At 36.3% G+C, this 47,036-nt stretch carries 36 protein-coding genes (1 of these 36 cut by a window edge); 24 read left to right on the top strand and 12 right to left on the bottom strand.

The window, feature by feature from the left end:
* Window positions 1–906 carry the 5' portion of a DNA polymerase III subunit gamma/tau gene (gene dnaX, locus ACZ9HT_RS14260; protein ID WP_476041165.1) on the bottom strand. The gene continues 180 nt to the left of window position 1, outside the view, so 906 of the gene's 1,086 nt are visible here — the first part of the coding sequence; its start codon is at window positions 904–906; its stop codon lies beyond the left edge, outside the window.
* A 193-nt stretch (window positions 907–1,099) separates the two neighbouring features.
* Here dnaX and ACZ9HT_RS14265 point away from each other — a divergent pair, with 193 nt between their 5' ends.
* Window positions 1,100–1,909 (top strand): M48 family metallopeptidase, encoded by an 810-nt coding sequence (locus ACZ9HT_RS14265; protein ID WP_476041166.1) that lies wholly within the window; start codon window positions 1,100–1,102, stop codon window positions 1,907–1,909.
* Window positions 1,910–1,990: 81 nt separating this feature from the next.
* On the opposite strand, the gene cphA is transcribed toward ACZ9HT_RS14265, so the two are convergent.
* Window positions 1,991–4,621 (bottom strand): cyanophycin synthetase, encoded by a 2,631-nt coding sequence (gene cphA / locus ACZ9HT_RS14270; RefSeq protein WP_476041167.1) that lies wholly within the window; start codon window positions 4,619–4,621, stop codon window positions 1,991–1,993.
* Between the two features lie 196 nt (window positions 4,622–4,817).
* Here cphA and ACZ9HT_RS14275 point away from each other — a divergent pair, with 196 nt between their 5' ends.
* The 3 genes from ACZ9HT_RS14275 (at window position 4,818) to ACZ9HT_RS14285 (ending at window position 6,960) form a co-directional block, all read left to right on the top strand.
* Window positions 4,818–5,705, top strand: coding sequence for a cyanophycinase (locus tag ACZ9HT_RS14275; protein ID WP_476041168.1), 888 nt, complete (start codon window positions 4,818–4,820; stop codon window positions 5,703–5,705).
* A gap of 100 nt (window positions 5,706–5,805) precedes the next feature.
* Window positions 5,806–6,648, top strand: a complete 843-nt coding sequence (locus ACZ9HT_RS14280) for an isoaspartyl peptidase/L-asparaginase (RefSeq protein ID WP_476041169.1) — start codon at window positions 5,806–5,808, stop codon at window positions 6,646–6,648.
* Window positions 6,649–6,777: 129 nt separating this feature from the next.
* Window positions 6,778–6,960, top strand: coding sequence for a hypothetical protein (locus ACZ9HT_RS14285; RefSeq protein ID WP_476041170.1), 183 nt, complete (start codon window positions 6,778–6,780; stop codon window positions 6,958–6,960).
* Window positions 6,961–6,999: 39 nt separating this feature from the next.
* Here the strand turns inward: ACZ9HT_RS14285 and ACZ9HT_RS14290 are convergent, their stop codons facing one another.
* Complete coding sequence (locus ACZ9HT_RS14290) at window positions 7,000–8,022, bottom strand: 3-oxoacyl-ACP synthase III family protein (protein WP_476041171.1); 1,023 nt, start codon at window positions 8,020–8,022, stop codon at window positions 7,000–7,002.
* Window positions 8,023–8,114: 92 nt separating this feature from the next.
* Here ACZ9HT_RS14290 and ACZ9HT_RS14295 point away from each other — a divergent pair, with 92 nt between their 5' ends.
* Complete coding sequence (locus ACZ9HT_RS14295; protein ID WP_476041172.1) at window positions 8,115–9,017, top strand: magnesium transporter CorA family protein; 903 nt, start codon at window positions 8,115–8,117, stop codon at window positions 9,015–9,017.
* Between the two features lie 388 nt (window positions 9,018–9,405).
* Here the strand turns inward: ACZ9HT_RS14295 and ACZ9HT_RS14300 are convergent, their stop codons facing one another.
* The 4 genes from ACZ9HT_RS14300 to ACZ9HT_RS14315 form a co-directional block, all read right to left on the bottom strand.
* Window positions 9,406–10,986, bottom strand: a complete 1,581-nt coding sequence (locus tag ACZ9HT_RS14300; RefSeq protein WP_476041173.1) for a DHA2 family efflux MFS transporter permease subunit — start codon at window positions 10,984–10,986, stop codon at window positions 9,406–9,408.
* A gap of 91 nt (window positions 10,987–11,077) precedes the next feature.
* Window positions 11,078–12,193, bottom strand: coding sequence for an HlyD family secretion protein (locus ACZ9HT_RS14305; RefSeq protein WP_476041174.1), 1,116 nt, complete (start codon window positions 12,191–12,193; stop codon window positions 11,078–11,080).
* An 89-nt stretch (window positions 12,194–12,282) separates the two neighbouring features.
* Window positions 12,283–13,599: a TolC family protein gene (locus ACZ9HT_RS14310; protein ID WP_476041175.1), complete on the bottom strand. Its 1,317-nt coding sequence runs from the start codon at window positions 13,597–13,599 to the stop codon at window positions 12,283–12,285.
* On the bottom strand, window positions 13,583–14,200 hold the full coding sequence (locus ACZ9HT_RS14315) for a TetR/AcrR family transcriptional regulator (protein ID WP_476041176.1): 618 nt from the start codon (window positions 14,198–14,200) through the stop codon (window positions 13,583–13,585). The genes ACZ9HT_RS14310 and ACZ9HT_RS14315 overlap by 17 nt, the downstream gene beginning before the upstream one ends.
* A 168-nt stretch (window positions 14,201–14,368) precedes the next feature.
* On the opposite strand from ACZ9HT_RS14315, the gene ACZ9HT_RS14320 reads away from it, so the two are divergent.
* On the top strand, window positions 14,369–14,698 hold the full coding sequence (locus ACZ9HT_RS14320) for an ArsR/SmtB family transcription factor (RefSeq protein ID WP_476041177.1): 330 nt from the start codon (window positions 14,369–14,371) through the stop codon (window positions 14,696–14,698).
* Between the two features lie 26 nt (window positions 14,699–14,724).
* Window positions 14,725–15,564, top strand: coding sequence for an arsenite methyltransferase (locus tag ACZ9HT_RS14325; protein WP_476041178.1), 840 nt, complete (start codon window positions 14,725–14,727; stop codon window positions 15,562–15,564).
* A 153-nt stretch (window positions 15,565–15,717) separates the two neighbouring features.
* On the opposite strand, the gene ACZ9HT_RS14330 is transcribed toward ACZ9HT_RS14325, so the two are convergent.
* From ACZ9HT_RS14330 to ACZ9HT_RS14340, 3 genes are all read right to left on the bottom strand, one after another.
* Entirely contained in the window at window positions 15,718–16,371 is a 654-nt protein-coding gene (locus ACZ9HT_RS14330) for a response regulator transcription factor (protein ID WP_476041179.1), read from the bottom strand.
* Between the two features lie 150 nt (window positions 16,372–16,521).
* The gene (gene dnaE, locus ACZ9HT_RS14335) at window positions 16,522–21,174 is read right to left on the bottom strand and encodes a DNA polymerase III subunit alpha (protein ID WP_476041180.1); all 4,653 of its coding nucleotides are present in this window, start codon (window positions 21,172–21,174) and stop codon (window positions 16,522–16,524) included.
* Between the two features lie 237 nt (window positions 21,175–21,411).
* On the bottom strand, window positions 21,412–23,058 hold the full coding sequence (locus tag ACZ9HT_RS14340; protein ID WP_476041181.1) for a peptide-N-glycosidase F-related protein: 1,647 nt from the start codon (window positions 23,056–23,058) through the stop codon (window positions 21,412–21,414).
* Between the two features lie 219 nt (window positions 23,059–23,277).
* On the opposite strand from ACZ9HT_RS14340, the gene ACZ9HT_RS14345 reads away from it, so the two are divergent.
* The gene (locus ACZ9HT_RS14345; protein WP_476041182.1) at window positions 23,278–25,350 is read left to right on the top strand and encodes an alpha-ketoacid dehydrogenase subunit alpha/beta; all 2,073 of its coding nucleotides are present in this window, start codon (window positions 23,278–23,280) and stop codon (window positions 25,348–25,350) included.
* A gap of 16 nt (window positions 25,351–25,366) precedes the next feature.
* Window positions 25,367–26,026, top strand: a complete 660-nt coding sequence (locus ACZ9HT_RS14350; protein ID WP_476041183.1) for an SDR family NAD(P)-dependent oxidoreductase — start codon at window positions 25,367–25,369, stop codon at window positions 26,024–26,026.
* A gap of 110 nt (window positions 26,027–26,136) precedes the next feature.
* On the opposite strand, the gene cax is transcribed toward ACZ9HT_RS14350, so the two are convergent.
* Complete coding sequence (gene cax, locus ACZ9HT_RS14355) at window positions 26,137–27,195, bottom strand: calcium/proton exchanger (protein WP_476041184.1); 1,059 nt, start codon at window positions 27,193–27,195, stop codon at window positions 26,137–26,139.
* A gap of 294 nt (window positions 27,196–27,489) precedes the next feature.
* Between cax and ligA the strand changes: the two genes are divergently transcribed.
* The 9 genes from ligA to ACZ9HT_RS14400 all read left to right on the top strand — a co-directional run bounded on the left by ligA (window position 27,490) and on the right by ACZ9HT_RS14400 (window position 41,162).
* A complete protein-coding gene (ligA, locus tag ACZ9HT_RS14360) occupies window positions 27,490–29,496 on the top strand; it encodes an NAD-dependent DNA ligase LigA (protein ID WP_476041185.1) in 2,007 nt (668 codons plus the stop codon).
* A 264-nt stretch (window positions 29,497–29,760) separates the two neighbouring features.
* Complete coding sequence (locus tag ACZ9HT_RS14365) at window positions 29,761–32,496, top strand: M4 family metallopeptidase (protein WP_476041186.1); 2,736 nt, start codon at window positions 29,761–29,763, stop codon at window positions 32,494–32,496.
* Window positions 32,497–32,714: 218 nt separating this feature from the next.
* Window positions 32,715–34,130: a leucyl aminopeptidase family protein gene (locus ACZ9HT_RS14370; RefSeq protein WP_476041187.1), complete on the top strand. Its 1,416-nt coding sequence runs from the start codon at window positions 32,715–32,717 to the stop codon at window positions 34,128–34,130.
* Window positions 34,131–34,274: 144 nt separating this feature from the next.
* Window positions 34,275–35,486, top strand: coding sequence for an ATP-grasp domain-containing protein (locus tag ACZ9HT_RS14375; protein ID WP_476041188.1), 1,212 nt, complete (start codon window positions 34,275–34,277; stop codon window positions 35,484–35,486).
* An 89-nt stretch (window positions 35,487–35,575) separates the two neighbouring features.
* Window positions 35,576–36,289: an alpha/beta hydrolase-fold protein gene (locus ACZ9HT_RS14380; RefSeq protein ID WP_476041189.1), complete on the top strand. Its 714-nt coding sequence runs from the start codon at window positions 35,576–35,578 to the stop codon at window positions 36,287–36,289.
* 363 nt (window positions 36,290–36,652) lie between these two features.
* A complete protein-coding gene (locus ACZ9HT_RS14385) occupies window positions 36,653–37,606 on the top strand; it encodes an ATP-grasp domain-containing protein (RefSeq protein ID WP_476041190.1) in 954 nt (317 codons plus the stop codon).
* A 162-nt stretch (window positions 37,607–37,768) separates the two neighbouring features.
* Window positions 37,769–38,875 carry a carboxylate-amine ligase gene (locus ACZ9HT_RS14390; protein WP_476041191.1) on the top strand — a complete coding sequence of 369 codons (1,107 nt, stop codon included), beginning with the start codon at window positions 37,769–37,771 and terminating at the stop codon, window positions 38,873–38,875.
* Window positions 38,876–38,914: 39 nt separating this feature from the next.
* Window positions 38,915–39,742, top strand: coding sequence for a type 1 glutamine amidotransferase (locus ACZ9HT_RS14395; protein WP_476041192.1), 828 nt, complete (start codon window positions 38,915–38,917; stop codon window positions 39,740–39,742).
* 238 nt (window positions 39,743–39,980) lie between these two features.
* Entirely contained in the window at window positions 39,981–41,162 is a 1,182-nt protein-coding gene (locus ACZ9HT_RS14400) for a hypothetical protein (RefSeq protein WP_476041193.1), read from the top strand.
* A gap of 195 nt (window positions 41,163–41,357) precedes the next feature.
* Here the strand turns inward: ACZ9HT_RS14400 and ACZ9HT_RS14405 are convergent, their stop codons facing one another.
* The gene (locus ACZ9HT_RS14405) at window positions 41,358–42,452 is read right to left on the bottom strand and encodes a tyrosine-type recombinase/integrase (protein ID WP_476041194.1); all 1,095 of its coding nucleotides are present in this window, start codon (window positions 42,450–42,452) and stop codon (window positions 41,358–41,360) included.
* A 230-nt stretch (window positions 42,453–42,682) separates the two neighbouring features.
* Here ACZ9HT_RS14405 and ACZ9HT_RS14410 point away from each other — a divergent pair, with 230 nt between their 5' ends.
* The 6 genes from ACZ9HT_RS14410 (at window position 42,683) to ACZ9HT_RS14435 (ending at window position 46,929) form a co-directional block, all read left to right on the top strand.
* Window positions 42,683–43,171, top strand: coding sequence for a hypothetical protein (locus tag ACZ9HT_RS14410; RefSeq protein ID WP_476041195.1), 489 nt, complete (start codon window positions 42,683–42,685; stop codon window positions 43,169–43,171).
* A gap of 238 nt (window positions 43,172–43,409) precedes the next feature.
* Entirely contained in the window at window positions 43,410–43,832 is a 423-nt protein-coding gene (locus ACZ9HT_RS14415; RefSeq protein WP_476041196.1) for a hypothetical protein, read from the top strand.
* Window positions 43,833–44,003: 171 nt separating this feature from the next.
* Complete coding sequence (locus tag ACZ9HT_RS14420; protein ID WP_196080145.1) at window positions 44,004–44,423, top strand: hypothetical protein; 420 nt, start codon at window positions 44,004–44,006, stop codon at window positions 44,421–44,423.
* 180 nt (window positions 44,424–44,603) lie between these two features.
* Window positions 44,604–45,071 carry a hypothetical protein gene (locus ACZ9HT_RS14425; protein ID WP_476041197.1) on the top strand — a complete coding sequence of 156 codons (468 nt, stop codon included), beginning with the start codon at window positions 44,604–44,606 and terminating at the stop codon, window positions 45,069–45,071.
* A 323-nt stretch (window positions 45,072–45,394) separates the two neighbouring features.
* Complete coding sequence (locus ACZ9HT_RS14430; RefSeq protein ID WP_476041198.1) at window positions 45,395–46,219, top strand: hypothetical protein; 825 nt, start codon at window positions 45,395–45,397, stop codon at window positions 46,217–46,219.
* 170 nt (window positions 46,220–46,389) lie between these two features.
* Entirely contained in the window at window positions 46,390–46,929 is a 540-nt protein-coding gene (locus tag ACZ9HT_RS14435; RefSeq protein WP_476041199.1) for a hypothetical protein, read from the top strand.
* The last annotated feature ends 107 nt before the right edge of the window (window positions 46,930–47,036 follow it).

Raw genomic sequence — 47,036 nt, forward strand, 5'->3', positions numbered from 1 at the left:
TTTAACCTTTGTTTTATCGCCAACTTCGATCAGGCTTAACGTTTGTTGATTTTGCGCCATCATCAAGTCTCGAAAATGATTTCCTAAACCTGCGATAAAAAGATGCGAATCGAAACCTTTTTTCACGATTTCATTAAAGGCAAATAAAGTTTCTGGAATTTTATTTTGATGAGCCAGGTCTACGATATTAAGATATTGGTCGTAATCTAAAATATTCAGGACTTCGGCCGATTTCGCCAGAGTAATGTTTTTCTGGGTAAAAGTAGAAAGGCGGTCGAAAATTGAAAGTGCATCACGGAGCGCACCATCGGCTTTCTGCGCAATTAAATATAAAGCATCATCTTCATATTTGATGGCTTCCTTTTCTGCGATACCTTTCAAATGAATCTGAATATCCTCAATCGTAATTCTTTTGAAATCATAGATCTGACAACGCGACAGGATTGTCGGAATAATTTTATGTTTCTCCGTTGTTGCTAAAATAAAAATAGCGTGAGCTGGAGGTTCTTCTAAAGTTTTTAAGAAAGCATTAAACGCAGCAGAAGATAACATGTGAACCTCATCAATAATATAGATCTTATACTTTCCGACTTGTGGCGCAAACCGAACCTGATCGGTCAGTTCCCGAATATCTTCAACGGAATTATTGGAGGCAGCATCGAGTTCAAAAATATTGTAAGCAAATCCATCTTCAGAAGTCGAGCCATCTCTTTCATTAATTTTACGGGCAAGAATTCTGGCGCAGGTTGTTTTTCCCACTCCTCTGGGACCACAAAATAAAAGCGCCTGTGCTAATTGATTTTCTTCAATAGCGTGCTCCAAAGTATCTGTAATGTGAGATTGCCCAACAACAGTATCAAACTCTTGCGGACGGTACTTTCTTGCAGAAACCACGAAATTTTCCATTGGTCAAAAATAGGGAAATTAATCAGAAAATAAAATAATTGTACCAAATTTAAATATTCATTTTAATTAAATTTCTGCAAGAATTTCAGTTTCAAATACTCCAAACCTTATCATTAATTCTGAAAATTGAGAGCGAAAAAAAATAAAGTGAATGAATCAAATTTTTGTGTATTTTTAACCAAATAAATAAAATATGAAACAAATTTTTACAACAGTGCTTGTTATTGCTGCAACAGTAAGCTTTAATGCGCAAATTAATTTAGGAAAGATGACGAAAGCTGCTTCAAGCGGAATTTCGGCACTTTCATTCTCTAATTCCGATGCACAAAAACTTGCAAAAGAAGGTGTGGACTGGATGGATAAAAACAATAAGGTGGCTGGATCAAAAGATCCTCATACTATCCGTTTAAAGAAATTGTTCGCAAAACATCAAAAAGAAGATGGTTTACCTTTGAACTACAAAGTTTATTTGGTGCAGGACATTAATGCATTTGCCTGTGCTGATGGTAGCGTTCGCGTATTTTCTTCATTAATGGACATTATGAATGATGATGAATTGTTAGCGATCATCGGACATGAAATTGGACATGTGAAAAATGAAGATTCTAAAGATGCGGTGAAAAGTGCTTATTTGCGTGCCGCTGCTATGGAAGCTGCGTCTGCATCATCGGGAACTGTTCAAAAACTTAATGAAAGTCAATTAGGTGCTTTTGCAAACAGTGTTTTAGATGCAAAACACAGCAAAAAGCAGGAAAGTCAAGCCGATGATTATTCTTACGATTTCATGAAAAAGCATGGCTATAATGTTGTTGGTGCTTATACAGCATTCAAAAAACTAGCTCTATTGGGAGGAAGTTCGAAAGCAAGTTCTTTCCAAAAGATGATGAGTTCACATCCTGATAGCGAGAAAAGAGCACAAGCCATTAAGAAAAAAGCAGAGAAAGATGGTGTTTGGAAAGATCCGGGCGAAGTTAAATTGCCAACTGAGAAATTGAAAAAATAGGTCGTTAACAGAATTTTTCGTTTCAAACAAAAAAACTCCCAAAGTAAATCTACTTTGGGAGTTTTTAATATCGATAAAATGTTACATTATTTTACCTTCTTCTAAGATCTCCTTATTCTGATATTCCTGTACCAGATCGATCGCGTTGGAAACTACATCACTTAATGCCGTAATAAAAGTTCCTTCTTCTGCCATACTCATGGCGTGCTTTAAGGCTTCAATTTCTTTCGGTATGATTTCATAGCTTACGTTCGTTCCTGCATCCTGCATTCCCGAAATAATGAGGCCGTTAATTTCTTCTTCGGCTCTACCACGCAGATGTTTTTCGTTTCTAATGATGATATAATCGAACATACGACCTGCGATTTTACCGCATTCTCTAATGTCTTCGTCTCTTCGATCACCAACGCCGGAAATTATTCCGATTTTCTTGGTCGCGTCAACGTTCTTTAAATAATCTTCGATGGCTTCGTAACCCGCAGGATTATGAGCAAAATCAATTAAAACATTGAACTTTTTGAATTTAAAAATATTTAGCCTTCCTGGCGTTAAAGCCGCGCTTGGAATGAAAGTTCTAAGGGAATTCGCAATATCTTCGATCTCGAAACCGTAAAGATAAGTTGCTAAACTCGCGGCCAAAACGTTAGAGATCATAAATCTTGCTTTGGCCTCCATTGTAATTGGAATATTAATGGCTTTAGCAATTCTGATTTTCCAGTCGCCTTTTTTAATGGTGACAAATCCTTCTTCGTAAACACAGGTAATTTTTCCTTCTTTAGCAAATTTCTTAATGTGTGGGTTATTTTCATCTAAACTGAAAATAGCAATTTTAGAATCGATATCCGGCATTAATCTCATCGAATAAGCATCGTCGGCATTCAAAATACTCCAGCCATCTTTCTTCACAGAGTCCAGCACTACCCTTTTAACTTTTGTCAAATCTTTTAAATTATGAATATCATTCATTCCTAAATGATCCTCTTTAATATTCGTGAGTACGCCAATATCGCAATAGTTGAATCCTAATCCTGAACGAAGAATTCCACCTCGTGCAGTTTCTAACACAGCAAATTCTACGGTTGGATCTTTCAAAACAAATTCTGCAGAGATCGGACCTGTTGTGTCCCCTTTTGTCAGCATCGTATTCTGAATGTAAATCCCGTCAGAGGTAGTGAATCCTACTCTATAGCCATTATTTTTAACAATATGAGCGATCAATCTGGTCGTTGTTGTTTTACCGTTGGTTCCTGTGACTGCAATAATCGGGATCCTGAACGCTTTCCCTTGTGGATAAAGCATGTCAACAACCGGAGCTGCCACATTTCTTGGTAAACCTTCACTTGGTGCAAGATGCATTCTGAATCCGGGTGCAGCATTAACTTCTAAAATAGCACCGCCACTTTCTTTCAAGGGCTGCGTTAAATTTTCTGCCATAATATCTACGCCGCAAACATCAAGTCCAATAATTTTCGAGATCCGCTCGCACATGGTAATGTTTTCGGGATGGATCAAGTCGGTAACATCAATTGATGTTCCACCTGTTGAAAGATTTGCTGTTGATTTTAAATAAACAATTTCCCCTTTTTTCGGAATGCTTCCCAGCGTGTAATTCAATTTTTCTAAAAGCTCGTTGGTATCTTTATCTACTGAGATCTCTGTTAAAACATTTTCATGTCCGTAACCTCTTCTTGGATCTAGATTTTCTTTATCGATCAACTGCTGAATATTCATTTCGCCATCGCCCACGATATGAGCAGGAACCCGTCTTGCAGCTGCTATCATTTTATGATTGATGACTAGAACCCTAAAATCATAACCTGTGATGTATCTTTCAACAATAACTTTAGGACCAAAGTTCTGCGCGTGTTGCAAACCAATTTTGGCGGTTTCCCAATCATTTACGTTAATCGATGAACCTTTGCCGTGATTACCGTCCAGCGGTTTTAGAACTAATGGATAACCAATTTTGTTGATTACGCTTTGTAAACTCTCTTCATCAAAGCATATATCACCAGTCGGAACCGGAATTGCAGCTTCGTCGAGCATTTTTTTGGTGAGTTCTTTATTGCAGGCAATATCTACCGCGATCGATCCTGTTTTTCCGGTAATCGTTGCTTGAAATCGCTGTTGATTAATACCGTAACCTAACTGTACGAGGGAATTTCTGCCTAAACGGATCCAGGGAATATTTCTGGCGACCGCTTCCTGCACGATACTTCCCGTAGAAGGACCAAGTCTTTCGCGTTCTCTGGTTTCTCTTAAAGTTTGAATGCATTGATCGATGTCGTAATCTTTGCCATCTATTAAAGCCTGACACATTTCTACAGCTTGCTGTGCCGCATAAACGCCGGAATTTTCTTCGAAATAATTAAAGACCACATTATAAACACCAGGAGTTTTCGTTTCGCGGGTTCTACCAAAACCGGCATCCATTCCGGCCAAAGTCTGTATTTCTAAGGCAACGTGCTCAACAACATGTCCCATCCAGGTTCCCATTTCTACTCTCTGAAAAAATCCACCTTCTACCCCTTCCGAGCAACGGTGTGTAATTAAGGACGGAATTAAACGTTCCAGATTTTCCCGAAAACCTTCAATTTTATTCGTCGGTAAATGTTCCACCTCTTCTAAATCCAAACGCATCTGAATTAATTTTTTTCTGCGAATGCTCCAGATATTTGGACCTTTTAAAACCTGTATTTTCTCAATTTTCATAGTATCGTTCTATAATTTGGGTGGTAATTTTTTTTAATTCAAATTCAAAGATAAAAGAAATGCTTAATAATTAATAATATTTTTTCAAAATGACAACTAAAACAATGAAAATTAAGCAGATCAATATCAATAAATGGATTGGATTTTCGATAAAGTATAATACTAGAAATTAATATTTTTTCTAAATTTGCAGGCAATGAGACCAAAAGGAAAATTAATGATTATTGGTGGTGCCGTGAACAAAGGAAGCTTCGCAGAAACCGAGTACGACCACAATGTAGAGAAAAATCTCAATTTTTTTGAACGGGGAATTTTACGTAAAATCATCGACGAGTCTCGCTTGCAAGAAGATTCGGTCATCGAGATTATTACGACCGCCTCGCAGATCCCTCAAATTGTAGGTCCGGAATATAAAAAAGCTTTTGAATTTTTGGGATCTAAATTTGTGAATATTTTAGATATTCAAAATCGGGAACAGGCAAACAGCGATGCTATTGTTGCCCGAGCGAACGCTGCAGATGTGGTTTTATTTACAGGCGGCGACCAGCTTCGGTTGACTTCAATTTTGGGCGGAACAAGATTTCATGATGCTATTCTATTGAAATATCAGGAACAGAATTTTATTTATGCCGGAACTTCTGCGGGAGCTGCTGCAGCTTCTGAAAATATGATCTACCAGGGTTCCAGTCATGAAGCTTTATTAAAAGGTGAGATTAAAACTACACAAGGTTTAGGTTTTATTGAGAACGTAATTGTAGATACCCACTTTGTACAGCGCGGAAGAATCGGAAGACTTTTTCAGGCAGTAGTAAATAACCCAAGAACTTTAGGAATTGGTCTAGGCGAAGATACCGGACTTTATATTGATGGCGATATGATGACGGCGATCGGTTCCGGACTCGTTATTTTGGTCGATGGCAGATTTATAAAAGATACGAACCTGACCAATATCGAACTTGGACAACCGATTTCTATTGATAATCTTATCGTACATGTTCTCTCCCAAAATGATTTTTTCGATTTGAAAACGAAAGATCTTACCATTGTAAATTCTCAGTACAATCCAATTCCACAAGATATTTAAACTCAATTCTAAAGAAGTCGAAGATCGATACAGCTATTTTCAGCTTTTAAAAATTCTTTCGATTTTGTCTTAGAAACAATCATCAAAAAAAAGTAAATTAATGAAAGTTATTATACACGGGGGATTTTTCTCCGAAAGCGATCAAAGCCAAGAAGTGAAAACGGCCAAGCAAAATTCCTTGAAAGAAATCGCCGGGAAAGCTTTTGAATTTTTGAAAACGCATTCTGCGGAAGAAACAGTGGTTTACACAATTTCAATGTTAGAAGATGATTCGCTCTATAATGCCGGAAAAGGTTCCCAAATTCAAAGCGACGGTAAAATCCGAATGAGTGCCTCCTTAATGAACGGCAGCACACAGAAATTTTCGGGCGTTATTAATATTGAAAATGTAAAAAATCCAATCCAGGTCGCTCAGATCCTAATGAAAGAGGACGATCGTGTTCTTGGTGGAATCGGAGCGAAAAAATATGCATCAGAAAATGGTTTCAACGATTTCTCTACAGAAATTCCGCAACGCCGAACAGAATATGAAGCCAAATTAAAAAATGGCGGCAAAGGAACCGTTGGCTGTGTTGCCTTAGATTCTGAGGGGAAATTAGCTGCAGGAACTTCAACCGGTGGAAAAGGCTTCGAGATTGTTGGTCGAATTTCAGATTCAGCAACCGTAGCTGGGAACTTTGCCAATCAATTTTGCGCCGTTAGTTGTACCGGAGTTGGCGAAGATATTGTGAGCAACGCGACCGCAACTAAAATTGTAATTCGGGTTACGGACGGAATGTTGATCGAAGAAGCTTTCGAAAAAACTTTTAAAGAACTGAAAGAAATAGATGGGTTTGCCGGCGCGATCGCAATTGATAAAGAAGGAAATATCTACCATCAGGATTCTTATCCAACCATGGTTTTTGCAAGTTTTGATGGAAGTGCATTCGAAATTTTCAATTAAGAATATTTTATTTCCTTATCTTTTCATCTTTAAATAAAAGGATTTTGGAAAAAGGATTTAAGATTCGTCCAGTATTTAAATTCAAATAATCAATCTTTCCAACAATATAACATTCAAAAAAAATATACCATGAAAAAATTATTAGTCTTTGCAATTCTGGGAACTTTATGTTTTGCCAGTTGTGCACAAAAAGAGGAAAAACGTGAAGATTTTAAAGAAAATCACAGCGTTGAAGAAAAACGAAATGCAGGCGTTGATTCTGCTGCTTTTCAGGACGAAGGGCAAAAAGCCGATTCAATCTCGGTAAAATAAAGATCAAAAAAAATGCGTCAACCGACGCATTTTTTGTTTTTAGTATTCAAATAAAATTGAACCCCAGGTAAAACCACTTCCGAAGGCTGAAAGAAGAACCAAATCTCCCCGTTTAATTTTTCCTTCTTCAATCGCTTCACTTAAAGCAAGCGGAATAGACGCTGCTGTAGTATTTCCGTATTTCTGAATATTGTTAAATACCTTTTCGTCTGGTAAATTGAATTTTTTCTGTACAAACTGTGCAATTCTCAAATTCGCCTGATGAGGAATAAACATGTCTAAATCTTCTACCGTTTTTCCGGCAGATTTCAAAGCTTCTTCCATTGTTTCGGGAAATCTTGTCACCGCATGTTTAAAAACGAAATTACCGTTCATAACCGGATAAACTTCGGCGTTAGTTACATTTTCCGGTTCCAAACGCATTCTGTCGCTCCAACCATATTTTGAACCCGGAAATTTTGTACATAGTTCGTCGGCATATTTCCCTTCAGAATGCATGTTGAAAGCTAAAATATCTCCGGCGTTTTCATCTTCAGAAGCCGAAAGAATAACCGCTCCTGCTCCATCGCCAAAAATTACAGAAACGCCTCGACCTTCATCAGAAAAATCCAGACCGAAAGAATGAATTTCTGCCCCAACGACCAAAATATTTTTATACTGTCCGGCCTTAATAAAAGCATTGGCAACACTCATCGCATAAACAAAACCGGAACATTGGTTTCTCACATCTAATGCACCAATGGTGTCACAACCCAACTTTTCCTGCAGCAAAACGCCACAACCCGGAAAATAGTAATCCGGCGAAAGCGTCGCAAAAACAATAAAGTCGATATCTTTTGCTGTTAAACCAGCCATTTCTAAGGCTTTTTCAGAAGCTTTAAACCCAAGATAAGAGGTAGTTTCTTCTGCATCATTTCTATTTTTTCGGTGATGACGTTCTTTTATTCCGGTTCTTTCCGTAATCCACTCATCGTTCGTAGTCATGAGTTTCGACAAATCATCATTTGTTACTACATTTTCTGGAACATAATGACCAATGCCTTTAATTATACTTTTTATCATGAAGTTTTATTTTATATACACAAAGATAAATTATATTTGAAACATAATAAAAAAGTTTAAATTTAACTTGAAATTATGATTAAATTTGTGAAATGCCAATAGAAATAATTTACCGGAACGAGCATTGTGAGTGGATTGATGTAGAAGCTCCGACGGAAGACGATCTGAATTTTTTACATGAAAGATATGAGATCAATATGCTTCTGCTGGAGGATACGATTGATCCCAACCACCTTCCTAAATTTGAAAAGGATCATTTGGTGAAATTCTTTCTGATGCGCGAAAACACTGAGCTGGAGCGTGCAAATCTAAATACGATAAGCGATATTTCGACAAAGCTGGGCGTTTTTCTGCTGCAGAATATCATTATCACGGTTCACCGCATGAAAAACAGAAGTGTCTACGAATTTAAAAAAGAAATTCTGTTGCCCGAAAATGCTGAATTAACACCGGAATCCATCGCTTTGGAACTGGCTTTGAAGGTGATGAAATCTTTCGATGATGAGTCCCAAAGTCTAATGGAAACGATGGATAATATTGAAACTGAGATTTTTTTAAAAAACACAAACAGCTCCAATCAGATCCGCAGATTGTACCAACTCAAAAGGAAATCAGGTCTCAACGCGAGAATCCTTAATATCTCCTCCGACTGGATCGACAAGTTTAAAATTTTAAAACTGGATGACACTGAGATCACCGATTTAAAGGATAAACACAAAGATGTTATTACCGATTTTGAACATCTGAATGCGCAGGTAACCAATCTTATTTCGATGTTTTTGGCGATGAGTGATCAAAAGGCGAATCAGGTAATGAAAGTTTTGGCGATCTATTCTATGTATTTTTTTCCAATTACTTTTATTGCAGGGATCTACGGGATGAATTTCGATAATATGCCGGAACTTCATCAACCATTGGGATACTTTTTCACATTGGGTTTGATGGGATTTATAGCACTTTTAACCTTTTTGTTTGTGCGAAAGAAACGGTGGTAATTTTTCAGAAAAATATGCTTTAAGAAAAATTAAAATTAGATTTGAAATAACTTCAATTAATAAAGTAATCTGGCAGAGAAAAGTCATTTATTGTACTTTATACGGATTAACAAATAGCTTCTCAATGTTTAATTCTACTTTATATAGTTCCACCCGAAGCCACTTTGATCGTAATCTATTTTCGAAATAAGTTAAATTTATGACAGTCCATTTATTGTAGTGTACTTAAATGATATTCAGAATGCGCTACATTCATGACGATTAGTAAGGTTGGTGGAAAATGAATAATTCAAAAAAACGCGCAATTAAAAAGCCGCAGAAATAATCTGCGGCTTTTCATAAACATTTAAAATATTGAGTACTAATCTCAGTAATTTTTAAAAAATAATTAGTGCATTGAGTCGCTAACATCGATCGGTTCCCTACCCTTTCTCTCCTTCACGAATAATACAAACGGAATACAAACTAAAAATAGAATTCCGAGATAAAGAAAGACATCCATATAAGAAAGCACGGAAGCCTGTTTCAAAACACTTAAATCCAAAACCTTATAGGCTGCTTCTAAGGCCGAATCGGGGGAAAATCCTTTTGTTATAAAGCTTGCTTTTAAACCTGCAACTCTTTGCTGTACATCGAAGCTGTTCACATCTAAATACTGGGAAAGATTGGCTCTGTGAATCGAAGTTTGGTTCGCGATAAAAGTAGTGATTGCTGCGATTCCAAACGAGCCACCCAGCTGTCGCATCATTCCGGTAAAGGCCGCGCCCTGACCAATTTCCTGACCTTTTAATGTACTTAAGGCTAAAGAAGTAATCGGAATAAATAATAAGCCCAGACCCATTCCACGTACAATCAACATCCAGAAGAAATCATCTTTCCCCGTACTTGGAGTCAAAATATTATACCCCCAGAAACTGTAAACAAAGAAAATTAGTAGTCCCAGAGAAACCAGAATTTGCTGCTTGACACCGCGGGTTAATAATCGTCCGATAATTGGCATCATGACTGCCGTTGTTAACGCTGCCGGAATCATTAAAGCTCCTGATTGCAAGGCTGTCCAACCTAAAATACTTTGGGTATATAATGGAACAATAAACGTTGATCCATAAAGACCGAAACCTAAGATGAAAGACATTGCGGTACCAATTCGCAGATTTCCATTTTTTAGAACGCGTAATTCCACAATTGGATATTTGTAGGTGAGTTCGCGCCAGAGAAATAGAATAAAGCCAATTACTGCAGACGCCGTTAGAAAGACGATAACTCCACTATCAAACCAATCTTCTTCGTGTCCTCGTTCCAAAATATATTGTAAGGAACCAACTGTAATGGCAAGTAAAAGAATACCATACCAATCGACATCTCTGGCCTTTCTTTTCTCCGCAAATTTCGGACTCCGAACAAATTGTAAAGTCATGACCGTAGCTGCGATCCCTAGTGGAATATTAATGTAAAAAATATAGGGCCAGCTATAATTGTCAACAATATATCCTCCAAGCGGTGGTCCTAAAGTGGGTCCAATAATTACCCCCAAACCATAAATTGCCTGTGCCATACTCCGTTTTTCTATGGGATAAGATTCAGTGATAATTGTTTGAGAAGTTACTAGAAGTGCTCCACCACCAATTCCCTGCATCATTCGGAAAAAAACAAGTTCCCAAATATTGGTTGCATTTCCGCAGAGAAAAGAGAAAATCGTAAATATAATAATAGAGGCCGCGAAATAATTTCGACGTCCAAACTGAGCAGAAAGCCAGCTCGTCATTGGAACAATAATTACATTTCCAATGGCATAAGCGGTGATCACCCAACCTACTTCTGAAAGTGTGGCACCTAAATTCCCTTTCATTTCATTTAATGCCACATTTACAATGGTGGAATCTACAATTTCTAAAAGGGCGCACATGATCACCGTAACGGTAATGATAAGTCGTCGGGAGCCGTATTCGACTAATGAATCCTGTTGCATTTTTTGCTGGATGTTTGAAGTTTTTATTGAATGGAAGAATCCCGAAAGTCAGTTTTAACTTTCAAATCAACATTCAAAAAAAATTACATTATTATAAGTTAACGGTCGCTTTTACATTCATTCCAGCGCGAAGTTTTTTCGCAATTTTTGGATCGAGCTTATCAAAATCGATTCTTACCGGAAGTCTTTGCACCACTTTCACGAAGTTTCCACTTGCATTATCCGGTGGCAGAAGAGAGAATGTAGAACCCGTTGCCGGAGAAAATGAACTTACCACTCCTTCAAATTTATGATCCGGGAAAGCATCGATTTCGATGTCTACTTTTTGACCTTCGACCATTTTCGCAAGCTGCGTTTCCTTAAAATTCGCGACAATCCAGTTGTTGTTGTCTCTTACTAAACTAAAAAGTTGAGCTCCAGCCTGTAAAAACTGACCTTTCTGTGTAGAAACTTTAGAAACAAATCCATCTTCCGGCGCAAGAATCACGGTATACGATAAATTCAGTTCAGCGCTTTCAACATCAACTTCTCTTTGTTTTGCTACAGAACTCGCAACTCCAATCTGCTCGGAACTTGCTGCTGTCTGAGAATTCACAATTCCGGTCTGTTGTGAAACCTGATTTCTTTGATCGACCAGAACCTGTAACTGGCGGTCTGCAGACTGTTTAGCTGCCAAAGCCGTTTCATATTGCTGCTGCGTAATGGTATGATCTTTTACTAAATTGCTGTATCTTTTTAGATCTTGAGAAGATTTCCAAACGTTTACTTTTGCAGCTTCGATCTGAGCATTTGCGGTTGCAATCGCAGCGGTTGTTGAATTAATATTTTGGGAGGCTGCATTTGTAGTTGCTCTGGCTGTAGAAATATTGCTTCTCGCCGTTCCCAGCGCAGCTTTCGCAGATTCTAAAGCCATTTTTTGATCCCTGTCGTCTAAAATGATCAGCGTATCTCCTTTCTTCACAAATTGATTATCCTTTACATAAACTTTTTCTACGTAACCTGAAACTTTAGAAATTACAGGACTCATATTCGAGGCGATTTGTGCATCATCAGTCGATTCATGAGTTTGCGAAAAAGAATAAGTCCGGTATCCGAAAAATCCACCCACAATTAAAACTATTGCTAATATGATCGGGAAGATCCTGCTTTTCTTTTTCTTTGATTCCGGGAAAAGTTCCGGCTGTTCTGGAGTAATGTTATTTTCCATTTGATATTTTCTCTTTTTTTAAATTTTATTTTTTACGCAGTTGCGAAGGTGTTTTTCTTCATTTTTTCGGGTTTGAGAGCGCTCGCTTTTTATCTTAAAGTTAAAATCCCGGAAGTTTGCAATAATTTTCGATAAGCCAAAGCAGCGTCTGCCTGTGCGTTTACCACATTTACATTGGCAATAATTTGCGCGGCATCTGCATCTAATAATTCTGTGATGGTCGCTAAACCATTATCAAATTTATTTTTGGTAACCCGATAATTTTCATTCGCCTGATCGGCAGCTTTTTCATAAACTGTAATTTTCTTCTTCGCGAATTCTGAATTCTGAAAATCCCGGTTCACTTCCAGTTTAATCTGATCATTCAGCAGATCGTTGGTTGCAGAAAGCTGTTTCTGCTGAGCATCTGCTTTTAATAATGAAGAATTTTTCTTCCAGAGATTATCGATGTTGTATTGAATTCCAACCCCAATATTCGCCGCATTTACGATGGTCAAAATTTTCGGAATGTCAGCTGCAATGTAACCTCCAGTTAAAGCAATCGTTGGCAAACTTTCAGCTTTCGCAGATTTGTAACCAAGTTCTGCTGCTTTTCTTTGATAATCGATAGCCTGCAGATCTTTTCTGTTTCCGATCGCTTCATTTAAGTAATATGAAACCGCTCTGTTTTCTGAAATTTCCGAAATGTAATTTTCGTCAATTTCAATTACTGTGGTTTCCGGAAGTCCTAAAAGCAGATCCATATTAATGCCCGCAATACTGTAATTGTTCTGAGCATCTAGTAACTGAAGTTCAATATTTGAAGTTTGCAGATTCGCCTTCAACTTATCGTTTCTTGCGATGATCCCGTTATCTTCTAATTTCTGAAAAGACTGATCTCTTTTTTGGGAAGCCGAAAGATTTTCTTCAAAAACTTTAATCGCCTGACTGGCTTTAAATAGATTGTTGTAGGCTTGCGAAACATTATAAGCAATGGCTACTTTATCATTTTCGGTACTAAGCTTTGAGGCTTCAACCAAATATTCTGCGGACTGAATACCATATTTAATACGACCACCTGCAAATAAAGGTAAAGACGCCGCTATGTTACCATAAAATGCAGATTTTGCTTTGGGTGATGCGCCACCGCCTGAAGAAGATTGCCCGATCATTAAGTTAACATCTGCATTTGCAAGTGCCAAAGCGCTGCCGGAAACTTTCAGGCTCGGAAGTCTGTTGTTTTTAGCTTCTAAATAATTGGCTGTAGCTTCCTGTATTTTCGCTTCATCAATCTTCAGATTTTTAGAATTTTGAATACCAAGCATAACCGCCTTATCCAAACTGAGTGATTTTTTTTCCTGTGCGTTCACAGAAACTCCCACTATTAAAAAGGAGAGCGCAAAAATGGAATTATATATTTTTTTCATAACCTAAAAGGTATTTTAAAACGTTTTTGATGTGGTTGTTGAGTTCTTCAAAATAAAGGTTCTCATATTCTTCGTCACCGTTATAAAAATTTTTATAGATCGGTAAAGTATTTAAAGCACTGAAAATTGTTCCCGAAATCGTAGAATGCAGAAACTCTAATCGCGGTTTTTTAGAGAAAATTTTGTTTTCTAATCCAGATTCGATCAGCTCTTTATAAATCTCCAGAAATCCCGTTTTCGATTCTTTTAAAACATTGGTAATATGTTCATTTTTATTAGCGAGCTGTTCGCGCTGCATAATGAGATAAAACGTTTTAAGATTCTTTACGCGGTCGATATACCGATCCATTACAGTGGTTAACTTCTCCCACTCGTTGCTGTTTTTATCCGCTAAAACATCTTTCGCAAAAGACAGACTTTCGTTCATTCGAAACTCAAAGATGCTTTCGAAAAGTTTTTCTTTGGATCCGAAATAATAAGAAATCATCGAAATATTAACATTGGCCTCTTTCGCAATTTCTCGCGTGGAAGTTCCTGCAAAGCCCTTTTGAGCAAAGAGTTTTTCGGCGCTAAATAAAATATTTTCTTCTTTTGAAAGCATAATTTTTAATGATTTTGCGGATGCAAAGTTAAACTATTATTTATTAAATCAATCAATCGATTGATTTTTATTTAATATTTCTGCAAAAAAATTTTGGCAGTTAATTTAATATCGTAATATTGCAATATCAAAATCTTATTTCTACTGAAATACTTTTCAAAATAAATTATGGGAATTACTAAAACAGAACATTTTACTCAGGAACAAAATGAAATTGCGATTCTATTTAAGGCTTTGGCGCACCCTGCCCGAATTGCAATCGTAGAATATTTATTATCTGTGGATACTTGTATCTGCAATGATATTGTTGCGGAATTACCTTTGGCGCAGGCAACGGTTTCTCAGCATTTAAAAGAGTTAAAGAGCGCTGGAATAATTCAGGGAAGCATTGAGGGAAAAGCCATCTGTTACTGCATTAATCCGGAAACCTTTAATAAACTAGAGCATTTTATTTCGCAGATCTTTCATAAAATAGAAAAACAAAACAACTGTTGCTAAACGATCAACTAAAAAAATTTTAGAAAATGGAAACGAACGAACAAATCAAAGAAATGGTAAAGCAAAAATATTCGGAAATTGCTTTACAGGATAAAGAAACAAATGCCTCTTCCTGCTGTGGAACAGGAGGTTGCAGTACGGAAATTTATAATATTATGTCCGAAGAATATGACGATCTGAAGGGTTATGCAAAAGATGCGGATCTGGGTTTAGGCTGTGGATTGCCCACGAACTTTGCCAAAATAAAAAAAGGAGATACCGTAGTGGATTTAGGCAGTGGCGCCGGAAACGACTGCTTCATCGCCCGTGCAAAAACGGGTGAAGATGGTCGCGTGATCGGAATTGATTTTACGGAAGCTATGATCGAAAAAGCTAGGAAAAATGCCATTCAGTTAAACTATCAAAATGTAGAATTTCGACAAGGTGACATTGAAAACATTCCGATGACTGCTAATTTTGCAGATGTTGTTGTGAGCAACTGCGTGATGAATTTGGTTCCGGACAAACCGAAAGCTTTCGCAGAAGTTTATCGGATCTTAAAACCTACCGGTCATTTTTCTATTTCAGATATTGTAATCACTGGAGATTTGCCGCAGAAAATTAAAAATGCCGCAGAAATGTACGCAGGTTGTGTTGCAAGTGCCATTCAAAAAGAAGATTATCTGAATATTATTAAAGAATCCGGCTTTAAAAATTTAACGCTTCAAAAAGAAAAAGCCATTATCATTCCAGATGACATCTTAAAAAATTATTTAAACGAAGAGGAAATTCAGCGCTACAAAAATTCAGAAACTAAAATTTACAGCATTACTGTTTATACAGAAAAAAGTGAGCAATGCTGCGAATCGAATTCGGGTTGTTGTTAAAATCAAAAAAAACAGTGTAGTAAATTTCTTAAGAAGTTGTCTCATAACTAAATCAAGCGGCTTTTTTAATATGTCTCACGGGCTTCTGTACGAACATAAGTTACGAATATCAGATTTTCAGAGGGTCAACTGATGTATTGAGAAACTTTAAAATTAGCTCAAAAGGTTATGATCTACTGCAAATTTCACTAACATAGAGGAATTCCGTACGTCGAGTTTTAACATGATGTTTCTGCGGTGTGATTCTACGGTGTGTGTACTTATAAAAAGTTTTTCGGCGATCTCTTTCGTGCGCCAACCTTCGCAAATTAAATACAGAACTTCTTTTTCCCTATCTGTTAATTCTTCGATCCCTAATTTTTTAATCGGCTTCTCATCAACATTACAAATGAAATTGAAAAGCGAATTTTTCGTGTCTTCATTAATGTACACTTTATCATCGATCACATCCTGCAACGCAGAAAGAAATTCTTTACTATCCGTATTTTTGGTAAGAAAACTCTTAACGCCTTTGTCGAAGAATTTTTTAATTAATCTAACGTCCGTTTTCGGGGAAAGAACTACGATCTTTAAAGCGGGATATTGCGTTAGTAGAATTTCTATCTGTTCTAAGACATCATTAACGTTGAGTTCCGAAATATTCATTATTAAAATTTCTGAATTTTCCGAAACCAATGTTTCCAGATCTTCGAAATCTACGGTTCCTTTGAAATCGTAATTTTTTGTTAAGTGACTTTGATCGAGAAAACAACGAACGCATTCTAAATAAAGGAATTGATTCTCGTAGAGGATAAGTTCTTTTTTCATAAAAAGTGTTTTAGGTTTTTACGAATTTAATAACTTTAAGACAGAAAATCACCGTCCTTTTCACCCTATTTTGAAAAAAAATCTGAATTATTTATCGAAATAGATGATTTTACAAATAATTTTTTAATCGATTAGTCGTAAAACAGAGGTTTAATTTAGGAAAACTTCGTATTTCTGCATTTCGTGAATTATCTCTAAAAGATTGCCATTAATATCAACATGTGCTTTCATCGAGATCAATTCCATCGTAGATTGATCGTCGGGATTTTTTACATAAAAATTAAGTTTATGTTCGCCGTCGGTATTGATGAAATTTGTTTTGAAAAATTCTACATCTTCTCTTCGCAAATCATTGATATCAACAACGACTGTCATTTTTTTAGCGAATTTTTCGAAAGCATCTTTCAGATCGATGACTTCAGAAACATTCACGAAAACTCTTCCATCATTAGACTGAGAAAATTTAACTTTAAAAATAACAAAACGCTGAACATCAATTTTATCCCGAAGTTTCATATAATCCCGGTCACCAAGCCGAAAACCATAACTTCCGCTGTAATCTTCCAAAGTTAAAAAGGCGATCTTCTCTCCGCTGTTTTTACCATCTTTCACGGTATATTCGGTAACTAAGCCGGAAACCATATATTCTGGTGCATTATTTTTTAAAGCCTGCTTTTCCTTCCAGCTTAATTTATCGTTGTTAAATAAATCGGGTTGCTGATTGGCAAATACTGTGTTTTTAAAGTTTTCGATTTCATCTAAATTCAGGAAATTAAAGTTCCCTCTTGGCTCCACCAATTTAGTGGGTTCTTCAAGTAAAGCATCTTCTTCTCCATCTTCGGCCGGAAGATCGATTAAATCTTCATCACTATCCAAAATATCATCGGCAACATCGAGCGGCACAATAATTTTTTCGAGTTCTACTTCTTCTTCCTTTTTTCCTTCCAGGATTTCTTTTTTAGTCAAAGCACCTTGTATAAACTGAAATTGAAATTTATATTCATCCAGCGGATGCGCTGAAAGGTAAAAGCCAATAATTTCTTTTTCCTTGTTGAGTTTGTGCATATTCTGCCATTCGGGAGCAGGATTAATTTTGGGCTGTTCAATTTTTACCTCATCTGCAAAATCTGCAAACAGGGAATTTTCTATTTCATTAATGTTGTCCTGAAAACTTTGTCCGTAACGTAAAAGTCTTTCTATATTGGTTTTCCCGGTAGTATCAATATCAAAATACTGCGCCCGGTGATAACGGTCGACCTCATCGAAAGCGCCGGCAACGACCAAACTTTCCGCAACTCTCTTATTCATTTGGGAAGACGGAATTTTCTCAAAAAAATCGTATATATTTTTATACCGTTCCTCTTTTCTGGCGGCAACAATTGCTTCACTCGGACCTTCGCCAATTCCTTTGATAGCACCTAAACCGAAACGGATCTGACCTTTTTCATTCACGGCAAAAGCATACTGAGATTCATTCACATCAGGTCCCAAAACATCTACCCCAATCGCTTGGCAATCCTCCATAAACAGAGTGATCTGCTTCGTGTTATTAATGTTATTGGACATGACACTCGCCATATACTCTGCCGCATAATTGGCTTTTAAGTAGGCGGTTTGATAAGCAATTAAGGCATAACAGGTGGAGTGCGATTTGTTGAAAGCGTACTCTGCAAAAGCTTCCCAATCTTTCCAGATTTTATTGAGTTTGGTTTCATCAAGTTCATTGAGTTTTCCGCCTTCCAGAAATTTTGGATACATTTTATCCAGTGTTGGCCGGTCTTTTTTACCCATCGCTTTACGTAACGTATCCGCTTCCCCTTTCGTGAAATTGGCGAGTTTCTGGGAAAGCAACATTACCTGTTCCTGATAAACGGTGATCCCGTAAGTTTCTTCTAAGTATTCCTTGGTTTCTTCTAAATCGTAAGTCGTTTCTTCAGAACCATTTTTTCGGTTGATAAAAGTCGGAATGTATTTAATTGGTCCCGGTCGATACAAAGCATTCATGGCGATTAGATCCCCAAACTTGGTTGGTTTCAGTTCGCGCATGTATTTCTGCATTCCGGGACTTTCATATTGAAAAATCCCAACCGTTCTACCTTCTTTAAAAAGTTGATAGGTTTTCAAATCATCTAGTGGAATTAAATCAGGATCAATTTCGATCCCATGTTTTTCTTTGATGAGTTTAATGGCGTGTTTAATGATGGTTAAAGTCCGTAAACCAAGAAAATCCATTTTCAATAAACCAGCGCTTTCTGCCACGGAATTATCGAACTGAGAAACCAAAATATCTGCATCTTTAGACGCGATTGTGATCGGAACAAGGTTTGAAATATCTTCCGGCGTGATGATCACTCCACATGCGTGAATTCCCGTATTCCGAATGCAGCCTTCCATCTTTTGCGCTGCAGAAAGAACGTCGTAGCGTTCATCTTTTGGATTCGCCAGAATATCTTTCATTTCCTGCGCCAGCGCTTTATCTTCCGGCGCCAGTTTATCAAATTTAGCAAAGGCTTTCGCGATATTCATTCCCGGTGTTGAAGGAATTAATTTTGCAATATTATTGGTTTCAAAAATCGGAACATCTAAAACCCTTCCGGCATCTTTTATAGCAGATTTTCCACCTAAAACGGAGTACGTGATAATCTGAGCAACATTGCTTTTTCCATATTTTTCAACCACCCATTTAATGATCTTATCGCGGCCTTCATCGTCAAAATCAATATCGATATCGGGCATTGAAACCCTTTCTGGATTTAAGAAACGCTCAAAAAGCAGATCATATGCGATCGGATCAACATTTGTAATTCCGGTGCAGTAAGCAACGGCAGAACCGGCTGCGGAACCACGACCCGGACCAACCCAAACTCCCATTTTACGGGCCTCTTCACAAAAATCCTGAACAATTAAAAAGTAACCTGGATAACCGGTATTTGCGATTACTCCCAGTTCAAAATCGAGCCGTTCTCTTATCTCATCTGTAATTTCGGTATATTTTTTTGCAGCACCTTCGTACGTTAAATATCTCAGATACGAATTCTCTCCTCTTTTGCCGCCATCAATTTTATCTTCCTCACTCAGGAATTCATCTGGAATTCCAAACTCCGGAAGCAGAACGTCGCGCTTTAAAGTATAAGGTTCAAACTTCGCCAGAAATTCGGTGTAAGATTCAAAAGCATCCGGAAACTGACGGAAACTTTGCTTCAGTTCCTCTTCATTTTTAATATAGAAATCGTGCGTTGGCAAACCTCTTCTTTTCCCAAAACCTTTTCCTACCGGTGACGACAATTTCTCTCCGTCTTTGATACAGTACAAGATATCCTGAATATGAGCATCGGCTTTCTCAGTATAAAAAGTTTCGTTTTGCGCCAAAATTTTTGTTTCATATTTCTCTGCAAATTCCAGCAAAACATCATTTAAATGTTCCTCTTCTTCCACTGCATGATTCTGAATCTGCACATAAAAATCTTCTTTAAAAGTATCATTCCACCATTTGAAAACTTCTTCGCCTTTCTGTTCCCCGAATTCTAAAATAGTGCTTGGAATATCGCCTAAAGTTCCGGCGGTTAAAGCAATCAGGTCTTCTTTATATTCGGTGATCATTTGTTTTGAGATCCGTGGAACTCCAAAATAAAATCCGTTCACGTACCCGATACTCGATAATTTGGTGAGGTTTTTATACCCCTTCATATTTTTCGCCAGCAGAACTACATTCGTTCTGCGATCGGGATCATCTTTTGTAAACTGTTTCTTTTCCGGCCGGTCAGAGATATAAAATTCGCAACCAATAATTGGAATTAAAGGCTTGCTTCGAGGTTCAGTTTCGTTGAATGAAATTCCTGCTTCTTGCGCTTTTTGTTTTTGATCTAAATATTCCTGATGTTTCTTTTTGATGTTTCCATTTGTTTTCTCCACTTCAGAAACAAATTTAAAAGCACCCATCATATTTCCCAGATCAACGATTCCGACCGCAGAAAAATTATTTTCTAAAGCTCTATTGATCAATTCCTGAATGTTGGATGAAGCTTGAAGCGAGGAATAAATACTGTGATTATGAAAATTGAAATAATCTCCGATCTCAATATCATCAGTATCTCCGAAATCAACTTTCTTTTTCTTTTTGGAACCGGCAACCTGTCTTCTGATGATAATTCCGAAGGGTTGAATCGGAGTAGAATGATCATTGATAAACTGCTGAAGTTCAACTTCTGAAATTTTAAGTTTTTCCGCCGGAATAATTCCGATCCGCATCATTTCGAAAAAAACCTGTGCGGTTGCATTTACATCGGCGGCTGCATTGTGCGCTTCATCAAATTTTTTATCGTAGAGTTTTTCGTAAAGTTCTGTCAGTTTTGGAGATTTAAATCTGCCATTTCTGCCACCACCGAGCTGACAATAATTTGTCCCCAGTTCCATGGTATCGGCGGAAGGAATTTTTTCTAAAGTATTTTCAATTTGTTTTCGGAACAGTTCAGCACCAACAATTTTATAATCGAAATCGATATTGTGACCGGCAACGACCTGCGCTTTCTTTAAAACTTCCTGAAATTCCACTAAAATTTCCTGCAGATCCTTTCCTTCAGCATTTGCCATCTTGGTTGAAATTCCGTGAATTCTGCTGGCATTGTAAGGAATATCGTAACCTTCGGGTTTTATGATGTAATCCTGATTTTCGAGCAGCGTTCCATCTTGAGCATGAAGTTGCCAAGCAATCTGTACCATTCTAGGCCAATTGTCTGAATCAGAGAGCGGTGCGTTATAATTTTTGGGTAAACCTGTGGTTTCAGTATCGAAGATTAAATACATTAAAAGGAAGAATTTTTGTAAAATTAGGCTAAAATTTCTTTAAAAAAAAGTGGGAATTTAGGAAAACTTTTAAAGAATTTTTCTTTTAGGGGATTAAATTACCATCAAATTCAATTTACATTATTTTTGGAAAAGACCTATAAAAAAACCTGTAAACTTTTATTCACAGGCTAAATCTCGTGGAAATATTCTTTCTGTTATAAATTTTCCATTAAAAGTATTCGACTTTAAATTTGTTTATTCTTTGATGAATTTTTGAGTACTCGTTTTACCATCTTCAAAATTGATCATCATCACATACGTTCCTGTGGGAAATTTAGAAACATTAATTGAATTTGAATTTCCTTCTGTAATTTTTCTTCCCTCCCTATTAAACACTGTTATTTTCGAAATTTTTTCTGAAGTTTTGATGTTGATATTTTCTTTTGCAGGGTTTGGATAAACAGAAAAGCTGTTCAAACCGATATCATTTGTACCAAGTTTGATTTGATCGGTATAAACCGGACCAACCCATTCGCTCGAAATATCATTCGTACATTTTGATCTTACGTACATTTCATAGAAAAAGTTCACCACAAGATTATCGCGTTGCGCTTCGGGAATAACTGTATTTTGCTGATAAACATCGTAGGATTCAGCATAAGCATTTTTTCTGCCGGATAAAGATTCCCAGTTTGTAGAAGCTCCAGTCTCCGTCCAGTTGACTTTAAAAGAAGTACCGATCTGTTCTTTTACCTTCAAATTTAAAGGAGCCGAACAAACGACCTGTCCATTTCCACTGTTTTGAATGTACATCGAAATCGGAAAATATCCTTCTCCGTTTGCAAAGACTGCTGTCGGAACCGTAATTTTAATGCTGTGATTTCCTGCCGTAAGATTTCCTAAAGATATTTGTCTGTTCGGGATCGCGTCTCCCGGACACCAATTGCTGAAAGATAGCCAGTTTCTCAAGGTTTTTGGTACGGTGCCGTAAATTCCATTTCCCTGCGTATTGACAATTCGAAAATCTTCGCAAGTTTTTCCACCTGGTTTGTACTGAAAAACCAACTGATCATCTAAGTAAACAAAATGTTCCCGTCTAATATATTCCTCGCCGCCAGCATTAGCGCCGTGATTAGACATTGTGAGGAATAACTTCGCATTATCAACATTTTGAGCCAACGTAAAATTCACGATTCTGGTTGTCGTTCCGGGAACATCGGTTGCATTGTAATTATTTAAATTCTCCCGGTATTTTAAAGGCAATAGAAAACTTTCAGATGTTGACGCATTTCCTGTAGTGACGAAACTTAAATTTCCGCGGAAAACATCCGTGCGACCTGCGCAACCTGCAACCTGTGTTTGCGCTGCTGCCGAATATCCGTCTGCACGAAATTCAATCCAAAAATCATACGTCGCCGCCAAGGTTGGACTATTGACGATCTGAGATAAATTATCTAATTGAAAACTGTAGGGAACCGACGTTGGTGATTTATTCTTATTCAAAAATGGGGTAATAATTCTTCCCAATTCAATTCTTTTTACGTCTGCCTGATCCCAACTGTATGTTGAACTACCTTTCGGGACCATTGCCAGACTTACGCCTGCAAACCGGTCGTAGTTATCACAGGCTGCAATAATATCAATATTCATTTTTACAGAGGAACCAAACATTGCAATTTCTTCTGCAGAAAGTTTTCTCGAAATAACGTCTCTTTCATAGGCATGCATGCGGATCGCTCCAGCGGGAATTTCAGTAAAAGCCTCTGGTGGAAGAACTTCTCCAGGTCCCAAATAATTGTACATGCTGTAAAAAGGCACATTGCTAAAAACAGCGATATTTTGGGCTGAAAAGCAATTTCCTATGAAAACGGCGAATAATGTAATCAATAGATTTTTTTTCATTTTATTAATTTTATTAAGTAAATTTAAATAAAAAATTGCTTTTTCTAACAAATATGTTCAGTATTTATAAACATTTTTAAATTTCTGAGGTTGGTTTGAAAAGTGTTTTAAATTAAATAGTTGTAATCATTTCAATTAAATTATTGACTAAGAAGGTTTGTTCTAAAAATCTTAAAGCATCAGTTTCCCACTACTTTTAAATTTTTATCTTTGTTGACTATGGAAATTGATACAAAACAAAAGGTTTCGAAAGATATTTTGCTCAAAGCATTTCAACACATGATGGTTGCCAAAGCAACTGCAGATGTTTACGAAGAAAACCGAAATATTTGCAAATACGTCCACTCTACTTCCCGCGGTCACGAAGCGATTCAACTCTCCACCGCCTATCAAATGACGAAAGAAGACTGGGTTTCTCCTTATTATCGGGACGAAAGTATGTTGCTCGGAATGGGCTTCGAACCTTATCAATTAATGCTTCAACTGCTGGCGAAGGCAGAAGATCCTTTTTCTGGCGGACGTTCCTACTATTCACATCCATCGAGTCGCGCTGAAAATTTACCCAAAATAATTCACCAAAGTTCCGCAACCGGAATGCAAGCGATTCCGACGACAGGAGTTGCGCAGGGAATTCAATATATTCAGGAATTCAATTTGCAGGAATTTGATAATAATCCAGTCGTAGTTTGTAGTTTTGGAGATAATTCCATCACGGAAGGTGAAGTTTCAGAAGCTTTTCAGTTTGCCGCCCTTCATCAGTTGCCCATTATATTTTTGGTTCAGGATAATGAATGGGGAATTTCTGTGACGAAAGAAGAAGCCAGAACTTCAGATGCTTATGATTTTGCAGCAGGTTTTGTTGGTCTTAATAGAATGAAAGTGGACGGAACGGATTTCGAAGCGAGTTTCTTAGCCATGAAAAAAGCTGTTGATTTTGTTCGTGAAGAACGAAAACCAATGTTGGTTTGTGCAAGTACGGTTTTGATCGGACACCACACTTCCGGCGTTCGAAGAGAATTTTATCGGGATGAAGAAGATCTGGAAAAACACAGAGCCAAAGATCCAGGAGTTATTTTAAGAAAAAGATTAATAGAAGAAGGCACCGACGAAGAACTTCTAAAACAAATAGAAAAAAAAGCAAGATTAGAAGTTGAACAGGCTTTTCAAAAAGCTATCGCTGCAGAAGATCCAAAACCTGAATCTGTTGAAGATCACGTTTTCGCTCAAACTCCAATTACAGCTGAAGTGGGACAAAGAGAAGGAGAAAATCCTGAAAAAATTGTGATGGTTGACGCAGCCATTCACGCCATTCAGGAAATCATGTGGAAACATCCGGAAGCTTTGTTGTACGGACAAGATGTTGGAGAAAGAATCGGGGGGGTTTTTAGAGAAACGGTGACTTTAGGAAAAAAATTCGGAAACAAAAGAGTTTTCAATACGCCAATTCAGGAAGCTTACATTATTGGTTCGACAGTCGGAATGAGCGCAGTTGGTTTAAAACCAATTGTTGAAGTTCAATTCGCCGATTATATTTATCCCGGAATTAACCAGTTGATCACGGAGGTTTCCAAATCTAACTATCTAAGCAACGGAAAATTTCCGGTCAGCAATATCATTAGAGTTCCCATCGGAGCCTATGGCGGCGGTGGACCTTATCACAGCGGAAGTGTCGAAAGTATTCTGTGTAATATTAAAGGAATAAAAATCGCATATCCGAGCAATGCAGCAGATTTTAAAGGTTTGCTGAAAGCTGCTTATTATGATCCCAATCCGGTAATCATGCTGGAGCACAAAGGTTTGTACTGGAGTAAAGTTCCCGGAACAGAAGATGCTAAAACCATCGAACCTGCAGAAGATTATATTTTACCTTTTGGAAAAGGAAATATTGTTTTAGAAGCCGATCAATCCGAAACCGAAAAAGGCAGAACAATGCTCATCGTTACTTACGGAATGGGAATTTACTGGGCAAAAGAAGCTGCGAAAAATTTCTCTGGAAGAGTTGAAATCATCGATTTGAGAACCTTAATTCCTCTGGATGAAAAATTGGTTTTCGAACGCGCAAAACTTCATGGGAAATGTCTGGTTTTAACTGAAGAGCAAATTAATAATTCTTTTGCAGAAGCTTTTGCACAAAGAATTTCTAAAAATTGTTTCCGATATTTAGATTTACCAGTTGAAGCGATGGGTTCACTTAATTTGCCTGCAGTTCCAATTAATTTGGTTTTGGAAAAAGAAATGCTTCCAAACGCTGAAAAACTATCTAAGAAAATAGATGAAATGTTAACTCAATAACAGTAAAAATATCATCGTGGAAAATAAACAATTATTGGTAATCCTGGGAGCTGGACCGGGAGTTAGCGCAGGAATCGCCAGAAAATTTGGAGGAAATGGATTTAAAGTAATTCTTCTGGCGCGTAAACAGCATTCTCTGGATTTGCAGTTGGCAGATCTTCAGAAATTAAATATTGAATCTTACGGTATTATCGCAGATTCTTCCGAACCGAAATCTGTTATTGCAGCATTTGATCAAATTCAAAAAAATTACGGCACTCCAGATGTTTTAGTTTACAATGCAGGTGCTAATTCAATTAATGAACCTTCCGTTTTAAGTCAAAATGAATTACTGAATGATTTTACGGTGAATGTTGTCGGAGCTTTAATCAGCGCCCAACAGGTAATTCCAAAAATGAAGGAACGGAAAAGCGGCACCATTATATTCACGGGTGGAATGTTGGCTTTAAATCCTGTTGCATCACGGGCTTCAGCTTCTATAAGTAAAGCAGGATTGCGAAATCTTACTTTTACGTTAGGTGATGAACTTTCACCTTTTGGCATTCATGTTGCAACCGTTACAATTGGTGGTGTCGTAAAAGCAGGAACTTTTTTTGATCCTGATCTAATCGCAAAAGCTTACTGGGAAATCTTTACCGGAAAAAATCAAAAGGAAATTTTATACAGAGAAGTCTAAAAACCCAGGATTTTCGACATTATTATTACTCGTCTAAAATCTTAAACAATATACCTTTCCACTTTGAAATTTTATTAGAGATCCGTTTTTAATCGTTTCTATTAATGATTTTATCCCCACCAAAAAGCCGCTGCAATAATAATATACAATCCAATCAGTGCCACGCCTTCCAACCAAATACTTTCGCCATCAAAAACAATAAAAGCACTTGTGAGAACAGCAAGTGCCAAAGCTGCCAACAAAAGCGGACTTAAAACAAAGGATAAAACCGCGCCTCCCAAAAAGAAAGATAAAATAATCAGCAAAGGATAAATCACCAAAGCGATCTGCAACGATGAATTCATAATCACACTTACTGCATAATCTGCTTTATTTTTCAAAGCAAGTTGAATCCCAACCAGATTTTCTATCGCATTTCCTGCAATCGCGACCACGATCAAACCAGCAAAAACGTCATTAATTCCCAAAGAGTCCATGGCAGGCTTTAACGCTTCCACAAACCAATCTGACACAAACGCAGCTCCAACTCCAGATGCAGCCAGAATCACTAAAGTTACCGGCAAACTCCACGTCGCTTCTTCCGCATCGCCATTTTTATCAGGTGTAATCGACTTGTCGCCTTTAATAGAAAAAGTTAGATAAGCTCCAAAAGTGATTAGTAAAACTACGGCAACGATAATATCCAAAGTGTTCAAATGACTTTCTGCCGGAGTATGCAAATAAAAAGTCAAGGTCGGAACCGCCATTGCCGCAACCGCCAAGATCATCAAAACCGCATTCATTTTCGGCGGTTCAGAGTGGAAATATTGTCTCCCGTGTTTTAATCCGCCAAACAAAATGGCCATCCCGAAAACCAAAACAGAGTTTCCTAATATCGAACCCACTAAAGCGGCTTTTACCACCGTATCCAAACCTGCACGTAACGCAAAAATGCAGACAAACAATTCCGGTAAATTCCCCAGTGCCGATTGTAAAACACCTGTTGCGGCCGGTCCCATTCTGCTTCCCAATTGTTCTGTGGCTTTCCCGACGATCATCGCGACCAAGACCAAAGCAACTGCGGCAAGTGCGAATAACAGGACAGAATTTAAGCCTGCGTGTGTGGCAAACCCAGTGAATCCTGCGACAATAACTGCGGCTCCGAGAAGTAAATAATCCTTTTTCTGCATAATTCCATTTTTTTCGGAAATAAATATATTGATTTTTTTTTATTTTTTGGGCGCACATTTCCGGCTCTGCACTACAATCTTTTTTTGCCATCGCTTTTCCCTTTCAAAAAAAAGGATTTCCATTGCGATCCGGGGCGCAGTTATTTCACCATTAATAGAGTGTTTTCTCAATCTGTGAGAAGAAATTGGAGGTGATCTTAAAGGAAAAAATTATCAAATCAATGCAGGAAAATTTCAAATAAAAAATAATGAATTTGAAAGGTTTTAGTATTTTTGTAAAAACCTCTACTCCCAATGTCCCAAGATATTCTGCAAAAAATTCAGGAATTACGCGCCGAACTTCATCAGCACAATTATAATTATTACAGTTTAGATGAACCTGCGATCTCCGATTATGATTTCGACCTCAAACTAAAAGAACTTCAGGATCTGGAGTTAAAGCATCCTGAATTTTACGACACCAACTCCCCTACTTTGCGTGTTGGTGGCGAAGTGACGAAAAATTTTCCGACTGTTCAACATCAGTTCAGAATGTATTCGCTGGATAATTCTTATGATTTTGCTGATCTGGAAGATTGGGAAAAACGCGTTCAAAAAACAGTAAATGAACCCGTGGAATTTGTCGCTGAATTAAAATATGATGGTGCTTCGATTTCAATTTTGTACGAAAACGGAATAATGAAAGAAGCCGTAACGCGTGGCGACGGATTTCGTGGCGACGAAATTACTGCGAATGTGAAAACCATTTCCGACATTCCTATGCAGCTTTACGGTGATTTTCCGGAGCGTTTTTTTATGCGCGGCGAAATTCATTTAACCAGAAAAAATTTCGATAAAATAAATGAGCGCCGGGAAGAAGAAGGTCTCGATCTCTTCATGAATCCCAGAAACACCGCGTCGGGAAGTTTAAAGATGCAGGATTCTGCAGAAGTTCGAAAACGCAAACTTTCCGCGGTTCTTTATCAGTTCATTTCGACCGAAATGCCCGCAAAAACACATTGGGAACTGCTTCAAAAAAGCAAATCCTGGGGTTTCCGAATTTCAGAACAGGCGAAACTTTGTCAATCTTTAGAAGAGGTAAAAGAATTCATCACTTTTTGGGAGACCGAAAGACATCAACTTCCCTTCGATATTGATGGAATTGTTTTAAAAGTAAATTCCTTGCAACAGCAGTCCCAATTAGGATATACTGCCAAATCTCCAAGATGGGCAATGTCTTATAAATTTAAAGCTGAGAAAGTAGAGACCGAATTATTGTCAGTCACTTACCAAGTCGGAAGAACAGGCGCGATTACACCGGTCGCCAATTTAAAACCTGTTTTACTGGCCGGAACAACCGTTAAACGTGCAACCTTACATAATGAAGATCAAATTAAAAAACTCGGTTTACACGAACACGATTTTGTTTATGTAGAAAAGGGCGGCGAAATTATCCCCAAAATAATGGGCGTCAATTTAGACAAAAGAAAGAGTGAAAGCGTAGAAATTGAATATATCAAAAATTGTCCGGAATGTGGAACGCCACTGGTGAAAATTGAAGATCAGGCGATTCATTTTTGTCCGAATGATATGCATTGTCCACCACAAGTTGTGGGTAGAATGATTCATTACGTTTCCCGAAAAGCGCTAGATATTGAAGGTTTGGGAGCAGAAACCATCGAGCAGTTATATCGTGAAAAACTGGTTGAAAATTCGGCTGATTTTTATGTTTTGACCAAAGAACAACTGCTACCGTTGGAAAGAATGGCAGAAAAATCTGCCCAGAATATTTTAGATGGCGTTGAGAAATCAAAACAAATTCCCTTTGAAAAAGTTTTGTTTGGAATTGGAATAAAACATGTTGGAGAAACTGTAGCAAAGAAACTCGCCAAAAATTTCGATTCAATTGAAACTTTGCAAAATGCAACTGCAGAAGAACTTATTCAGGTGGAAGATATTGGCGGAAAGATTGCCGAAAGTATTGTTGAATTCTTTCAGAATCCCGAGAATTTACTGATGATCGAAAGATTGAAATCTTACGGTGTTCAACTGGAAAGAGGAGAAAATACGAATGAAACTTTAAGTGATATTCTGCAGGATAAAACATTTCTCTTCACTGGGAAACTTTCCCTTTTCACTCGGGAAGCGGCAGAAGAAATGGTAGAAAAACACGGTGGGAAAAATATTTCGGCAGTATCCAAAAACCTGAATTATCTTGTTGTTGGGGAAAAAGCCGGAAGCAAGCTCAAAAAAGCGCAGGACATTGGAACGATCATCATTCTTGATGAGCAGGAATTTTTAACCTTAATTTCCGCAGATTAAATTTCTATCTGGATTCAAAAGTATTTGATTATCATATTGATAAGAATTTAATGTCTGTGATAAGAAAACCTCATTCCTTACATACATTAAGTATTTTTGATTAAAAAACCTTCTATTAATGAATCCGTACTATATGTGATTTTAATTAGCAATAAATACACTATTTAAGACGTATTAATTAATTTTCAAAAATATTTGTAAGATTTAATTTTTATATCACAATTTTATTTACATTTGATCAAATTATTAAATAAATATTGTCATATGAAAAAACATATATTTTCTGCAGGATTAATAATGCTGCTCATTGCGGGTCAGGTTTCGGCACAAGAATTTGTGAGTCAACGAAATGTCGACAATAATGGCAGAGTTGATTTGATCACCTTCAACAGCGGTTTAAGCGCCAGGTCAACAAACATTAATGATATTCTGAAACAAAGTTTAAATCTGGATTCCAGATCAACGCTTCAAAGTATCAAAACCGACTTAGATCCATCAACTTCTTTTGTGGATGAAAAATTTCAATTGTTTTACGACGGAATTAAAGTGCAGTACGTGGTTTATACTTTACATTCCCAAAATGGAAAATTAGAAAGTTTATCCGGAACTATTTTTCCAATTAGCGATGTAACGACGAAACCTGCTTTAAGTGCAACCACTGCCCTAAATTCTGCAATAAAACATACCAACGCGCAGAAATACATGTGGGAAGACGCAGAATATGTGAAAGAAAATTCTTACGAAAAACCAAAAGGTGAATTAGTTTTGATCCCGATCGAACAAAACGACAGTTCCTTCAAGTTAATACTAGCCTACAAATTTGATATTTATGCAGTACAACCTTTAAGCAGAGAATATGTTTACGTTGATGCATTGGATGGGAAAATTTTGCTGACAGATGCGATCATCAAGCATGCTACTAATTTCTACGGAGAAAAATCCGCCCCACATAAAGAAGGTCCTTCCGAAAAAACAGAAGCGCTTAATGTTAAGCTGGCTTTGGTTTCTGGAACCGCCGCAACACGATACAGCGGATCACAAACAATTTCTACCACCTTAGTTGGAAGCAGTTATACACTTCGCGATTCTTCCCGTGGAAATGGAGTTTTCACCTACAACCTGAAAAAAGGAACTGCACTAAGAAGTACAGACTTTATTGACAATGATAACAACTGGACGGCTGCGGAATTCAACAACTCCACGTTTGATAATGCTGCTTTAGATGCCCATTGGGGAGTTTCAAATACTTATGATTACTTCAAAAATACCTTCAATAGAAATAGCTACAACAACGCAGGAGCAGTTTTAAAAAGCTACGTTCATTACAGTTCTGCTTATGAAAACGCTTACTGGTCCGGATCAGAAATGGTTTACGGCGACGGCGCCTCTACTTTTTCCCCTTTAACAGCTTTGGATGTCACGGCGCATGAATTGGGTCACGCAGTTTGCGAATATTCTGCAAATTTGGTTTATGCCAGAGAATCTGGAGCGATAAATGAAGGACTTTCTGACATTTGGGGCGCGGTAGTAGAAAACGCTTATGCTCCAACAAAACAGAACTTTTTGATCGGTGAAGATATTACCAAAGCTTCCCCGTATTATTTAAGATCAATGAGCAACCCGAATTCAGGATTAAGCGCTCAACCGGATACTTATTTAGGAACGTACTGGAAAGCTGCAACAAGCAGTTGCTCTCCAAGTCAAGCCAATGATCAGTGCGGGGTTCACTCTAACAGTGGTGTTTTAAATCATTTCTTCTACATTTTAACGCAAGGAAAATCCGGAACAAATGATATAGGAAACGCGTTTTCAGTTACGGGAATAGGTTTTGCAAAATCTGCAAAAATTATCTATCGCTTAGAAACTTCTTATTTGACTTCAAATTCCACGTACAATAATGTCTTAACTTATGCAATACAGTCGGCTAAAGATTTATACGGTGTTGGTTCTGCAGAAGCAATTGCGACACAAAACGCCTTATATGCGGTAGGTTTAGGAACCGCTTATTCCGGTGGATCAACCGGAGATACAACGGCTCCTTCTACTCCGTTGAATCTTGCAGCAAGCGGAACAACTTCTGTCGCGACGACTTTAAGCTGGACTGCTTCTACCGATAACGTGGCAGTAACCGGATACGACGTTTACAGCGGCGCTACTTTGTTAGGAAATACTGCAAGTACTTCAGCTTCCATTACAGGATTAACAGCTTCCACTACCTATAGTTTCTCCGTAAAAGCAAAAGATGCGGCTGGAAATGCTTCCGCTTCAAGCAATGTATTATCTGTAACAACAGGTTCGACCACAACTCCACCGGTTTCTTACTGTGCGTCTAAAGGAAATTCTACTTCTGATGAGAAAATCAGCAAAGTAGTCTTCGGAACAATTAGCAATAGTTCTACAGGAACTGCAGGTTACGAAAACTTCACAACACTTTCAACGAACGTGAACAAAGGAAGTTCTTATACCATTACCATCACGCCAAAATGGACGTCAACTTCTTATAATGAAGGTTACGCTGTCTTTATCGATTACAACCAAGATGGTGATTTCTCTGATGCGGGCGAAACAGTTTATACCAAAACTGCATCTAAAACAAATCCGGTTTCAGGATCGATCACGATTCCGGCAGGTGCACTTACCGGGAATACGAGAATGAGAGTTTCTATGAAATACAACGGAATCCCAACTTCTTGTGAAACCTTCTCTTATGGTCAGGTTGAAGATTATACGTTGAACATTAAAGCTGCAGGAACAGTATCTTCACTGGCTGCTGTTAATTCAGAAGCGATCAATGTTTATCCAAATCCGATGAAAGATGTTTTGAATATCAATGCTAAAGGAGATTATAACTATCAATTAATTTCTACAGATGGAAAAATTGTTAAAGATGGTAATCAATCTGAAGGCGCGGTCAACGTTCAAAATTTACCAACGGGAATGTATATCATGAAGATTACGCAAGACGGAAAAACTTCCAGTCATAAAGTGATCAAAAAATAAAATTCATTTATTTTAATTAACGACTTCGGTCAAAGTCGGGAGCATTATTACTCCCGACTTTTTTGTGATGTAAAAGGTCATAACCTAGGTCGACTAACTAATAATAAGGTTTTGAAAGTCAATTATTTGTCTGAAAATGAACAACGCATTTGATCTTATTTAAAAAAACCTTAATTTTAAAACAAATTATTTAAACGCATCAATAACTTAGATCCCCAATGAAAATAAATCTTACCAATAAATCATCGAAAGAAATAACCCAGAAATTCTCCTTTTACACCGAAGAAAGCTGGAAGACAGAAAAACAAAATTTCAGTAAAAATCTGGAGCCACTTTTTTCCGGAAAGAAAAACGAAACTTTTATTTTACTGGAAGATAATTCTATCCACTACTTAATCGGATTAGGAACAAACCCGGAAAATTTTAAAATTCAGGCAATTGCTTCAAAATTATCTTATGATTTCAGAAAACAAATTCAGCCAAATGAAACGCTATTATTAGCCGGCGATCTTAATAACGAGCAAATAGAAAGCCTGGTAAAAGGTTTATTTCTAGGAACTTATACTTATCCATTTAAAGCAGAACACCCTTTTTTCTCTTCTGAATTTAATTTGATATTGGAGTCAGATTCAGCGGATAATTTAAAAGAATTAGAAATCAGAACTTTAGCGATTTGCGAAGGACAATTTGCGTGTATGGAATGGCTGAACAAACCACAAAACTTTAAACGAGTTCCACATATCTCTGGATTTTTAAATGAAATCTCAGACAAATATAATTTTAAACAAACTGTTTTCGACCGCAAAAAATCAAAAGAATTAGGACTTGGAGCATTTCTCTCTGTAAATCAGGGAAGTTCTCAGGAAGCTGCTTTTACCATTTTAGAATATCAGTCGAATATTGAAAATGCAAAAACCGTCGGTTTGGTTGGAAAATGCGTGCTTTTTGACACGGGAGGCATTTCCATTAAAGGTTCTGAAAACTTGCACTACATGAAATCTGACATGGGTGGCGCAACCGCCGTGATCGGAACTTTAATTGCCGCGGCGGAAATGAAAATTCCTGTCAATATTATTGCAATTTTACCCATCACCGATAATGCTATTTCGAATACGGCTTATATTCCAAGTGACGTAATTACAGCTTATAACGGCAAAACGATTGAAGTACTAAATACCGATGCAGAAGGACGAATGACGCTTGCAGACGGACTTTCTTATCTCTCAAAAAATTACAAAACCGACGCATTGATCGATCTGGCAACGTTGACTGGAAGTTCCGTGCGAATGTTTGGTTATACCTGCGGCGCCTACTTTTCTAACAACGACAATTTAAAGAGATCATTAGAAAAATCCGGAGACAAAATGAACCAAAGGTTGTGGAATCTTCCACTTTGGGATATCTGGAAAGACGATTTTGTTTCAGATGTTGCCGATTTCAAAAATATTTCTTCAAAACCTTTTGGTGATTGTATCGTTGCTGGTAAATTTTTGGAGCAGTTTATTGAAGGTCATGAAAACTGGGCTCACCTCGATATTGCGGGTGTTGCTTTTGGAAATGTGCCTTATATGAAAGAAAAAGGCGCAACTGGTTACGGAGTTGAGCTACTGCTCGATTTTTTGAAAAATTACTAAGTAAAAATTAGCATAATCAAAAATTTCTCTGTATAATTGATAGTGGATTTTCAAATCTTGAACGTTTATTAAAAATTGATGTTGATTATTTAATAAAAAAAAGTTTATTTTTCTGAAAATTCAGTAATTACTAAAATTCGTTATATGAAGGAGAAAACGATTGTCTGCATTTCCTGTTATTACAAGGGTTATGATTTCATGGAGGAAATGAAAAATCTGGGCAATAAAATCATCCTCATCACCTCCGAAAATATTAAAGACAAAAACTGGCCTTGGCACGCGATCGACGAGGTTTATTATATGACGGAGATCGAACCATCTGTCTGGAATTTGGATCATCTTGTTGAGGGATTTTCCTATTTAGCCAAAACGAACAAAATCGACGCAGTCATCGCCTTAGATGATTACGATGTAGAAAAAGCGGCGTTAGTGCGGGAAGTTTTTCGAATTGCTGGAATGGGACAAACGACGCACCGGTATTTTCGGGATAAATTGGCCATGCGGCAAATGGCAAAAGATTCCGGCATCGACTCACCGGAGTTTTCTTCTATTTTCAATGATGAAACCGTAAATGAATTTACAGATCAACATCCTGCACCCTGGGTTTTGAAACCTCGGTCAGAAGCTTCAGCAACAGGAATTATCAAAATAAAATCAAAAGAAGAAATTTGGCCAGCTATTGAAAATTTAGGCGACAAACGCCATTATTATCTTTTGGAAAGTTTTAAACCGGGCGATGTTTTCCATGTGGATAGTTTGGTCTATAAAAAAGAAATTATTTTTACGTCCGCTTCTCAATATTTATCTCCACCAATGACGGTTTCACATGATGGTGGCGTTTTTCGGACCAAGACTTTAGGTCGATATTCTGAGGAATTTAAAGCCTTAGATGCCGCTAATTCTAAAGTTTTAAAAAGTTTTGGATTGCACCATGGCGCTACACACACCGAATTTATTCGGGGAAAAGAAGATGGCAAATGGTATTTTCTGGAAACTTCTTCCCGCGTTGGCGGCGCCCATATTCCAGATATGGTGGAAGCTTCGAGCGGTATTAATCTCTGGCGCGAATGGGCTAAAATTGAGAACGCCGTTTTAAAAGGCTTAGATTATCAGCTGGCTAAATCAACCGGATTTTCTGCTGGATTAATTATCGCTTTATCAAAAGAAAAAACGACAGATCAAAAGGAATTTCAGTGCGATGAGGTGGTGAAATTTTTGCCGCTCGATTATCACGTTGGGATTGTTTATAAGTCTGACAAGAAAGAAAAAATTGAGCAACTGCTTGATGAGGCCTGTGAAAAAATTACAAAAAATCATTTGAATATTTTGCCTCCAAAATCAAAACCGACTTCCTGATCAGAAGGAAATTGAAGGCTGTTTAAGAAAATTATTTCAATAAAAAATTAAGAGAAAGTTCGAGAGAGCTTCAAACAAAAAAAATATTTATGCCGAGAATTGAACATACCGATTTTTACTCTCACATTTTAGGAATGAGTTTAAAAGTTGAAGTAACTGGACATTTCGGTTACCCCGTTTTGATGTTTCCGACTTCGAATGGAGATTATACCCAAAATCATGATTTCAAATTAAATGAAAGTATTAACTGGTTCGTGGAAAATGGAAAATTAAAACTCTACAACATTGAAACTGTTGATAAATATAGCTTTTACGATAAAAATATTCATCCTTCGGAACGAATTAGAAATTACGAACTGTACATGCAGTTTTTAATTCAGGAGTATGTTCCTTATTTACAGGCAATGCATTCTGAACATCGTGTTGCTGTTGCTGGCGCGAGTTTCGGCGGTTATCATGCCGCAAATTTCGCCTTTCGTTTTCCGGATGTTGTTTCTCACATGTTCTGCTTGTCGGGTGCGTTTACGATCCGTAATTTTATGGATGGTTTCAGCAATGATCTCGTTTATTTTAACTGTCCGCGGGAATTTATGAGAAATGAAGAAGCCTGGAAATTCAGTCATATGCATATTATCTTAAGCACTTCCGACGAAGATATTTGCTTAGATCAAACAAAAGAAATGTCTGGAATTTTAGCCTCGAAAGGAATCAATCACTGGTATGATGAAAGAAAATGGATCAGTCACGACTGGCCGCTCTGGAGAATGGTTTTCCCTATGTTTGTTGGGAAGTTATTTGGCTAAGCGGAGAGTTCGAATTAGTTTGAAATAGTTTGAAAATAACTTTGGTGAAATTAAGTGGAACTTTATTAAAAAGATTGAATAGTATATAACATATTAGAAAGAAATATAAATTTTTAATCCGCAACTCATTTGATATGTCAACAATTAAAAAATTCGAGGACTTAGAGATTTGGCAGCTTTTTAAAGAAATTTGCAGACTGAGATGACTTTAAAGGAAATAAATATAAGAAATGAAGAGGCTGAAATTTTTGCAATGGCTTTAAATTACGAGCACAACATCGAACGACATCAAATCATTTCAAGCAACATCAAACAAGTTTTAAAAAATTAACTCAATTATTCATTAAAAAAATAAAAAATATTATGGCAAAAAAAGTAGGAATTTTATTCGGGATGGAAGATACTTTCCCCTGGGCTTTCATCGATAAAGTAAATGAATTAGGAAAAGGCGAAGTTGTTGCCGAAGCAGTAATGATCGATAAATTAGAGCAAGGAGCAGATTATGGTTACGCCGTAATTATCGACCGAATTTCTCAGGATGTTCCTTTTTACAGAGCTTATCTAAAGAATGCAGCTTTAAATGGAACCTATGTAATGAACAATCCTTTCTGGTGGAGCGCCGATGAAAAATTTTTCAACAACGCGCTGATGTCTAAAATTGGAATTCCGTTGCCTAAAACTGTTCTTCTTCCAAGCAATGACCGACCAACAGATACGACAGAGACCTCTTTCCGGAATTTAAAATTTCCACACGACTGGGATTATATCTTTAATTATGTAGGATTTCCGGCGTATATGAAACCTCACGATGGTGGTGGCTGGAAAAGCGTTTACCGCGTAGAAAATGCGGAAGACATGTGGAATAAGCTGGGCGAAACGGAACAATTAGTCATGATGCTTCAGGAGGAAATTGTATTTCAGGATTACTACCGCGTGTATTGTCTGGGTAAAAAATATGTGCATATTATGCCGTATGAACCAAGAAATCCACATCATTTAAGATATGCGACTACGCATCAAACCGAAGGAAAAGAACTGGAGAAATTGCTGAAAGTTATTCACGATTACACCATTAAAATGAATGAAGAATTGGGCTACGATTTCAATACCGTAGAATTTGCGGTTAAAGACGGAATTCCTTATGCCATCGACTTCTGTAATCCAGCGCCAGACGCAGACAGAAATTCTGTAGGTGAAGAAAACTTTACCTGGATCGTAGAAAATGCGGCAAAATTCGCCATCGAAAAAGCAAAAGAATACAAAGCCGGAAAACCCAATATTTCCTGGGGTAAATTCGTGAAAGACACGATAAAATAAAGTTAGAACCAACAAGATCGAAATGAAAATTTAAGGAATTAACAGTAGCGGGAATATTTTTCGTTCTAAAGGATTTAGAGTAAGTTCCAAAAATCTTTATTCTGTTCAAAACTTTTTATGTATTTAAATTTTCATTTTAATCTTTCATAAAACACAAAAGATATGCATCAATTTACCATAGGCGTTGAAGAAGAATATCAAATTATCGATGTAGAAACGCGCGATCTGGTTTCTCATGTTTCTAAAATCATTGAAGGCGGGAAAGCAACTTTACTCGAAAATTTAAAGCACGAAATGCACGAATCTGTTATTGAAATGGAAACCGGCATCTGCAATAATATTCAGGAAGTTAAGGCCGAACTCACCGATCTAAGAAAAAGACTCATCAAAGTTGCGCACGAAAATAATCTGCGGGTTTCCGGTGGTGGAACTCATCCTTTTTCGCGGTGGCAAGACAATCAAATTACAAAAGCAGACCGTTACGATAAGATCGTGAGTGATCTGGGCGACGTTGCGCGATCCAATTTAATTTTTGGACTTCACGTTCATATCGGTATTCCGAATCGTGAAGAAGGCATTCGAATTCAAAATGTGATGCGCTACTTTTTGCCTCACGTTTATGCACTTTCTACAAACTCCCCTTTTTGGGTCGGCAGCAAAACGGGTTTCAAATCTTATCGGCAGGAGGTTTTTGTAAAATTTCCACGAACGGGACTTCCGAGTTATTTCAGTTGTGTGGCGGAATTTGATGCTTATATTGATTTGATGATTAAAACCGGAACTATCGATAATGCAAAGAAAATCTGGTGGGATCTAAGAGTTCACCCATTTTATCCAACCATCGAATTCAGGATCTGCGACATGCCTTTGCGCGTTGATGAAACTGTTTGTATCGCTGCAATAATGCAGTGTCTGGTGGCGAAGATCTACAAACTTCACGAACAGAATATGAGTTTCCGAAGTTACCGCCGTTTGCTATTGAATGAAAATAAATGGCGTGCGTCGAAAGATGGAATTCATGCCCATCTCATCGATTTTGGAAAAGAAACCAGCGTTCCCTATTCTGATCTGCTGAAAGAACTTTTGGCGTTTATTGATGATGTGGTTGATGATTTAGGCTGTAGAACTGAAGTAGAATATGCCTGGGAAATTATGAAGAACGGAACCGGAGCAGACCGACAGTTGGCGGTTTACGAAGAAACAGGTGATCTGAAAGCCGTGGTGGATTATATGATTTCCGAAACCGAATATGGCATTACTTATGATTAAAATAATTATTCCGTAATTTTGCAGCGTAAATAAATAGTAATGAAAGAGATAAAAGTCGCCCTACTCGACATGAATAACAATCATGTAAATCAGGGAATGCGCAATATAAGAGAGATCTCGCAGGTTTTTAAAGAAAACTCGAGCGAAGATATATCGATACAGGTTTTTGATGTGAGATATGAGAATGAAATACCCAATATTGAAGATTTCGATATTTTTATTTCTTCTGGAGGTCCGGGAAATCCACATAAAGAAGGTTATGAATGGGAAGAGAAATATGCTTCTTTTTTAGATGCGATCTGGGAGCATAACAAAAACAGCGATCATAAAAAATATCTTTTTCTGGTTTGTCATTCTTTTCAGGTGGCGAGTATTCACTGGAATATAGGGAATATCTGCAAACGAAAATCCTACTCTTTCGGCGTAATGCCAATCCATAAAACCGACGAAGGGAAAAAGGATTTTTTGCTCAAAAACCTGCCAAATCCTTTCTATGCCGTAGATTCCAGATCTTATCAGTTCATTGAAGCCGATGAAGAAGAAATGGAAGAAATGGGCATGAAAATAATGGCAATGGAGAAAGTTCGTCCGCACATTCATCTGGAAAGAGCGGTGATGGCTGTTCGTTTTTCCGAAGAGATCTTCGGCACACAGTTTCATCCGGAAGCGGATCCCAAAGGAATGCTGGAAAATCTGAAAAACGACAAAAATAAAGAAGCCATGATCGAAAATTACGGCATGGAGAAATATCTGGAAACCATCGACAGAATGGATGATCCTGATAAAATTGTTTTGACTCAAGCTCAAATTTTACCGAGATTTCTGCAACACGCTTCGGAGCAGGTCCTTAAATTTGAAATGGCGTAGATTCTCATAAGTAATTGATAATGCATGATGCGAAATTTTTGGAAATAAAATTCTCCATCATTTTTAAAGGTTGATGTCTTTCCTTTTAATGTACGCAAAGGCCGTTCAAATTTTTTTAATTTTTGTGCTTTTCTTCTGCATTTATCGATACCACTTTTGGGACTTTTTTGCTTAAAAGTCTTTGCTATATTTTAAGATTTATTTTTCTTGATTACATTTTTATTAAATTAAAGACCCTATGATTCCAAAATACAGAGACCATTTTAATGCAGAATTTACGCAGGAGAAATATCAAAATATTTTAGACGATCTAAAGGAGAAAGGGAGAACCTATCCACAATTTCGGGTTTCTGAAAGCCCGATTTTTTTAACGGCAGCCTTCAAAACAAAATTGAATGATGCCTGCGAGAGTATTGTCTCTCAAATCAAAGAAATGTCGCCGGAGGAATTGAGTAAAGCGATACCTTTAGACGCTAATGTGCCAAACGACACGAAACAGCCGCATTTTTTTACCATCGATTTTGGGATCTGCGAAAACGAAAAGGGAGAAATCGTTCCGCAACTTATTGAACTGCAATCCTTCCCTACTTTATATGCTTTTCAAAAAGAATTACAAAATTCATTAATTAAGGAATATCCTTTTCTGGAACCATTCCAATCTAAAGTAAGCAATGAGGATTATTATGCCGAATTAAAAGAGCTGATTGTTGGCGACGAAAATCCGGAGAACGTCATTCTTTTAGAAATTTATCCGGATGAGCAGAAAACGAATATCGACTTTTATTTAACGGAAAAAAATCTCGGAATTAAAACCGTTTGTCTTACGAAAGTTCAGAAAGAAGGCAAAAAACTCTACTACGATAACGAGAGCAAACGCACGCAGATCAAGCGTATTTATAACCGTGTTATTTTCGATGAGATCAATAAAATCGCGGATCTGAAAGTAGATTTCGATTTTCGGGATGATCTGGAAGTGAAATGGATCACACATCCGAACTGGTTTTTCAAAATTTCAAAATATATATTACCGAAACTTCAACATGAATATGTACCGAAAAGTTATTTTCTAAATGATTTTCCGGCGGCTGAAAAATTGGGTGATTTTGTTTTGAAACCTCTATTTTCTTTTGCGGGAAGCGGCGTAAATCTGTACCCAACGCCCGAAGATATTGCTGTTATTGAAGATCGGGAAAATTATATTTTACAGAGAAAAGTGACCTATGCTCCACTTTTTAAAGATCCAAACGGTGAATTTTCGAAAGCAGAGATCCGTTTGCTTTACATCTGGAAAAAAGATGAAGAGCGCCCGAAACTGATGGAACATTTGGTAAGAATGACTAAAGCAGATATGGTAAACGTGGATTTCAACAAGAAAAATGCGATTTGGATCGGTGGAACAACGGCTTTTTTTGAGAAATAAATTTCCTGAAATATTTCTATTTTATTAAACTTCTTGGTTTTAAAAACCACCAATTTCTGGCATTTATTTTAAGCAATGCTGGAACGGTCTTTAAAAAGAATACTTAAACTTTTTATAAGTATTCAATTCTCCGATTATAAGTGATTTGTAGACTTTCACTTTATAGCGGCGTTTCTTTACACACCCGTAAAAAATTCAAAGAAGTTTGTCCAGCGGCGAGGTGACTTTTCGCACTTGATTATCGCTGGCTCTGGCGTAAAGTAAAGTAGTACTGATGTTATTATGTCCAAGTAATTTCTGAATAAGACTAATATCGGTGCCGTATTCTAACAAATGTGTGGCATAACTGTGTCGCAGACTGTGAATGCCAACTGTTTTTCTAATTCCAGCTTTGGTCATGGCTTTTTTGAAAACCGCCTGCGCACTTCTTACCGAATACGCGCCACCAAACTGCCCTTCAAAAAGATATTTTAATGGTTTATACAGTTTGTAATATTCGCGAAGTTCCTGCAATATACTGTGTGGAAGGTTTACGTATCGATCTTTTTTACCTTTGGCTTTTGCTATCAGAACGCGCATTGTTTTACTGTCGATATCTTCGATCTTTAATTTTACGATCTCACTTACGCGTAAACCCATGCCGTAGCAAAGTTTTAAAACGAGGCGGTGTTTTAGATTTTCGGTCACGCTGATTAATTTTTGAATTTCTGTCGTATTCAAAGATTTTGGCAAGAGGAGCGGTTTTTTCGGACGTGGAATATCGATAAACATTTTTTGGCGGTGCAAAACATTTTCGAAATAAAATTTAACTGCATTGATCCGGCTGTGCAGATGATTTTCGGAAATATTGAGCTGATCGACACAGTAGAGAAAATAGCTTTTGAGCCGTTCTTCTGTAAGATCTTGTACGGGATGATTTTTTAGGATGTACAGGAGCTGTGCAAATTCTGTGGTGTAGGTTCGTATTGTATTTGCGCTGTAGGCTTTCAATTTTAATTGATTTTGAAAGGCGATGAACTGGGCAAAATTTTCGGCGGGTATTTTAGAAATGATCTCTTTCCCAACGGCGGCAACTTCGAGATCAAATATTTTTCTGTTTCGAGACAGATCCGGAACGTACCACATTTTTTGCGATCTGGACCACGTCGATTTACAATACTTTTTCAGCAGCTCGATATTTTCTTTTAGGTAGAGAAACTGTACCCAAATAATTCTTTTTTCTTTGTGCGTACCCTCTTTAAACTGAAAAACGGAGGGATCAAATAAGCACTGCGTATTTTCAATATTCATGAGTGCGCATTTTAAATATTAATAATCAAATTTAGAAATAATTTTTGTAATACACATTGTAATCGGCTGATAATGTGAGGGTAAAAAATTTAATTTATTTTTGTCAGGAAATTGTTTTATGCGTATATTTGAGAGTTGCCTAATATGTTATGAAAATTGTGCTTCAAATATTATTTTTAGTTTTCATCTTAAGTTCTTACCAAAGTAAAGGACAGAAAATCCCTTTGAATATGGAGATAAATTTAAAAAATGCAAATCCTACTGCTCAAAAAATAATGTCTGAAGATTTCTTTTATGACGTTACCGACGAATTTGCGCCATTTGGAAGCGATGTCGGAAATGACACTTTTTATCTTTATATTGATTGGAAAAACAAAAATGAAACTAAAAAAGCAATCGAGTTTTTAAATGAAAATCTTGCTGAAAATGGTTTATCCAAATTTAATTTAAATACCGATACAAAAAACCCTAAAAAATTAATATTGACTGTTGACAAAATGCCGAACAAGTATTACGATATCAACTCTATTGACAATACAGTAATCTCATTGGCTTTTTCACAATTGTTTTTATCGGGAAATATTGATGCTGAAATTAAAACGTTAGCGAAAATTGCCATCGAAAGAGAAATTCTATTTGCTGAAGTTTGGGAGGAAAATTCAAAGACACGAATTGAAAAACTAAATAAACTTGCTAAATCCTTAAACTTGGCTGAATAAAAAACACATCAGGCAACAAGGTATTTCTATTAGCGGGGCTGAAGTTCCTATCATAAAGATTTTCGCTAATTGTTCATTTTGTTATATTTACAAAGACTTGTTATAAAAAGTCCCCGCCAACAGAAATACCCAACCGTTATCTGCAAGAAAGCCAAACCTTACGAGTAAGCAAATGAAGCATATTTTCCCCATAATTTTTATTTTATTTTTATCTTCATGTTCAAGTTTGAAAAAAAATTTGAATAATGAATTTATCGAATTTAATCATAAAAACTATATGGTCATAAAAGATGATCATATTAATATAAAGTTAATTCCAAAAAATAATGGAGACAAAAAATATGTAGTTGCTAACATAATTTATAAAGGTGAAAAATTAAATAATAAAAGAATATCTAATTCTGATTATGAAACAATCAAAAAAATGATTTATCAAATTAAAAACGAAGATTTAGAAATGCCTAGAGTTGTAAATAAAGGTAAGTCGAACGAGTATTTAGTCGGAATTCCAGATGGCGGAAATAACAAAATAATAATTTTTGAAAACAACGTAAAAAAAGAATATTCAACAACTGGATTTAGTGAAGAATATCACAAAACCTTTTATAATGCTGTTGAGAAAATATTTAAACCATTAAAAATGGAACTTAAAAACCTCTAATCTTCCTGCAGATAACATGGTATTTCTACAAGCGGGGTGGAATTTATAGTTAAGAAGATTTTCGATATTTTCACTATTTTAGCAAGTAGAAAGGTTTGGCTTTTTTTGCCCCCGACTGCAGAAATACCCCGCCGTTAGTAGCCATTTTAAAAACCAGCGACAATTCACGATTTGAAAAAAAATATAAAACAGATTTTTGGAATTTTTATATTTCTTTTAAATATAAATGTTTACTCTCAAAAAGTTAGTTTGACAATTGACTGTAAAGAAATCGTGTTTGATTCTCTCAAATACGAAAACAAAATAGTACTATATAAAATTTTATCCAAGAGAGTCCTTTACACAAAGGGAACAACTTCGTATTTTACCACAGATATTTTATTGCCAGAATTTGATAAAAATTCTGACCGTTCCTTACTACAGATTATCATAAATAAGATTTCGGAAAATAATCAAACGGATGAATTTAATGCGTTTAAAAACTGTGAGTCTAAAGAAACATTTTATCAAAAAACAAAATTATCGCGGAAACAAAAACAAATCTTAAAACAGAATTTCATTGGTTATTTTTATAGAAATAACATAAAATAAAAACGGCTACTAACAAGGTATTTCTATTAGCGGGTCGGAAGTTCCTATCATCAAGATTTTCGCTAATTTTTCAATTTGTTATATTTACCAAGACTTGTTATCAGAAGTCCCCGCCAACAGAAATACCCAAACGTTAGCCGTAATTTTACAAGACCCTCATTAATAGACAAAGTGAATTGTATGAGAAAATTAATATATCTTTTAATAATTGGACAATTTATAATTATAAGTTGTAAAGAAAATTTAACTAAAAATAATAAGGTAGAAACCATTATAAAGACAGAGGATTTAATTGTTCAAGAAAGCAAAGTCGATAAAATAGATTTTCAAATTTCTCAAATAATTAAAAAAGACAGTTTAGACATTTCATTTATAGGGAAAACAACACAAGAATTGAATAATTATAATTTTCACAATTGTTTCGAACTAATGCTTGGAGGTGAAATTGAAAAATTTGCGGTCTCAGAATATTCGCTAATTATAGATAATTGTCGAAATGGGAAAGGCAAAATTACATTAGAAGAATTTATAAATTATTACGATAAAACAAAAGCAAATTTTTTGGTAAAAGACGAAATTATAGTAAATAGTAATTATCCAAAAAAATGTTATTCAACAATTAATTTAGCATTGGAGAATCAATCCTAATCAAATTACGTAATCGAATTTGAAGATAATTCTAAGGAGATTTTGACAAAAATCTATAGAATTTGGAGAATAGATTTGACTCAACTAAAATTTATAGAAATAAAAAAACCAAAAAATTTTAAATGTTATAATCCAGAATATGCAGACGGAATATAAAAAACTACGGCTAACATCGGTTTGGCAATATGGCGGTTTTGGTGCCAAATCGAAGATTTTTGCAATCTTTGAAGTTTAGTGATAATAGAAAGTTTCGGCTTCTTTATCCGCCACATCGCCAAGCCGAAAAACGTTATCTGCCACTCTAATAAACATATCGCCAAAAAATGGACGTTGTAAAAATTCCAAAAAAATTAAAGACTATTTTCCAAGAATTAAGAGATGGAAATATAGAATTAGGAAATGAAAATCTTAAAAACTACAAGGATTTTGAACCTCAAAAAAATATTGTTTTTGCACAAATAAATTATTTTGAAAGTAATTACGAACAAGCAATGCATAATGACGAAAACTCTCTTTTATTTAATGAACAATGGTATCCAGGAAATATATTGACAGAACATTTTTTTGCTTATACAAATATTGCAATAAAAATTAATCAAATTGAAAGAGCGGAAAAATTTTACAACTTTTTTTTGGAAACTAAAGAAATGGAAACCCTTCCGGCACATCAAATAAATCAATATAGATATTTAGTTGAACAGCACATTTTAAAATTAAATGGCGAAAAAAATCTTAAATTATATCCTGAAAAATTATCGTTAATTACCGAAGGCAAAAAAATTTCTGAAATAGAATTAATTCAACAAAAACAAAGAAAAGATTTAAACAATAAAAATATTGAAAAAATCGAGTATTTACTTAATTTTATGATTAATGACTGCAATTCAAAATTAGTTTTTGAATATTATGAAAAATATTGTGAAGAAATAAAAAGTGAAAATATTCACTTTGATATTGCAAGATTATATTGTTTGGCAAACGATGAAAATTTGGCGCGAAAAGCAACGTTAAAATTTGTCGAAAATTGGTTTCCAATTGACTTTCTACAAATTGTTCCAATGAAATTTTTTGAATATGAAGAAATGAATTTAATATTAACAGATGAATTTAAAGTTCAAATTTTGAATTCACGGAAAGCAGTATCGTAAAAGAGCATCAGATAACATCGTATTGGCAATAGTGCGGAGGAATCGCAAGTTTAAAGATTTCAGATTTTCCGAAGTTTAGTTTATAATAGAAAAAGTTTGTATTTTTAGCCGCACCATCGCCAATACGCAAAACGTTATCTGTAATGTTATCAAAAAAAACAAGTATTTAAATGAAGAAAATTTTACCATTATTTTTGTTGCTGTTTTTGTTTAATTGTAATAAAAAAAATGAAAATATACCAATTCTTCTTAAAGTTGATTATTACCCAACTTTTTCACAAAATGTTGAAGCGATAATAAATCTTAACGAAAAATACATTGTGGCAAATAATCCTTCACCAGAATTTCCACCACCACCTTCGAATTTTAAGGATTTGTCAGACATCGAGTACAAAAATATGTATCAAAAATATTTTTCTGAAAACCCGTTTTTCGAACCTTTCTCTGCTGTAATTACCACAAAAGAAAATGAAAATATAAAAAGTATTATTGACGAATTAAAACCAAACGACTTTAAAAAATTTCGTGGAGTTCCAGCAAATGATGGAACCTATATTATAATAACGATTGTATATTCTGACAAATCTGTAAAAATAATTGACACAAAAAATAGTCCGACTAAAAATCAGAGGAAATTAATAAATAATATTTTCAATCTCATAATTCAAAAAAATAAATCTAAAAAAAACGAAGTGATTTTAAAAAAGTAAAAACACTACAGATAACAAAGAACTGTGCTTAAAAACAAATAAAAATCGAATTATTTTTAAATAAATTTAGGCATAGCACTTCTGTATTCTTTGTTGTATTCCACTCC

The sequence above is a fragment of the Chryseobacterium sp. UYP7 genome (assembly GCF_056279225.1).

Excerpts from the sequence above, each read along its gene's own strand:
- ACZ9HT_RS14265 (WP_476041166.1), top strand. The coding sequence starts at position 1,100 with ATGAAACAAATTTTTACAACAGTGCTTGTTATTGCTGCAACAGTAAGC.
- cphA (WP_476041167.1), bottom strand. The coding sequence starts at position 4,621 with ATGAAAATTGAGAAAATACAGGTTTTAAAAGGTCCAAATATCTGGAGC.
- ACZ9HT_RS14275 (WP_476041168.1), top strand. The coding sequence starts at position 4,818 with ATGAGACCAAAAGGAAAATTAATGATTATTGGTGGTGCCGTGAACAAA.
- ACZ9HT_RS14280 (WP_476041169.1), top strand. The coding sequence starts at position 5,806 with ATGAAAGTTATTATACACGGGGGATTTTTCTCCGAAAGCGATCAAAGC.
- ACZ9HT_RS14285 (WP_476041170.1), top strand. The coding sequence starts at position 6,778 with ATGAAAAAATTATTAGTCTTTGCAATTCTGGGAACTTTATGTTTTGCC.
- ACZ9HT_RS14290 (WP_476041171.1), bottom strand. The coding sequence starts at position 8,022 with ATGATAAAAAGTATAATTAAAGGCATTGGTCATTATGTTCCAGAAAAT.
- ACZ9HT_RS14295 (WP_476041172.1), top strand. The coding sequence starts at position 8,115 with ATGCCAATAGAAATAATTTACCGGAACGAGCATTGTGAGTGGATTGAT.
- ACZ9HT_RS14300 (WP_476041173.1), bottom strand. The coding sequence starts at position 10,986 with ATGCAACAGGATTCATTAGTCGAATACGGCTCCCGACGACTTATCATT.
- ACZ9HT_RS14305 (WP_476041174.1), bottom strand. The coding sequence starts at position 12,193 with ATGGAAAATAACATTACTCCAGAACAGCCGGAACTTTTCCCGGAATCA.
- ACZ9HT_RS14310 (WP_476041175.1), bottom strand. The coding sequence starts at position 13,599 with ATGAAAAAAATATATAATTCCATTTTTGCGCTCTCCTTTTTAATAGTG.
- ACZ9HT_RS14315 (WP_476041176.1), bottom strand. The coding sequence starts at position 14,200 with ATGCTTTCAAAAGAAGAAAATATTTTATTTAGCGCCGAAAAACTCTTT.
- ACZ9HT_RS14320 (WP_476041177.1), top strand. The coding sequence starts at position 14,369 with ATGGGAATTACTAAAACAGAACATTTTACTCAGGAACAAAATGAAATT.
- ACZ9HT_RS14325 (WP_476041178.1), top strand. The coding sequence starts at position 14,725 with ATGGAAACGAACGAACAAATCAAAGAAATGGTAAAGCAAAAATATTCG.
- ACZ9HT_RS14330 (WP_476041179.1), bottom strand. The coding sequence starts at position 16,371 with ATGAAAAAAGAACTTATCCTCTACGAGAATCAATTCCTTTATTTAGAA.
- dnaE (WP_476041180.1), bottom strand. The coding sequence starts at position 21,174 with ATGTATTTAATCTTCGATACTGAAACCACAGGTTTACCCAAAAATTAT.
- ACZ9HT_RS14340 (WP_476041181.1), bottom strand. The coding sequence starts at position 23,058 with ATGAAAAAAAATCTATTGATTACATTATTCGCCGTTTTCATAGGAAAT.
- ACZ9HT_RS14345 (WP_476041182.1), top strand. The coding sequence starts at position 23,278 with ATGGAAATTGATACAAAACAAAAGGTTTCGAAAGATATTTTGCTCAAA.
- cax (WP_476041184.1), bottom strand. The coding sequence starts at position 27,195 with ATGCAGAAAAAGGATTATTTACTTCTCGGAGCCGCAGTTATTGTCGCA.
- ligA (WP_476041185.1), top strand. The coding sequence starts at position 27,490 with ATGTCCCAAGATATTCTGCAAAAAATTCAGGAATTACGCGCCGAACTT.
- ACZ9HT_RS14365 (WP_476041186.1), top strand. The coding sequence starts at position 29,761 with ATGAAAAAACATATATTTTCTGCAGGATTAATAATGCTGCTCATTGCG.
- ACZ9HT_RS14370 (WP_476041187.1), top strand. The coding sequence starts at position 32,715 with ATGAAAATAAATCTTACCAATAAATCATCGAAAGAAATAACCCAGAAA.
- ACZ9HT_RS14375 (WP_476041188.1), top strand. The coding sequence starts at position 34,275 with ATGAAGGAGAAAACGATTGTCTGCATTTCCTGTTATTACAAGGGTTAT.
- ACZ9HT_RS14380 (WP_476041189.1), top strand. The coding sequence starts at position 35,576 with ATGCCGAGAATTGAACATACCGATTTTTACTCTCACATTTTAGGAATG.
- ACZ9HT_RS14385 (WP_476041190.1), top strand. The coding sequence starts at position 36,653 with ATGGCAAAAAAAGTAGGAATTTTATTCGGGATGGAAGATACTTTCCCC.
- ACZ9HT_RS14390 (WP_476041191.1), top strand. The coding sequence starts at position 37,769 with ATGCATCAATTTACCATAGGCGTTGAAGAAGAATATCAAATTATCGAT.
- ACZ9HT_RS14395 (WP_476041192.1), top strand. The coding sequence starts at position 38,915 with ATGAAAGAGATAAAAGTCGCCCTACTCGACATGAATAACAATCATGTA.
- ACZ9HT_RS14400 (WP_476041193.1), top strand. The coding sequence starts at position 39,981 with ATGATTCCAAAATACAGAGACCATTTTAATGCAGAATTTACGCAGGAG.
- ACZ9HT_RS14405 (WP_476041194.1), bottom strand. The coding sequence starts at position 42,452 with ATGAATATTGAAAATACGCAGTGCTTATTTGATCCCTCCGTTTTTCAG.
- ACZ9HT_RS14410 (WP_476041195.1), top strand. The coding sequence starts at position 42,683 with ATGGAGATAAATTTAAAAAATGCAAATCCTACTGCTCAAAAAATAATG.
- ACZ9HT_RS14425 (WP_476041197.1), top strand. The coding sequence starts at position 44,604 with ATGAGAAAATTAATATATCTTTTAATAATTGGACAATTTATAATTATA.
- ACZ9HT_RS14430 (WP_476041198.1), top strand. The coding sequence starts at position 45,395 with ATGGACGTTGTAAAAATTCCAAAAAAATTAAAGACTATTTTCCAAGAA.
- ACZ9HT_RS14435 (WP_476041199.1), top strand. The coding sequence starts at position 46,390 with ATGAAGAAAATTTTACCATTATTTTTGTTGCTGTTTTTGTTTAATTGT.